The following is a 55,756-nucleotide window of genomic DNA, read 5'->3' as shown; positions in this document are numbered from 1 at the left end:
CATTTCCAGCATCGCCATCACCATCAAGATCACCAACAGCCCAGATATGAATATTTTCAGTAGCATCTGCCTTTACCTGAATTCCATTAAGGTCATCACTTGTATCATTAGCGCTATTATCATCTGCCGTTTGATCTGAAGTATCCAAAACCGCATAGGAGTAATAAACTTTTCCTGCTGGGGCAAAACCTAACTTATCAAAACCATTATTGGTACCGTTATTGGTACCGTTTTCTGCAAAAGTATTTGCTGCAGTTCCTGGGATCTTTTCTGGTGCCCAATTTGTAAGTATATAGTAATCGTTTTCAGCGGAATAAGCTTCCTCTGCACTTCTGATCGCTCCAATGTTCATTTTTGCTTCGCTGGTCTTTGCCTTCAACTGATACTTCTTATACTGAGGTATAGCAATTGCTGCTAAAATTGCAATAATTGCCACAACAACCATCAATTCAACAAGAGAAAAACCTTCTCTTCTTGTCTTTTGGACTAATTCTCTCACTAACATAATGCCTCCTCCTCAAATAAAAGTTTTCAAATTATAGTTTTACATTCATGACTTATTTTATCAGAGTTTCAGACATGACAAAATCCTGGGGCAAGACTGCTTGAAAAGTAACTATGAATTTTGAGAGATCCTTCGGGCTTCGCCCTCAGGATGACATTCTTCGTCATTCTGAGAGTGCTTTGCAGCTGAAGAATCTCAATATCTTTTAATTCCCCCATCCCCGTTTCTCGTTACTTGCCGTCTATTCAACAAGTTCAGAGTATTTTTTCTGAAGAACTCCCTCTGTGTAGTAAATTTCAGCCACTGCTTGTCTGTAGGCAGAAAGAGCTGCTACGTAGTTACTCCTTGCCTGGTTCAAAGCTGTCTGAGTGTCAAGAAGTTCTGTTATGGTTGTAAGACCATTCTTATACCTTTTCTCAACAATTCTGAGAGATTCCTGAGCTTCTTTTATAGCTGCCTCTGCTAATTCCACTCTTTTCTTTGCTTCCTGGAATCTGAAGTAAGCCCTTGATACTTCAAACTCTATTCCTTTCTTTGCCCTTTCAATATACTCTTTAACTTTAAGCTGAGAAAGTCTTGATTTTCTTAGCTTTTCGAATTTTATACCACCATCAAAAAGGTTAAGGGATGCCTGAAATCCAAAGACCCAGCTGGAATTCTCATTATTCCATGGAACCTTGTCGCTTGCCATAAAGTATTCGCCAAAAGCACCAAAGTTCGGAAGGAAATCGGATTTTGCAAGTCTCTCTATATCCTTTGTCTGAGAAAGTCTCACCTTTAACTCTTTCAATTCTGGTCTATTCTTTAGGGCGGTTTCGATGAGCTTATCAAGTTCAAACTGGAATTCTCTGTAGGTCAGATCACCATCAACATCTATCAGATGGGACGGTGGTAACCCCATTGCAATATTAAGAGCTCTCTTTGCTATTTCATAGTTACTCTTTGCCTTTACAAGGTTTTCTTCCATCTGCTCAAGATAGACTTTAGCTCTTAGATAATCGGACTTTAAGCCCAACCCTGCTTTGTAAACAGCTTCTGCATCCTTCAGATGTTTCTCAGCATCTCTCACAGCAAGCTGAGCAGTTTCAACAAAAGCCCTTGCAGTTAAAACATTGTAGTAGGCACTGACAACGTCAAAAACTACTCTTTCAGTATCTTTTTTAAGCTGTTTCTCTGTTGCCTTTACTTCCTTTTTACTAAGATCAATTGCTATTCTCAGCTTTCCTCCCAGCCATATAGGAACAGTTGCCCTTACACCAGTTTTAAAGAGCTGAGATTTTCCAGGATCGTTAAAGTTAGTTCCCAACATATCCAGTTTATGAACTTCCATTCTGTTCATTACGGCATAAGGTGGATCCGTTGTTTTGTTATACTCAGAGTAAAGATCTACGGTTGGAAGAAGACGGAGTTTAGAAATCTTCAAATCGGACTCTTTTTCCTTCAGTTCATATTTCTTTGCAAGGAGCAGATTATTCTTCTCAAGAGCTGTCTTTACAGCTTCATTAAGGGTAATTCCATAAGCACTACCTGTCAGAAGCAAAGAAAGGGCTATCAACTTTAACTTCATTCTATCAACCCCATTAATTCGAATATTGTGATTAATTTATATTGGCTTTTATCCTGTATGTCAAGAAAGTTTAACAAGTTTCAATTGTCCAAAAAGGACAAATTTCCCGTTTATCAACCCAATAGCCCCTTCAATATCCGGTATAGACTTACACCTCTCTATAAATTCGTCTTCTACTCTACTGTTTCCAAGAAGGGTGGCAAGACAATCTGAAATTACCGGATTCTTTGCCAGTACAGTTGCTATCTGAGTATATCCAAGACTCAACGAATGCCCAATCCTGCTTGACGAACTACAGAGTCCCCATTCTCCTGGTGGAATCTCTATTCCAAGCTTCCCATCCAACTTGGGATTTCCAACTATAAGGGCTGACGTTACAGATTCTGAACATGAAACAAAAACATCTCCTCCGTTCTCTATTATAAATTGCGAAATTCCAAAGTCCTTCAGCTTTTCACCGATGAACTTGTTTACCGCACCGGCAACACCGGCCATTGGCCCAACGCTAACCTTTTCCGAAGCAATAGCCATCTCTCTCACTATTGCAGGAGCCAGAATGTCAACAACTACGGGTTCAAGGGATTTTAAAAACTCAGGATGTTTCTCTCCGTAGGAAAGTATCTGAGCCCTGAGAAAAATCAAATAATCGGTTAGAGTTTCCTTCAGAGATTCCAGATCCTCTACTTCCCTTTGTGGAACAGAAATCCAGATATCACTCTCTCCGGCTATGAGTTCAAAGGAGATAAATCCTCTTTTCCTTATTAGCTCTCTATAAAAACGTTTTTCAGGCTTTGGTTTCTTCAACATTACATCTCTTCTATTAACTTCGAGATTTCAACAGACCTTTTATAAGCCTCTTCAACAGCCTTTATAAAAGCATAACGGGTTCTGTTCTCCTCAAGGGCAGAAAGTCCTGCAATCGTTGTACCTGCGGGAGATGTAACCTTATCCTTCAAAACTTCCGGATGTTCTCCCGCTTTCACCATTTCGGCAGAGCCAATAATCGTTTCAACCGCCAATTTAACTGCCGTCTCTCTTGGAAGTCCTGCCTTCACCCCTCCATCGGACAGTGCCTCTATAACGAGGAAAATAAATGCTGGACCACTTCCAGAGAGAGCTGTTACTCCATCAAAGAGCTTCTCATCCACATCAACAACCTCTGAACAGGTTGATAGAAACTCCCTTACAAGCTTTATATCCCTATCCAACAGTCTAAAGTTGTGACAGAAAGCAGTTACACCTTTTCTTATCTTTACAAGTATATTAGGCATTATTCTCACTATCTTTTTATCATCCCCTATAACTCCTTCTATTTTCCTGATTGGATATCCGGCAGCCATTGAGATAACAACTTGAGCTGGTGTAACAACCTCAGCTATCTCCCTCAAAACGGAAGTCATTACTTGAGGTTTAACTGCAAGGAAAACGATGTCAGAGTTTACAACAACTTGAACGTTACCGTTAAAGGTTTTAACACCATACTTCTCCTCTAAATATTTCAATCTTTCTCCATTGATATCAGAAACAGAAATCTGATTTGGCAGTAGAAATTCACCATTTATAAAGGCGTCAATGAAAGCCTCCGCCATATTACCGCCACCTATGAATCCTACTCTTACATTCATTTTCTACCCCTTTAAAAAGTTGTGCAATTTTCTAAATTTGCCTATATTATAGTTTATCCTTCTTAACTTATCCCAAAGCCCGGGTGGCGGAACTGGCAGACGCGAGGGACTCAAAATCCCTTGGGCGCAAGCCCGTGCGGGTTCGATTCCCGCCCCGGGCACCATTCAAACCGTTGAGTATCCCTGAAACATCCCAGGTTTCAAAAAATGTTCCTTTCTATAAAGTTCTAGAAATTTTGATGCTTTCTCAAACGCTTCAGAAATAGAGCTCCCTTTTGCCAGTAAGGAAAGAAGTGCAGAAGAAAAGGCACATCCAGTTCCCCTCACAACAAGGTTATCCCTTTTATGCTTTATTCTGCTTAGTATTTCGCCATTTTTAATAAGCTGATCTTCAACGTAAATTCCTGATTTAACACCTTTTAGAACTATGTATCCTTTGAAATCTTCCAATAGAGACTTTAGAATCTTGTACTCATTCTCGTTGGGAGTTACTACTGTTGATATAGAGATTAAGGGATCAACAACTTCCTTTTCTTCAATAAATACCTTCCCAAAAGTTGGAGAGAGAACAGGGTCAAAAACCACCGGAACGCATAAGTCTGAAATGATCTCAGCTATCTTCTCGTTTGTTTTTCTTTCTATATGGGGAATTCCAAGCTTTACACCTTTTACAGTTATCTCTTCAAGAATAAGTTCAAGTTGTTTCAGTATCAGATCTTCATCCTCAAAACGAAAAGCTTTTACCCCTTTGGTGTTTTGCGCAGTGTTTACTGTTATTACAGCTGTTCCGTAGAATCCGAAGTGGTTGAAAGTCCTAATATCTCTCAGTATTCCTGCCCCACCGGTTGGATCGAAGCCTGCAATGGTCAACAGAAAATCAGTCATACAATTTCTCCTACAACTTTAGTATTATTAAATGGCTCAATTTTCACCAATTTCTGGAGGAGAAGCAATGAAATACAACTTTAAAGATATAGAGAATAAGTGGCAGAGGATATGGAAAGAGAGAGGAGTTTTTAAATCAAAACCTGAAAAAGGAAAAGAGAAGTACTACGTTCTTGAGATGTTTCCCTACCCTTCCGGCCGCATTCACATGGGACACGTGAGAAATTACTCTATCGGAGATGTAATTGCCAGATTTAAGAAAATGTTTGGCTATAACGTTATTCATCCAATGGGATGGGACTCCTTTGGTCTGCCTGCTGAAAACGCCGCGATAAAGAGTGGTGTTCATCCAAAGGAGTGGACTCTCAGCAACATAGACTACATGAAAAAAGAGCTCAAAAAACTTGGCTTTTCTTATGATTGGAATAGAGAAGTAACCACCTGTTTACCTGACTACTACAGATGGAACCAGTGGATATTCCTGAAGATGCTTGAAAGGGGAATTGCCTACAGGGCAAAAGCTTCAGTTAACTGGTGTCCCTCCTGTCTAACAGTTCTGGCAAACGAGCAGGTTGATGAAGAAGGCAGGTGCTGGAGATGTGGAACTGTTGTTGAACAGAAAGAGATAGATAGCTGGTTCTTGAAGATTACAGATTATGCCGAAGAGCTTTTAAAAGACCTTGAGCTCCTTAAAGGCCACTGGCCTGACCCTGTCATAACGATGCAGAAAAACTGGATAGGAAAAAGCATCGGTGCAAAGGTAAAGTTTGAAACAGAGAGTGGTAAAACTATTGAAGTCTTTACAACAAGACCTGATACCCTCTTTGGAGTTACATACATCGTCCTTGCTCCTGAACATCCTCTCACTCTGGAGCTTTCTAAAGGAACAGAACAGGAAGAAGCAGTTAAAGCCTTCGTTGAAAAGATGAAAAAAACAGAGAAGAGAAAGAGAACAACAGGAGATCTTGAAAAAGAAGGTGTTTTCGTTGGAGTTTATGCAATCCATCCTCTTACTGGAGAGAAAATTCCTGTCTATACGGCAAACTTTGTCCTGATGGATTATGGAACCGGTGCAGTTATGTCTGTCCCTGCCCATGACCAGAGGGACTTTGAATTTGCAAAGAAGTATGGACTTCCGATAAAGGTTGTTATCATTCCTGAAGGTGAAGAGTTAAAAGCTGAAGAACTACAGGAAGCCTACACAGAGCTTGGAGTCCTTGTTAACTCTGGAAAGTTCTCTGGAATGAAGAGTGAAGAAGCAAAAAGATCAATAACTGAGGAGCTCGAAAAACTTGAAAAAGGAGAAAAAGCCGTCCAGTACAGACTCAGAGACTGGAACATTTCAAGGCAGAGATACTGGGGTACACCAATTCCTGTTATTCACTGTCCAGAGTGTGGAATCGTTCCAGTCCCAGAGGATGAACTTCCTGTCAAACTTCCGGAGAATGCTCCACTGACAGGAGAGGGAAGATCCCCACTTGAAAGGGTTCCAGAATTTATCAACGTGAAATGTCCAAAGTGTGGTAGAGACGCCAAAAGAGATCCAGACACAATGGACACCTTTGTTGATTCCTCCTGGTACTTCCTACGCTACTGTTCACCTAAGGAGGAAAAGCTTCCATTCAACCCTGAAGATGCTTCATACTGGATGGTTGTTGACCAGTACATAGGTGGAATTGAACACGCCGTTCTTCACCTTCTCTATTCAAGATTCTTCACAAAAGTTTTGAGAGATCTTGGACTCTTCAAGGCAGAAGAAAACCACAGGCAGTACAGGTTCTTCAAAGCTGGAGAACCGTTCCAGAACCTTCTGACTCAGGGAATGGTCTGTAAAAGGTGGGTCAGTGTTAAAAGTCTTCTGAAAGCCTTCAACCTTGACGAAACAAGTCCCGTATCAGCCCTCATAAAAGCCCTTTCAGGAAAAGATGTCGAAAACAGCGAAACAGTTGGTTCTCTTATGAGAAAGTACCATATAACAATTGGAGACAACGCTGTTCTACTTCTTGGAGTAGATGAAATCAGGAAGTTTATCGACAACCCAGATGAGCTGCTCTCTGAACTTGAAAAGAAGTACGGCGAAGTTTCAAAGATGAGTAAATCAAAGCTTAACGTTGTTGACCCTGACGAGATGATAGAAAAGTACGGAGCTGACGCCACAAGGCTTTACGTTCTCTTTGCGGCACCTCCTGAAAGTGAGTTTGAGTGGAAAACAGAAGGAATTGAAGGAGCTTACAGATTCTTAAGACGTGTATTCCAGTTTGTTGCTGAAAATAGAGAACTCTTTGATCAGGAGATTGAAGGAGAACCTTCAAAGGTTGGGAAGGGGCTCCGCAGGAAAGTACATCAAACCCTGAAAAAAGTTACAGATGAGCTCCAGGAAAGGTTCAAGTTTAACACAGCAATAGCAGCCATCATGGAGCTCTTCAACGAAATTAGCAAATTTAAAGCTGAAACAGACGGAGATAAGAACGTTCTCAAAGAAGCAATAGAAAAACTAATAGTCATGCTCTCACCATTTACTCCTCACGTGGCAGAAGAGATGTGGGAGATAACCGGACACACAACCCTCCTTGCAGAAGAGAAGTGGCCAGAAGTTGATGAATCAGCATTAAAAGTTGAAGAGATAGAAATTCCAGTTCAGGTAAACGGAAAAGTAAGAGGGAAAATCACTATTCCGGCAGATGCAAATGAAGAGACTGTAAGAGAATTTGCTCTCTCCAATGAGAAGATAAAGAAATACACCGAAGGTAAAAATATCGTTAAGTTTATCTATGTAAAAGGAAGGCTCGTTAACATAGTTGTTAAGTGAGGAAAAAATGCGGTTTTTAGCAATTTTTCTACTATTTTTTTTCTCTTCATGTGCGACAACAATTGTCAAGGAACAGCCTCAGAAAGTTGAACATGTATATCTCGAGCCTGTAACGAATAGAACTCCTGAAGAAGGTATTGATGTAATCTTTACAAGAGTTGCCAATGATGTTTTTTATTCAGACTCCCGGTTTAGAGTGGAGAAAACTCCCCAGCCGGGAGTAACTCTACTGGTAAAACCCTCTGTTGATTCCATATCTACATTTGCTATAGGTTTTGACCAGTACGATAGGGTTACTGAATATAAAATGACAATTTCAGCAACTGTAAAACTCATAAAATACGGCTTCAGAAAACCTCTCTACACATTCTCTATCTCCCGATACGACTTTTACGATGCTACAGGCACTCCTCAGGAAATAGAAAGAAAGAGGAAAGAATGTATTGAAAGAATCGCCTACCAGATCTTCAGAGAAGTAGGTGAGAAGATTACCATGAGCGGAGAGAAAGTTGGAACTGAAAAGTAGATTTGAAGATGAAAGGTATCTCCTAATATCCGTCTTCTGGGATGGCAGCCATTTTATATACCTAAAAGACAAAGTGCAGAAAACAGAGTCTCTCGGAATACCATCTAAGCCTTTAGATATAGAAACCTTTTGGAAAAAACACAAAGAAGACAAAGACTACTGTCTTCCCTGTGAACTTCTTCTTTACTTTGAAAAAAAAGTTATGGTCGCCGAAAACAGTGTAGTAGAGTGGGGAATAACTCTTGAGCGACTTGAGAAATTCAGAGAATTCATAGAAAAAAACAATTAAAAAACGAAGATTTATAGTCCTAATATTCTTGTACTCTTGAATACAAAGAGTAACAATGTATAAACAGTCTGAAGTCTTTTAATAAGGAGGAAAACAATGTCAAAAATTGTTGATTGCAAAGGACTTGCCTGCCCTGTTCCTGTTCTGAAAACAAAAGAGACCCTTGAATCAATTGAAAGTGGAACAATAACCGTAATTGTGGACAATAAGGCTTCAAGAGAAAACGTTAAAAGGTTTGCGCAAAAAGAAGGTTGCAAGGTAGAAGTAGAAGAAAAAGATGGACTTTACTACCTTACAATAACAAAAGGAAAAACTTCCAAAATGGCCTCTGAAGAAACAACTGAAGAGAAAAAGGGTAAAAGCTATGCAGTTCTTATTGCCTCGAGCTACGTTGGAGAAGACCCAGAACTTGGAAAAATCCTGATAAAAGGCTTCATAAAAACGTTCGTAAACGCGGATCCATTACCAGCAAGGATAATACTCATTAATACAGCTGTGAAGCTTGCCTGCAAAGGCGCAGATTCTGAAATTCTTGAAGCTCTTAAGACACTGAAAGAGAAAGGTGTGGAAATTATCTGCTGTGGAACATGCCTTGATTACTTTAACCTTCTGGACAATTTAGAAGTTGGAATTGCCTCAAATGCCTACGATGTGGTTCAAGCTCTTGCAAATTCAGACTCTGTTATTCGCCTTTAAGGTGGTGCTGGCGGGGGGACTTGAACCCCCGACCTGGTGATTACGAGTCACCCGCTCTACCATCTGAGCCACGCCAGCAGATTGCAAGAAGCATAAATATGGGTTACTTCTCTTCTTTACAGTACTTTTCTAAAAGCGATGGAACACCAAGCTTATGGAGCATAATTGAAGAAGGGCACAATCCAGTAATCGCAAAGAACATGAGCATGAACCCCACAAACGCCGTAAAGTAGAAGAAATACTTATTTCCTGTATAAAGACCGAGAATAACACTGAAGAAAACAAAAAATCCTGCAAGAAAAGACGTTATCCTTTCAACATACCAGCTATCAGTTTTTGCTCTGTATATCGCCATCGTTTCCTTCCCCCTTTTCATAAATCAGTTGACATTTATCAGGAATCTCAGAATAAAGAGCGCTGTAGTCTATAAATTTACCACCAAAACAGATTCCTGCAAATTCTCCACCGGGGTTAAAAACAAAACCGTTTTCTGTGCAGTTTCCATCAAAGTTTGCAAAGCGTAAAGTTCCTTTCTCTTCAGGAATTACCAGCAATCCTACCGAATCAACACTTCCCCGGGGAATCTCTGGAGGCCAGATCCCCTTAATCACGTAGTTAACGTCAACTACCCCGCCACTGCAGAAAAACACTCTATCAGGTTCAGAAAAGACTTTTCCTCTTGACAGAAAGGTTTTTATGAATTTCCACTCCATTGAGGAAAACGTCAGAATATGAATGCTTGTTCCTTTTGCCATTCCGTAAACTTTAAAGAGAAGCGCTGGATGGTAAATAATACCTTCCTGTATCTTCACAAAGAAATTGGGAACAACTTTCTCGAGGCTCTTCAATCTTTCTTCTAACTCCTGATTTAAATCGGAAGAACTACTTGATACGTCTTCCTCTTTGTTCTCAGTCATCATCGCTTCCGTCTTCACTGTTTCATTCATTGTCTCTTCTATTCTATTCTCAAGAACACTCTCTTTCTCCACCCTCTTACTTTCTTCTTTGACTATGTGTTTTGTAACGATTGATGGTCTGTAGAAAATAAAAAGAATCGCTAAAGAAACAATTACAACTGCTCCAAGGAAAATTGTCAATATCGTCCAGAGCCTACTCATTTAGCTCCTCTAACTTGATTTTTGCCTTTATCCCAATATCAGAAGTTGGATCTAAATCGATACACTTTTTCAAAAACTTCTTTGCAAGTTGCAGTTTACCCTTCTTTATGTAGATTAGAGATAGTTTGTAATAAGGATACTGCACTTTTGGATAAAGATTTATCAATTTCAGGTATATCTCCTGAGCTTCATTAATCTTTCCCTCGTTTTCTAAGATCTTTGCCAGTTCCAAATACGCAGGGATATAGTCCGGATTGTTTCTTAGTGCTTTGACAAGGTATCCTCTGGCTCTTTCTATCTGATTTTCCTTCTCGGCGAGAAGAGCCAACCTGTAGTAAGCCACTTCCGGTGTCAGGTAGAGCGGATTGGAAAGAGCTTTCTCATAGTATTCTTTTGCCTTTTTTAGATCTCCTCTCTTTTCATAAACAATTCCTAAGTTCAAATACCCTTCAGAAAAATCTGGTTTCAATTTGATTGCTTTACGAATGTATTCTTCTGCCCTATCAAGATCTTCCCGCTGAATGAAAGCAACACCGATTGCATTATAGACCTTTGGATCATCTGATTTAAGCTTCTCTGCTTTGAAAAAATAGTTTAGTGCAAGTGGAATCTCCCCAATACGAAGATAAGAGATTCCAATCTGATAGTATCCTTCTGCTTTCTCTTCAGGAGAAGGTTTATATTTTTCTTGAGGTAGAGGGGGAGGCGGTGGTGCAGTTCTAATGGATTTTTCCTTTGATCCACCAAACAAGGAACCACATGATGAAGTCAGCATAAGAACAAGGACTAAAGCCGTAAGACGTCTCATTTACCTCCCCTTTATCAAGAAAAGAGCCTCCATTCTCGTTGGTTCTTTTCTCATCGCTCCCTTCACAGCACTTGTTACCGTGTAGGAACCCGGCTTCTTCACACCCCTCATAATCATACAAAGGTGCTGAGCTTCAATAACAACCATTACTCCTTTTGCACCCAATTTCTCCATTATGGCATCCGCTATCTGCTCAGTCATTCTCTCCTGAAGCTGGAGCCTCTTTGCATAGACATCGACAATTCTTGCCAGTTTTGAAAGTCCAGTCACCTTCTCATTTCCTGGAATATAGGCAACATGAGCTTTTCCAAAGAAAGGAAGCATGTGATGTTCACATAATGAGTAGATAGGAATATCCCTGACAATAATCATCTCATCGTACTTTTCTGTAAAGAGAACAAGATGGTTCTCCACCGAGTCGTTGTAACCGGCAAGAACCTCTTCATACATCTTTGCTACTCTTTTCGGCGTATCCTTCAAGCCTTCCCTGTCTGGATCTTCTCCTATGGCAATGAGAATTTCTCTAACTGCTTTCTCTATTCTTTCCCTATCAAAAGCCAACCCTTACGCCTCCAGTTGGGGATTTAAACCAGGTGGTATATCCTCTATAGCATTTTTCTTTTCTTTTCTTTCTTCTTCTTTCTCCGAACCTGTAGGAGGTTTATTATTAAAATCGGAACTCGTTGATTTCAGTTCTCCTCTCATCGCCTTATCAATCTCTTCTCCCGTAAGGGTTTCTCTCTCAAGAAGAGCTTTTGCAAGGTTTTCTAACTTATCCATGTTCTGAGAAATGAGCTCCTTAGTTCTTTCATAAGTCTCCTTGATGATTCTCTTAACTTCTTTATCTATCAGTCTTTTCATTTCTTCACTGATAAGCTCCACAGGTTCACCAAACTGCTCTTTAAGTTTTACAGCTATGGGGCCAATTCTATCACTCATTCCCCACTCAGCCACCATCCTTCTGGCAATCTCTGTTGCTCTTTCTATGTCGTTTCCAGCACCTGTCGAGATGGTTCCAAGTGCTAACTCCTCAGCAACCCTTCCACCAAAGAGAACACAGAGTCTGTCAAGGAGATAATCTTTAGTATAGGTATACTTGTCCTCCTCTGGAAGCTGTTGTGTGATTCCAAGAGCCTTACCCCTCGGAATTATGGTAACCTTGTGGACTTTATCGGCATTTGGAAGCAGCTTTGCAACAAGTGTATGACCCGCCTCATGGTAGGCTGTAGTAACCTTCTCCTCCTCGGAGAGAACCATACTCTTTCTCTCAATTCCCATGGTTACTTTGTCTTTTGCCTCCTCAAAATCTTCCATTGTTATCTTTCCGTGGTTCTTTCTTGCAGCAATGAGAGCTGCTTCGTTTACAATGTTTGCAAGGTCTGCCCCAGAGAACCCAGGAGTTGAACGGGCAATAATTTCAAGGTCTACATCCTCAGCAAGAGGTTTGTCCTTTGTATGAATTTTAAGAATTTCCAGCCTTCCTCTTACGTCAGGAAGAGGAACGTATATCTGCCTGTCAAACCTTCCAGGCCTTAGGAGAGCAGGATCCAGAATGTCAGGCCTGTTTGTGGCTGCAATGACAATTATTCCTTCTGAACTTTCGAAACCGTCCATCTCGACAAGGAGCTGATTTAAAGTCTGTTCCCTCTCGTCGTGTCCACCGGTAACTCCTGCTCCTCTCCTTCTACCAACAGCATCGATTTCGTCGATGAAGACGATACATGGAGCATGTTTTTTAGCCTGCTCAAATAGATCCCTCACTCTTGATGCACCAACACCAACAAACATTTCAACAAATTCTGAACCACTAACGGATAGGAACGGTACATTTGCCTCCCCTGCAATCGCCTTTGCAAGGAGGGTCTTACCAGTTCCAGGAGCTCCAGCAAGAAGAACTCCTTTCGGAATCCTCCCTCCAAGTTGTTGGAATTTCTTTGGATTCCTTAGAAAATCAACAATCTCAGAAACTTCTTCCTTTACTTCATCAATTCCTGCAACGTCCTTAAAAGTAACTTTTGGTTTATTGTCAATAAACACCTTTGCTCTACTTTTTGCAAAAGAAAGAGCTTTATTGCTTCCTGCACTCATCTGTTTCATCATACTGAGCCAGAGGAGAATAAGGAAAATCATTGGAAGCCATGAAACAAGAACAGTAATATACCAAGGACTTCCTTCTTCTGGTTTAACCTGAATTTCAACTCCCTTTTCTGTTAACTTATCTATAACGCTGTTATAACCCGGGGGAAGGTAAGTCTCAAAAGGCTTGTTATCCTTTGTCACCCCCACAACTTTCTGTCCTTGGATTACAACTTTCTTGATTTCTCCCTTCTCAACCTGCTGAATAAACGTTGAGAATGGTTCCGTATGGCTCTTGAGCTGATTGGAGTTAAAAAAGTTAAAGGCTAAAATGATTAAAAGCGCTATTGTCAACCAGAGCGCAAGACTTTTTCCTATCTCCTTCATTTTGTCCATCTTTACTCTCCTCTCTTAAAGTATCCTATGTAGGGTAGATCCCTGTACATTTCGTTAATATCAAGTCCGTAACCAACAACAAAATAATCAGGAATCTTAAAGCCTACGAAATCGGGTCTAATATCTACTTTCTTTTCAATTTGTTTATCAAGAAAAACGCAAGTTTTAACAACTTCAGGAGAATGTTTTATTACCTCATCATAAGCAAGCTTTAAGCTTTCTCCAGTATCAAATATGTCATCTACAATAAGAACTTGCTTCCCCTTAAGATCCAATTCCGGAAGAACAGTTATCCTGAGTTCACCCTTTTTCTCTCCATGGTAGCTCTTGATTCTTATAAAGTCCAGTTCAACTTCACTCTTCATGTATCTCATCAAATCCACTGTAAAGACAACAGCTCCTTTAAGAATCGAAACGATCGTTATCAGACTGTTTCCAAATTCGTTTGAAATCTCCTCAGCTAATTCTTCAACTCTTTTCTTTATCTTTTCTTCCGGTATCAAGATTTCGAAGTCCAACTTTTAAACCTCACAATGATATGATTTTCTTCTGGAGTAGAGTTAATATATGTCCTGTAGACTCCAGGAATCCATACTATCTCTTCTCCAAGCTGAACAACAGGTAAAATATCTCTTTCCCTAAGGGGGATTTTTTTCTCTATCAGAACTTTTTTAAGAGGTCTCGAAAAGCCCCTAAAACGTAATCTGTCCCCAGGTCTTCGGTTCCTGACAATTATACCTTTACTGATAGCTTCACTATAAGGTATGAGAAAGCCTTCTTCTCTGCCATTCCACAGGTCAAACTCAAGAATCCCAGCAGGTGTTTCTACCCGGGAAGGAAATTCCTCTACTCTCACAAAAAAACTTTTATCTTTTCCGTTTTCTTTTAATATACATAACTTTCCTTGATCCTTAAATATCACAAATCCCTCAAGAGGTTTAAACTCTTTGTAACCCCTTTTCTCAACTAAATTTTCAATCGATTCAACTTTACCGTGGGGCAGTGTTCTGCCGGTTATTCTTTTGAAAGCTTCTCTAAGGAGCTCTTTTCTTAGTGCCGGACGGAGAGCCTTAAACTCTTCCAGAGGTACGCAGAAGTTTTCCTCTTTCAAATAGTTCTGAAGAAGATTTTCCACCTCTTCTAACAAAAACCCCTCAATTTCTCTCAAAACTTCTGCACTCCTGAGTACAGCTTCTTCTAAGCGAGGATTGATATTTTTAAGAACAGGAATTACTCCTATCCTTACTAAATTCCTCTCGAAATCTGTTTTAAAATTGGAGCTATCGATAACAAAAGGAAGCCGATTTCCTTCAACGTATCTTTCTACCTCTTCCCTTGTAACTTCAAAAAGGGGACGGATGATCCTATCTCTCTTTGGAAGGAAACCTCTAAGACCTTTAATTCCCGCTCCTTTTGTTAAATTGAGAATAACTGTCTCCACAAGGTCTGACGCTGTATGTCCCGTTGCGATAAGATCTCCATCTATTTTTTTCAGAGTCTCTTCCAGAAACCTGTATCTTACCTCTCTTGCAATAGCCTCAACATTCTTTCCTTTGGAAATTTCTTTGACATTTTCCCTTCGGACAAAGAGAGGAACATTCCATTTCCTGCAAAGGTCTTTTACAAACTGTTCATCCCTTTCTGACTCCTCATCTCTCAGCATGTGATTAAGATGCGCCGCTACAACTTCAATCTTTAGATTTTCTTTTAGTTGGAGCAGAACGTGTAGGAGGGTTACGGAGTCAGGACCACCAGAAAGGGCAACAAGAACTTTTGAATTTTGAGGAATTAGCGAAAACTTTTTGATTGTCTTTTCAACTTTTTCTTTTAACATAAGCAGGAACTATTTAGAAATTTGGTGGCGACGGGTGGAGTCGAACCACCGACCTGGCGGGTATGAGCCGCCCGCTCTGACCACCTGAGCCACGTCGCCACTTGCGGATAAAAATATATCCTCTATACTTCCCACTGTCAACAAATTTTTCGTAAAATTCCACAATCTAAAGAGAAAAAATTGGAGGAGAATGTGGGTAAAAGAGTTGTTCTTGCATATTCTGGAGGACTTGACACATCGGTTATTGTCAGGTGGCTGGCTGATAGAGGATTTGAGGTTATCACCTACACGGCAGACGTTGGACAGGGCGAGGAACTCGGAGAGATAGAGGAAAAGGCTAAGAAAGCTGGTGCCGTAGAGGCAATCATTGACGACATAAAGGAGGAATTTGCAAGGGAGTACTGCTTGCCCCTTATGAGGGCTGGAGCTCTCTACGAAGGGAAATACCCACTTCTTTCTGCACTCTCAAGACCCCTCATTGCCAAGAAGCTTGTTGAAGTTGCCCATGAGAAAGGGGCAGATTACGTTGCCCACGGTTCAACTGGAAAGGGAAACGACCAGGTGAGATTTGAGGCTTCTGTCTGGGCACTGGATCCAGATATTGAGGTTCTTGCACCAGTTAGGGAGTGGGAGTTTAAATCAAGAGAGGAAGAGATAGAGTACGCAAAGAAACATGGAATTCCCGTTGTTGCAACAAAGGAAAAGCCATACTCTTACGACAGAAACCTCTGGGGTGTTGCTATAGAAGCTGGTCCTCTTGAAGATCCTTACGTTGAGCCTCCAGAAGACGCCTTTGTTATCACAAGAAATCCACTTGAAGCTCCAGATGAGCCTGAGTATGTGGAGATAGAGTTCGAAGAGGGAACTCCTGTTGCCATCAATGGAAAAAGATATGAGGAGCTCTGGAAACTCATCTGGGATCTCAACGAGATAGCCGGAAAGCATGGCTACGGTAGAGTTGATATGGTCGAAAACAGACTTGTTGGTATCAAGTCAAGGGAGGTTTACGAATCTCCAGCAGGGTTACTTCTTATAAGGGCTTACGATGAACTCGAAAGCCTTGTTCTCGATAGATTCACATACCACTACAAGCAGAGCCACATAAAGCACCCTTACGCTGAGGTTGTTTATGAAGCTCTCTGGTTCACACCGTTAAGAGAAGCAATGGATGCCTTTAACAACTCAATCGCTCCGCTTGTAACCGGAAAGGTAAGATTCAAGATCTACAAAGGGAACGCTACAATTGTTGGAAGACAATCTCCAAACTCACTCTACATTGAGGATCTTGCAACTTACAGTCCAAAAGACACTTTTGATCACAAGGCTGGAGCAGCATTTACAAAGGTTTGGAGCTTACCATTAAAAGTTATGGGAAGAGTAAGAAAGGAAAGGAGGAAATAGATGGCGTACGAAGTTGAAAAAAGGAACGAGGTAGTTTATGCAGTAAAAATTACTGCCGAACCTGAAGAGCTCGAAAAAGAAGTCAACGGAATCTGCAAGGAGATCAGGAAAACAGCAAAGATTCCAGGATTCAGACCAGGAAAGGCTCCAATCAACATAATCAAGAAGTACTACGAAGAGACAATAAGGGATGCTCTTCTAAGAACCTTTGTTGCTGAGAAACTTTCTGAAGTAATAAAGGAAAAAGAACTTCAGGTTATTACGGAGCCTATGGTTGAGGAACTGGATTTTTCTCTGAAGGAAAACAGATTCTCCACAACCATTCTTTTCGAAGTCAAACCCTCTATCGAGCTTAAAGCTGAAGACTATAAAGGCATAAAGGTTAAAAAGACCACAAGAGAAATTACCGATGAAGACGTTGAGAAAGTAATTGAGGGGCTCAGGAACCAGCAGGCTGAATTCAAAGAGGTTGAAAGAGAAGCAAAGGAAGAAGATCTTGTTGAGCTTGAATACGAAACGGTGATAAAGGAAGGAGAAGAGGAGAAAACTCAGAAAGGTTCTGTTTCCGTAATTCTCGGTCAGAAGCAACTCTGGCCAGAGGTTGAGAAAGAAGTTCTTGGTAAGAAGGCTGGAGAAGAGGGAGAAGTAACATTTACTGCACCTGAGGATGAAAAAGTTTATGGAGAAGCAGCAGGCAAGGAAATAACTGTTAAGTTCAAGGTCAAAGCCGTTAAGGAGAAGATACTCCCTGAGGTTAACGACGAGTTTGCCAAGAAGCTCGGCTTTGAAAACCTTGAAGAGATGAAGAAGAGGATTAGGGAAGACCTTGAAATCTCCGAAAAAACAAGAGAACAGGAAGAGGTTGAAGATCAGATAGTTGAAGATCTTCTCAAGAAAGTAGAGGTCCCAGTTCCTCCATCAATGCTCGACCTTGAGATAAGAGCTCAGGCAGAGAATCAGCTAAGAAGACTTGCCCAGTTCGGTGTTGACGTTAGACAGATGAATCCTCAATCAATTATTGAAATGGTAAGACCTACTGCTGAGAAAACTGTTAAAGTGAAGTTACTCCTTGAGAAAGTTGCTGAACTCGAAGGTATAGAGGTAACAGACGAAGACCTCGAAGCTGAAATTCAAAAGCTTGCAGACGCAGCTTTTGGCGGTGACTATGTTCAGGCAAGACAGTCTCTTGAAGAAAGAGGACTCCTTGGAATGATAAGACAGGATGTCCTGAGACAGAAAGCCCTTGACAAACTTATCGAACTTGCAGAGATAGAAGAAGTTCCAGCTGAAGAGGTTGCTAAATCAGAAGAGAAAACCGAAGAGAAGTAATTTGAGCCCCTTCGGGGGCTTTTATTTTTAGTTTCTGGGTCTTTAGTTTTTTTCTCTTGTGGAAATCTATCTTCAGCCTACCCCTAAATAAAACTCCATCCTTAGCTTCTGACCTGCAAAGAAAAGGATTAAACAAGTTAACGCAAGAGTTATTGCTATCCAAGAATAAAATCCCATCAAAAACTCTAAGCTGTTTGGAAAGAAAGGAAAAATAGTTAAGTGATTCAGGAATAAAAAAAGAGACCGGCTAAAAATGCCAGTCCCTCACTCTACTTCCTGTCTTAAAGCTCACCTGTTAGCTTTCTCTCAAGAGAGTTTTCGTAGATCTCCTTACACTCCTTAATGCTCAAATTAATCACTTCTCTACCTTTGTGTCTGACAATCCCTTTACCGGTTCCTGTTACTACCCCGATTACTTTCGCAGGAACAGTCTTTTCCTCAAAGAAGTTAAGAAGCTCTTCCACTTTTTCCTTAGCAACTGTTACAACTATTCTGCTCTGATCTTCACCAAAGAGGAGGAAATCTGTCCGGATGTTATCTTCAAAATCAACCTCAAATCCAAGTTCCTTTTCGAACGCTGACTCAAAAAGGTTTACAGCAAGTCCACCTTCAGAAACGTCGTGGGCACTCTTCACAAGTCCTTTTTCTATTGCTTCAACAATGGCTCTCTGAAGAATCCTCTCAAAAGCAAGGTCTATTGACTGTCCTCTGCCTCTAAACTCTCCCTCTACAAGCTTCTGATACTCTGAACCAGAAATGTTTCCAACATTCTCCCCAAGGAGAACAATTACATCCCCTTCTTCCTTAAAGAAAGAGGTCATCCTCTTCTCAACGTCCTCTAAAACTCCCACGCAGACAACTGTTGGTGTAGGAAATACCGCTCTCTTACCTATATCAGTTGTGGTTTCATTGTAAAAACTTACGTTTCCACTTACTACTGGAGTCTCAAGAACTCTACAGGCATCCGCCATTCCATCTGTTGCCTTCACAAACTGCCACATTATCTCTGGATCCTCAGGACTTCCAAAGTTAAGGCAGTCTGTTATAGCTCTTGGAATAGCTCCAGAACAGGCAACATTTCTTGCAGCTTCCGCAACGGCTATCTTTCCACCTTCATAAGGATTCAGATAACAATAACGGGAGTTACAGTCAGAACTTATTGCAATTCCCTTTTTACTCTCCTTAACCCTTAAAACAGCTGCATCGGATCCCGGATAGACAACCGTATTTATCTGAACCATGTGGTCATACTGTCTGTAAATCCATCTTTTGCTGGCAATTGTTGGAGAGTCAAGGAGTTTTTTAACTACTTCGTTGTAATCTTCTGGTTCTGGAATCTTGTTCTGATCGTAGGAGAGATTCTCTTTTATATACTCAGGAACCTTAAACGGTCTGCAGTAAACCGGAGCTTCGTCCGTCAGGGCTTTAATTGGGAGCTCCGCAACTTTCTCTCCATACCAGAAGAGTCTAAGGACTGGTTCTTCTATGATCTCACCGATTACACAGGCATCAAGATCCCACCTTCTGAAAACTTCCATTATCTCTTCTTCTTTACCTTTTTCACAAACAACAAGCATCCTTTCCTGTGATTCAGAAAGCATTATTTCATAAGGAGTCATTCCTTCTTCTCTTGTTGGCACCTTATCAAGTTCGAGCCTTACACCAACTCCTCCACGAGCTGCCATTTCAACTGAGGAGGAAGTCAGCCCTGCAGCTCCCATATCCTGAATGGCAACTATTCCATCCTTTTCCATCGCCTCAAGACAGGCTTCAATGAGGAGTTTTTCCATAAAAGGATCGCCAACCTGAACGTTTACCTTCTTTTCAACCTCCTCCTCAGACGAAAACTCCTCAGAAGCCATTGTTGCACCGTGGATCCCATCTCTTCCAGTCTTTGCACCAACGTAGATAACAGGATTTCCAACACCTGCAGCCCTTGCGTAGAAGATCTTGTCCTTCTTCACTATTCCAAGGGCAAAGGCATTTACGAGAGGATTGGTCTGATAGCAGGAATCAAAGTAAACCTCCCCTCCAACCGTCGGTACACCAACACAGTTTCCGTAGTGACTGATTCCAGAAACTACCCCCTTTGCAACATACCTCATCTTAGGATCGTTCAATTCTCCGAATCTGAGAGAATCCATACAGGCAACAGGTCTTGCACCCATCGTGAAGACGTCTCTCAGTATTCCACCTACTCCAGTCGCTGCCCCGTGGAACGGTTCTATGAACGATGGATGGTTGTGGGATTCAACCTTAAAAGCTGCACATATCTGATTCTCTTCATCGACCATTATTATTCCAGCATTCTCACCAGGCCCTTGAACAACCCATGGAGCTTCAGTTGGAAACTTTTTCAGATGTGGTCTCGAGGACTTGTAGGAACAGTGTTCTGACCACATTGCAGAAAAGATACCCAACTCAACAAGGTTTGGTTCCCTTCCCAGTATTTTCAAAATCCTCTGGTACTCTTCCCAGGTAACGTGCTGTTCAACGATTTCTCTATCCATTTCCTTCCCCTGGATTGTTTATAAAGTGCTAACTAATTATAACCTTTAACTTGAAAAGGTGTTTGGAATGATAAAATTTTCCATAAAGCACTCGAAGAGAGGTTTTGTTTTGAAAGAACCAAATCTTGATATGACACTCAGGGAGTGTCTTGAGAAATTCCCCCAGCTAAAAGATACACTTTACTCATTGGTTGAAGAATGCATCTACTGCGAAGGGTTCAAAGATGAAACTCTAAGAGAAGTTTTTAAAGCTCACGGACTTAATCCCGAAAAATCTCTGAAAAAACTCATTAAAGCTCTGGGAGAGAAAAATGTTTGAATACATAAACGGAATTAAACTGGTAGCAGAGCTCATGTGCTGTAGCGCCATAACAGCACCAAAGGGAAAAGGAATTAACCTCCTCTACACGAAAATTTTCGAAGGAGAGGAAAAAGAAAGAGTTGCAGATCTTATGGAACAAATAGGTAAAGAAAAGGAGATTCCTTTCTTCATCAGGGATGCAAAGAACGTAAGAGACTCCTTGCTTGTTGTCTTCATTGGTACAGAGGTAAAACCAAGGGGTATACCTTTTTGTGGTTTCTGCGGGTTTGAAGACTGTGAAAAATCCTCAAAGGCTAGAGCTTACTGCGCATACGCTGTGGGAGACCTTGGAACAGCAATAGGCTCAGCAGTTAAAGTCGCTTCCGACAACAATATCGACAACAGGATAATGTTCTCCTTCGGAAAAGCAGCAATCGTCGGAGGATTTGTTCCAGAGAAGATCAAACTGGGATACGGAATTCCACTATCTGTAACCGGCAAAAACATCTATTTTGACAGGAAAATATAATGGAAAATCTTGCCTGGGTCGTCATTCCTGAGAGGGACTCTATAACCACTCTGAGAACAGAGATTCCTTCTCTTTTGGAGAATGAGGAACTCCTCTCTAAAAGTCCCAAGTGGATTCATTTGAGAAATATAGACGACCAGGCAGAAAAACTCCTTTTAAAACACTTCAAAATAAACGAACTTTCCTTGGAAGACTGCCGTTCAGAAGCAAGATCAAAGGTTGAGGTTTTTGAGGATTACGTATTTGTCCTGATGATCTACTTTGATGGAGGTATAATCCGCCAGAAAAAGCTCTGCATCTTCTGGGGAAAAGATTTCATAATAACAGTTGGTAGTCGGAGACTTTTTGAAGAGGCAAGGAAGAGTCTTTCCTTAGAAGAGAAACCGTTCGATCAGGGAATAGAAAAGATCCTCTGGCTGATCTCAAGCATCGTAGCAGACAAGTTTAAAGATGTTACAGACATCTTAGAAGAACAGGCAGATGAAGTAGAAGCAAGAGTCTTTAAAGAGCAGAACCCGGAACTTCTTGAAGATATCTCAGACCTCTCATTTGAAATCCTCACACTTAGGAGAACACTTAAACAGCTCAGGGATACCTACAAATCACTGATTTCTTCCGCTCCCCGTTTCATAAATCCTGAAAACATCCACTACTTCAGAGACCTTCTTGATGAAATTAGCATTCTCTACGACAGAGCAGAAACTTTGCATGAATTTATTCAAAACGTTCTCAATGTTTTCTCTTCCCTTGTCTCTTTCAAGCTAAATGACATTATGAAAACCTTAACCATACTTATTACCATTCTTGAACCACTAATGCTCATTAGTAGTTTCTATGGCATGAATGTGGAAGAACTTCCCTTAGCCCATTCACCTTATGGTATTTTCTTTATCTCCTTCATAATGCTGTGCGTTTCACTCACCTTCCTCTACTACTTCAGAAAGAGAGGATGGATTTAGAATTTCTGTCCAACCAAATCTATTGTAAATCAATATCTCCACACAAATTGAACAACTATTTTGTAATCAAACTCGAGCAAAAGGACTTGTCAAATCCTGCCAGAAGTCCTAAATTACTCATCGTCAAGTTTCGGGGCATAGCTCAGCTTGGTTAGAGCGCGTGCCTTGGGAGCACGAGGTCGCCCGTTCAAATCGGGCTGCCCCGACCATTTTAAAATCCCTCCCCTTCAGGGGCCCGTAGCTCAGCTGGATAGAGCAACGGACTTCTAATCCGTAGGTCGGAGGTTCGAATCCTCCCGGGCCCGCCACTTTAAAAGATTCCTCTTCTGAATTAGCTCAAAATAAACTATTCCTATATACTCGTGGATTCCTGAGAAACCATCGTATAAATTCCCCATTCTCGGAAAGTAACTTGACCACTTATAAGGAGCTCTATCGACTCTATAATCAGCAGGTACAGGAATAACAGAAAAACCTACAGACTTAAAAATCCTATAACTTCTTGGCATGTGATACGCTGAAGTGACAAGGCAAATCTTTTTAACTCTTCTTTTACTCAATATCTCGTAGGTAAAGATACCATTCTGGAAAGTATTCTTGCTTTTATCGTCCTCAATTACCTCTTTGTCGGGGATGCCAAGGTTAGTTAAAAATCTTTTCATTGCTGAAGATTCCGGTTCTGCCTTCTCATTGAATACTTTTCCTCCTGAAACAACAAGAGGTTTCTTTATCCTTTTCCATACCTTAAAGGCTGTATAAAGCCTTTTTGCTACTTGAGGTTTTACTGCTGCTTTTCCCCCTTCTTCCGGAGAATGAGAAATCTTTCCACCTCCAAGAACAACTATCGCTTCACAATCGAGTTCAGTTTTACTTGGGTAAGGAAATGCATTTTCTAATGGAAGAAGTATCCTGTCCTTAACAGGTTCTATTGAAAGTAGATAAATAAGAGTAGCCGTTAGCGTAAGAATAACTATTCCAATTTTTCTCTTGTTGATTAAAAGAAGAACTATACCTATTAGTATGAGAACAACAAAGATTCCAGGTGGAAGAAATAAAAATGTAAAAAACTTTGAAAGAATAAACATTAAACCCTCAGATTCGATTCAAAACCAAGGTCCTTTATCATTTCAGCATCATCTTTTAAACTTCTGCCTTTTGTTGTTAGATAGTTTCCAACCATTAAAGCACTTGCAGGAAAAAGCCCAAGAGGTTGGAGCTCTCTTAGATTATACTCTCTACCCCCACAAATCCGTATCTCTGCTGCAGGTATTGCCATTCTAATTGCCGTAAGAATTCTCAAACACTTCAAAGGAGTTAAGAAGTTTGCGTTCTCAAGAGGAGTTCCTTTTACAGGATGAAGGAAATTTACAGGAATAGAGTCTACTTGGAGCTCCTTCCAGGTCTCAATAATTGAAGCTACATCATCATCACTCTCACCAAGACCAAAAATTCCACCACAGCAGGTTGAGAGACCAACCTCTTTTGCTTGTTCAATTGTCTTTACTCTATCCTCCCACTTCTGAACAGTCGTTATTGTAGGATAGAACTCTTTTGAAGTCTCAAGGTTATGGTGATACCTATCAAGACCCGAATCCTTTAAGAATTTTAGATCAACTTTCCTAAGCTGACCCAAAGATGCACAGACTTTAACTTTTGGACTTTTAGACTTTATCTTTTCAATAACTTTAGCAATTCTTTTTAACTCTTCCCTATCTATAGAAATACCACTTGTTACAAAGCTAAACCTGTCTATTCCTTTTTCAAAAGCATTGAGCGCAGCGTCTATAAGTTTTTGTTCTTCAAGAAGCGGATAAGTCTTAATTTTTAAATTAAACCTTGCCGACTGTGCGCAGAACTTACAGTCAGAAGGACATTTGCCACTTTTTGCATTTAAAATAGCACAAGTTTCTATTTGTTTTCCAAAGTACTTAATTTTTTTCTGAAGAGATATGTTGAGAAAGGAATAGAACTCCTCAGGAGAACAGTTGAGAATTTCCTTTATCACTTCTCTCATTCTTTGAGCTTTCTCAGAACTTGTTTTGTTATTTCTTTGAAGGTTTCAAGAACTCCTATACCTTTGATAGCTATTGCTTCAAAATCTGGACGGTTCCACCTGTTAAGATCTCTTCTAAGAATATCTACTGGTAAAATATTCGGAAGATCTCTCTTGTTGTATTGAAATACAAGAGGAATTTCCTCGATGTCTATTTTATACTCTTTAAGGTTTTCTATCATGTCATCTAAGGTATCAAGATTTGCATCGTGTCTTTCTTCCTGAGAGTCTGCAACAAAAACAATTCCATCCACTCCCTTAAGTATAAGCTTTCTACTTGCTTGATAAATAATTTGCCCAGGTGTTGTATATAGATGAAATCTAACCTTAAATCCTTTTACATTTGATACTTCTATCGGTACAAAGTCAAAAAAGAGTGTTCTTTCCGTTTCTGTAGCAAGGGTTACCAATTCTCCTCTATTTTCTGGTCTCACATGCTCATAGATCCACTTAATATTAACCGTTTTACCACTTAATCCCGGCCCATAATAAACTATCTTACAGTTGATTTCTTTAGTCGCAAAGTTTATGAACGACATGACATCTCCTATTCAAAAAGTGAATCCAAATCGATTTCTTCCACATTAATATCCGATGAAATTGTCGTTTCTTTCTCTGTTCTTTCTTCTATTCTTTTTATAAGTTCCTTTATTTCCGGATAAAACTTTTTAATCTTTACTCTAATAATGCCAAGATTTGAAAGATTTTTGTTGAAAATTGCTACCAATATGTATTTTCCATCCAAAAGAATCATATAAATACCTTCTTCTTCTGTCTCTGTAAACATGTGATTCAGATCCTTGTCCCCTAATAGCTTTGAAAGTGCCTCTGAAGCTGCAACATTTCCTGCTGTTAATGAAGCAAAAGTGATATCATCAGAAGAGAAAGCCGGAGATTCACTCCGGCTGATTAACTGTCCTGATTTATCAATCAGTATAACTATCTTTGACTTACTCTCCTTTGCAAGGCCAGTAAGTAATTTCCTTAATTCTTTATCTTCTTCAGGTGTAATATTCAACATCTTTCTTCTCCCATCTCCTCCATCTGGTTAAGCCATTTCCATCTTCTATCAACTTCTGCCTGAAACTCCTCTATTAGATGTCTGTTTTCAGGCTTAAAGAGATGTTTAAACCTTCCTTGCAACTTCAGGTACTCTTCAACCGGCTTTGGATTCTTTGGCTTGTAAGTAATCCTCCACTTTCCGTTCTCAACTTCAAATAGTGGCCAGTAGTTGGTCTCTACTGCAAGTTTCGTTACAAGTATACCCTCTTCTTCCTTTGAACGCCATCCCCTTGGGCAGACAGAAAACGCATTTATAAAAGAAGGTCCCTCAGTTAAAAGTGCTTTCTTGAATTTTTCCATAAAATCCTTCCAATGTGAAGGAGCTACCTGAGCAACGTATGGAATTCCATGAGCTGCTGCAACTGCAGGTATCCATTTCTTGTTTTGAGGTTTACCCAAGCTTTCGCTACCTACCGGCTGTGTAGTTGTATTCGCATACTTAGGGGTAGCACTGGAACGCTGAATTCCTGTGTTCATGTAAGCCTCATTGTCGTAGCAGACATAGATAAAATCGTGTCCTCTTTCAAGAGCTCCAGAGAGGGATTGGAAACCAATGTCGTAAGTTCCACCGTCTCCAGCGAGAGCAACGAATTTTACTTTCTTATCTGTAGGCAATTTACCCTTTCTCTTAAGTGCCTTGTAGGCCGCTTCCACTCCAGAAATTGTAGCAGCAGCGTTTTCAAAAGCGTTGTGAATCCATGGAGACTTCCAGGAATTGTAAGGGTAAATGGTAGTACAAACTTCAACACAACCTGTTGCATTGGCAATAATAAGCTCATATCCAAGGGCATTCGCAACCATGTACATTTGCCTTATGATGATAGAAGCTCCACAACCTGCACAGAGCCTGTGACCTGGAGCAAGTTTTTCAGGATAGTTTGTTAGTTTTTTCAAAGGTGGAATTTTAATCTCAGCAGCTTTAACTTGAGCCATTGTTTCCTCCATTACTCTTTTAAGTTAAGGTAGTTTACGAGAGGAATTTCCTCTCCAGCAGCAAGCCTCATTAACTTGTCTATAGCCTCTTCAATGTGGTTAACGTTTGTATCCCTTCCACCAAGGCCGTAGATGAACCCTGTCATTGGGTAGTACTTACGCCTCAAGTGCTGTGCTGTTGCTACTTCTTCAAATAGTGGTCCTGAAGCACCACCAAAGGTTTCAGCTCTATCAAATATTCCTATTGCCTTACAGTTGGATGCCTCTATTGCATCCATTACATCGTAGTAAGGGAAAGGTCTAAATGTTCTTATTTTAATTACACCAGCTTTTATGCCTTTTTCTTCTCTCAATTTATCTACAACGTACTTTGCAGTTCCTGCAGTAGAACCTGTTATCACGAGGATGTAATCTGCATCTTCTGTTTTGTAAGTCTCGATGTGTTCGTACTTCCTGCCGAAAGCTTCTTCAAATGCCTCACCAACTTCCCTTATTACCTTATAGGCATTCATCATAGCTTCTCTCTGTTGCCTCTTGAACTCCATGTAGGAGTCTGTCATGGCAACAGCACCATGGGTAACTGGATTGTCAACATCAAGAAGTGGATACATAGTTTTTAGCTCACCTACAAACTCCTCTACAGCTCTGTCTGGGAGGAGTCTTACCCTTTCAATAGCGTGGGAGATAACAAAGCCATCCATACCAACCATAACTGGAAGTCTTGTTCTCTCGTCTTCAGCTATTCTTATGGCCTGAATCAAGTTGTCATACTGCTCTTCAGCATTTTCGGAAAAGAGCATTATCCAGCCTTGGTCTCTTGCTCCCATCATATCTGACTGATCGCCGTGGATGTTAATAGGAGCAGAGAGAGCCCTGTTCACAACAGTCATAACAATTGGAAGTCTCATTCCAGAAGCGATACCAAGAACTTCCCACATGTAGGCAAGACCAGGACCTGCCGTTGCAGTCATTGCCCTGCTTCCAGCAGCCGCTGCACCAACACATGCAGACATTGCTGAGTGTTCACTCTCCACAGGAATGTACTCACTGTCAACAAGACCATTTGCAACAAAATCTGCGAAGAACTGCATAAGTTCAGTCTGAGGAGTAATTGGATATGCAGCAACAACATCTGGATTTATCTGCCTCATAGCCTCTGCTGCTGCCATGTTTCCGGAGTATGGAACGTAGGTTACCTCTTTTATAAGCTCAGGTCTCATAGTTAGTCCTCCTCACGGAACAGGTATTCAGGTTTCATTTCAAGAGCATTGGTTGGACACTCATGAGCACAGATACCACAACCTTTACAGTGGTCGTAGTCAACGCCGACCATTTTCTCTTCACTGACAAGGATACAGGAATCTGGACAGAATACCCAGCAGAGCATACAGTTGACACACTTGTCAGCTTCAAAAACTGGTCTCCAGGCCCTCCACTCACCGGTGTTGTACTTTTCACTTGAGCCTGGCTCAGTTATTACTCCACCTATCTTTAACTCTCTCCATCCCTTAATCATTCTGACTGTACCTCCTCATAAGCTCTGTAAAGTGCCCTTATGTTGGCAGCAAGGGCGTTTTCTGAGATTTTCTTCCCAAAAGCTTCCTTGATGTCTTCTTCAACTGTTTTTATGTCAACAAGACCATTCAGGACTTTGACAAGAGCTCCAAGCATTGGAACGTTCATGAGAGGTCTTTTGAGTTCCTCCATCGCAATCTTTGTTGCATCAACTGTATAGATTTTCCTTCCTTTAATTCCGTACTTCTCTCTAACTTCCTGTGGAGTTTTATCGGTATTGATTACAAGAATGGCGTTCTCGTCTGTTCCCTCGAGGAATGGAACAGTTTTGAGAAGAGTAGGGTCAACAACAACAACGATGTCTGGATTGAGAACCATACAGTGGAGGGTAATCGGCTTTTCGGAAACTCTGTTGTAAGCTCTCAATGGTGCTCCAGATCTCTCCGCACCGTAGTCTGGGTTACTTTGGGCGTACTTTCCTTCCTGAATAACAGCACTGGCTAAGATCTTAGAAGCAGTTACTGCACCCTGACCACCGCGGGCGTGCCATCTTATCTCTATCATTACTTTCCTCCAGCGATAAGTTTCTTATCTTCAAAGGCTCTCTTGAGAGTGAGCTCATCTGCCATATCTATCGTTCCACCGTAAGGGATACCGTAACTTATCCTGTAAACTTCAACTTCCATCTTTTCAAGTCTATCAATTAAGAACTTTGAGGTTGCCTCACCTTCAACCGTTGGATTGAGGGCTATGATGACCGTTTTGATATCCTTTCTCTGAATTCTATCGAAAAGACTCTCAATCCTTAAATCTTCCGGTGATATGTCTTCAAGCGGTGATATTACACCACCAAGAACGTGATAAAGCCCTTTATACTCACCAAGCTTTTCTATTGAGATTGCATCTCTTGGCTGCTCCACGACACAGATAGTTGTTCGGTCTCTTTCCGAATCTCTACAGATCGCACAGAAGTCTTCTTCAGCGGGAAGACCACACTCAACACATGGTCTTACTCTTTCGAGCTCCCTGAGAGCGTTGGTTATCATCCTTCTCTTTTCTTCGTCAAGTTTTGAAAGTTGCAATACAGCCCTTTCTGCAGCTCTCTCACTAATCCCTGGAACCTCTGAAAGAAACTGAATAAGGAGCTCGAGGTTATCCGGGTATATCAAAAGAGACCTCCGATATCGATTCCAAGTCCTCCTGTGAGCTTTTCCATCTCTCTTGCAAGGGTTTCACGACCCTCTTTAAGAGCCTGATTGGCAGCAACAACGATCAAGTCCTGAACCATCTCCCTATCGCCAGATTCAAAGAGCTCAGGATCTATCTCAACAGAGACTATATCTCCAGAACCTTTTGCAACAACTTTAACCGCGCCACCACCAGCAGTTCCGACAAATTCCCTTTCTTCAATCTCTTCCTTTATCCTCTTTGCCTGAGTCTGAAGCTGTTTTGCCATCTTCATTAACTGATTAAGGTTGCCCATTCCACCTTTAAACATTTAGAATCCTCCAATTCTGAAACTTGGTTTTAATTGTAAAAAATCTGTAAACATTCCACAAGTTTACAGAATAGAATAGATTTTGTATAAAGTTCAAATGATGGAAAAAGAGAAAGCGGTAATAATCGCCGTAAAACGTCCCGGAGAAGAGATAGAGATAGATATAGAAGAGCTAAAAGGGCTCATAGAGGCTCTAAGTGGAGAGGTTGTACAAACCGTTATTCAGAAGAGGAAAGCCTTTTCACCTTCAACCTACATAGGGAAGGGAAAGGTTCAGGAGATAGATACCGAAAACGCCACTCTCATTGTTGCCTACCATCCACTTTCATACTCCCAGAAAAGAAACCTTGAAGAGCTTACAGGATTACCCGTCATAGACAGGACAGAAGTTATCCTTGAAATCTTCGCAAGAAGAGCAAGAACAAAGGAAGCAAAACTTCAGGTCGAACTCGCCAAAGCTTACTACCAGCTTTCGCACCTCCGGGGAAAAGGTAAGGAGCTCTCAAGGCTGGGTGGTGGTATTGGAACGAGAGGACCTGGTGAGACAAAGACGGAAGTTGAAGCAAGAGCACTGAGAAAGAAGATTCACAAACTCAGAAAAGAGATTGAAGAAATAGAAAAGAGACAGAAGATTATAAGGGAGAGCAGAAAAAGGAAGAACTTCATAACCGTTGCAGTTGTTGGCTACACAAATGTTGGAAAGTCAACCCTTGTCAAAACTTTAACCAAAAAGGACGTCTTTATAAAGGACATCCCATTTGCAACCTTAGACGTTAAGACTGGCTCTCTTTACTTAGAGGGTAAGCAGGTTTTGATATCCGACACCGTAGGATTTATAAGAAAACTCCCTCATGAGTTAGTCGCTTCCTTCAGAGCAACTCTTGGAGAAGTTAGAGAAGCAGATATCTTGTTGATTGTCTTTGACATCTCTTCAGAAAAACTTGAAGAAGAGCTCAAATCTGTCGAGGAAGTCCTTAAAAAACTTAAAGCCTGGGATAAACCAAAGATATTCGTTGCAAATAAGGTGGTTGTGTCAATAATTTTGTGTAAGCTATTAGGAGTACCTCCTGAAAAACATCTCCTTAAGTTCCTCCCTGGCTTCTAAAAAGCCATTAATTACCCTGTCAGACCATCTATCATTAAGCACTGCTACCCTGAGATAAACGAACTTCTCAACAGCACTAACCGACGGTAAAGCTCCTATTACCTTAACCCTCTTCCTTATCTCCTTTATCGTCCTTTCTATCAGATTTGTCGTGTATATCACTCTCTGAATGGACTCAGGATACTTGAGGAACGTAAGGAACTTATAAAGCTCCTGTTCCCAGGACTTTACAACCTTAGGATACTTTGATCCCCACTTCTCTTTGAACTTCTCAAAACCCCTCAGAGCCTCTTCTTCCGTAGAGGCTTGATATATCCTCTTTAAGTCCTTCGCTATCTTCTTCCTGTCTTTAGCTCTTACCTTGTTCAGAGTATTTCTCACTTTGTGAACCACACAGGATTGAAAGTCTGCTTTTGGAAAGTACTCCTTTATCCTTTCCTCAAGTCCAGTAACTCCATCAGCTACGAAAAGGAAAACTTCTCTCACACCACGGTCATAAAGCCTCTTTATCATTTCCAGCCAGCTCTCAGCTCCTTCCGAAGGATTAACTTCAAAATCAAGTATTTCTCTGTATCCTTCCTCATCTATACCAAGAGCAAAAAGAACAACTTCTTTCTCAACAGTATCTCTCCTGACAGATAGCCACATTCCGTCAAGCATTATGACTGAGTATCTCCTCTTGAGCTTTCTTTGTTTCCACTTGCTTATTTCCTCTAAGGTCACCTGCGATATCTTACTTATAGTTGAAGGCAAGTATTTAAGCTCAAACACGCTCTCAAGAGCTTGGGCTATTGTTCTTGCACTCATGCCAGAGGCAAACATTCCAAGGATTAAGTCCTCAAGGTTGATGTCTCTCCTTTTGTAAGGTTCTATCAGCTTAGTTCTAAATCTTCCTTCCCTGTCCCTTGGGATTTTCAGGTTTTTTAGTTTTCCTACAACAGTATCAAGGTTTCTGACGTAAAAACCGTTCTTTGTTCCTCCATGTTCTTTAAGAAACACTTCTCTTTCAGCTGTCATGATTGACTCTAAGGTTTGTTTTACCACTTCTTTAACGAGGTCTGGTAAAATCTTCTGTAGTTCCATTTTTGCCTCCTGGGGTTGGTATTTGTGGGGTGTTCCCCAGGAGGTTATCCCATTTCTCAAGCTTACACAAAATATCGTACACTACCAATAAGGTGGATAAATTAGTTGATAGCTACGAAAAAGTTTCTGAACTCTATCCAGCAATTGCCGGAATACTGCCTGATTTTAACTCTCCTGTTGTTTTCATTTCCGCAACAAAGAGGTGGGGACTGGACAAGTTGAAAAAAGAAATTCAATCCTGCGTAGAAAAACTTGAAAGGAGTTAAACATATTCAAAGATTTCTTGTTCCCCCAATTTCATCTCTTCAAGATTTCTAATCAACTCTTCACAGCTTTTGCTTCTCATTACTCTGTCATTGAGTTTTGATTTTCCTCTTATTCCCTTGAAGAGATAGACAATTTGAGCTTTTATGACTTTACACGCTCTTTCTCTTTCAAAGAACTCCCACATTAGCTGAAGCTCCTCTAAAACAAAATCAATCCTCTCTTTCAAAGTGGTCTTAATATCCCTCTTCTCTTTATACTCCTTGAAAATCCAGGGATTTGCAAGAGCTCCCCTTCCAACCATCACCCCATCACATCCTGTCTCTTCAAACTTCTGGCCAATCTCCTTCCAGCTTCTTATGTCTCCACTTCCTATAACCGGAACATCACCAGCAATCTTTTTTAAATCTTTTACCCTCTCCCAATTGGCTTTCCCCGAAAAGCCCTGCTTTGCAGTCCTTGGATGAAGAGCAATAGCTGAAACACCAGCTTTCAGAAGCTCTTCAGCGATTTTCTCAAGTGTATCCTCGTAAAACCCAAGCCTTATTTTTGCAGTCACCGGAGTGTTTAAAGGCTTTAGAGCCTCAACTGTAGCAGCAACTATTCTTCCCATTTCCTCTGGGAACTGAAGCAGGTATCCAGCAGCCTTCGCCTTGAGAACCTTTTTAACAGAACAGCCAAAGTTTATGTCAATTGCTTCAGGTCTATACTTCTCTGCCATTCTCCTTGCAGCTTCTGCAATTTCCTCTGGATTTCTTCCATAAATCTGGAGATGAATTGGCCTCTCTTCATCGGTAAAATAGGCAAGCTCCTTTTCCTCTCCCTTGTAGACTATCCCCGTTGCGTTCATCAGCTCAGAGTATGTCCTATCTGCTCCCAATCTCCTGCAAAGCCTTCTGAAAGCCGAGTGTGTGTATCCAGCCATCGGAGCAAGGATAACTTCCTTCTCTATCTTCATACTGCAAGCCTCAATCCCAGTCTCTTTGCAAAGGAGTAAACTTCATTAAACTCCTCAGAAGTTGTCCTTCTACATATCTTAGGATAATCACAGGCCTTGTAGAACGGATAGTACTGATCCATAACGTTTACATAGGTTTCTCTTCCAAGGTTTTCTGCAATCCAGCTTAAAATTTCTTTACTGTCCTCTGTCCAGTCCGGCATCACAAGATGTCTGATCATAAGCCCCCTTTCTGCTACACCATATTCGTTGACTTTCAGATGTCCCACCTGTCTCTTCATCTCAAGAACTGCCTCTTTCACAACTTCCGGATAGTCAGGCGCTTTCAGATAATCCCTGCTAAATTCGTGACTAAACGTTTTCATATCCGGCATATAGATATCAACAAGCCCTTCAAGTTCTATCAAAACCTCAACGCTCTCGTAACCACCACAGTTATAGACTATCGGTATCCTTAAACCTCTCTTCTTAGCTTCCTCAACGGCAGAGAAAACTTGAGGAACCTGATGGGTTGGAGTAACCAGATTAATGTTATGACATCCTTTCTCCTGCAAATGGAGCATTATGTCGGAAAGCTCAGAAACTGTAATGTACTCACCCTCCATGAGGTGAGAAATCTGATAGTTTTGACAGAAAACACAGCCAAGGTTACATCCTGTAAAGAAAATCGTCCCGGAACCACCCCATCCAACAAGAACAGGTTCCTCGCCAAAGTGAGGACCATAAGAAGAAATCATCGGCTTATCGGTTACCTTGCAGAAACCAACTTCACCTTTATCCCTCTCTACTCTACAGTTCCTGGGACAGAGGGTACACGGCGAGATAAATTTGTAAAGGTTCATTTTCTTCTCCATCAAACTTTTTGCAGATGCTTTAAATACATTGTTGCATAAGAACCTTTCGGCAGAAAAAAAGAAATATACTCGTTAAACTTCTTGAAGTCTCTGATTAAAACGTAGGACATCCTGTAATCTCCCTTAATTCCCAGTTTCCTTAGAAACTTAAGGAATTCCTTTAATTCAAAACCTTCCTCTTTTAGAATTTCTTCGTAGTAAGGCTCACTTTCAAGGAGTTTCTTCTTATAACCCAAGATAGTCCAAAATTTTGGAAGAAGCTCGTAATTATCCGCATTGGGAATAAAAAACGTTTCCTCTTTTTCTTTTATCAGGTATCCATTAAACCTCTCCTTTAGAAAAAGTTCTAAACTCTTATTCCACAGATAAGAGAGGTAGGAATCTATCAAGAAATTCTCTCTCCACTTGAGCCTCCTCCTTGGATTCTCAAAGAGTTTTTGAATCAGTATTTTCCCCTTCTTCCAGTTAACGCTTATCCTTTGAACATCATAGTAGTTGATAAAGCACTCCCTTTCTTCTACCTCAAGTCCTCGCAGGTTGATAAAAAACTTGTTTCCTTTCAACTGACCAATTTTCAATTTCTTCTGAATCCTTCCAATAAACTTAAGGACATACCATGACTCAGAATTAATCTCTTGCTTCTCAAACTCTCCAACGAATTTCTCAAAAGAGACGAATTGGAAGGTAAGAGCAAACTTATCTTTCATTCCAGCATAGCTAAAACCCAAAAGTTTCGCTAAATCCTTTGTTGTTAAGTTTCTCTTTACCAATAGATAGAGGTAGTGTCTTCCATCTTCAACAATGGGATATTCTGCGATTTCTTTTACGATAAAGTCTTCTGGAACTTCTCTTCTCCACTTAAACTCTACTGTAACCATCTATAAGCTCCGCCATGTAGAATGAACCAGCTATTATGGTATCGTCTTTCAAAGACTCTAAGCTAACCCTTTCAAGTATTGAAACATTCTCAATCCCCACGCTTTGAGCAATCTTAACAAGCTCACTCTGTTTAACAGCTCTTTCGTTTGCTATTTCAAGAAGGTAAAGCTTCCTCTTTGAATAACTCAAATACTCAGAAACTATTTTCAGATTCTCCTCTAAGTCCTTATCCTTTAACCCCGAGAAAATAACATCAGCCCTTAAACCTACTTCCCGTGCAGTTTCAAACAGTTTCCTTAGAGCATCTCTATTGTGAGCAACGTCAAAAACAATGGTCGGATTTCTTCTGATAATCTCAAATCTTCCCGGAAGTGAAACATTGATTTCATCTGTCATTCTAAGCGTAGCGAAGAATCTCTGTTTGAGAAAAACTTCAGAGGCTTTCAAAGCCATTACCGCATTAATCGCCTGATGTTTCCCCAACAAGGTAGTTTTTACTCTCTTACCTTCATAATCAAGCTCTGTTCCATCAAGTGAGAGCTCCACATTATCAGCCTTAAAATCCTTTCCATAAACGTAGATCTCCTTCGTCCTTTCACTTGCAAGTTTTTCAACAACAGGAGGGTTTTCAGAGATAACAGCAGGAATTTTATCCTTTATAACAGCAACCTTTTCTCTTGCAATTTCCTCTAAGGTATTTCCTAAGTAATCTCTGTGGTCAAAATCTACATGGGTAATAACTGCTAAATCGTGAGAAACGGCATTTGTGGCATCCAATCTTCCTCCAAGACCAACCTCAAAAATGGCAGCATCAACTCTTAGCTCAGAAAAGACTTTTAACGAAAGCAAAAAGGCTCCTTCAAAGTAGGTAAGTTGGTGCTTTTCCACGAGCTGTAGAATCTCCTCAAAACAGCTATCCAGAACTTCTGTTTCAACCTCTTTCATATCAATTTTGAAACGCTCGTTAAACCTGAAGAGATGAGGGGAGGTAAAAAGCCCGACCTTTAGTCCATTCTGTTTCAAAATTTCAGCAATCATGTGGGATGTTGAACCTTTTCCATTGGTTCCAGCAACAATAACTGAAGGAAAGCTCTTAAACCCCGTTTCTTCCACTGCTTTTTTTATTCTCTCCAGTCCTGGCTTCCAGACAAATTCTTTATTCTCAAAATAAAGCTCAAATCGAGTCAACTTTTTCTCCTGCACTGATTTAAATAGTTCTGAGATTAGTGTAAGTTCTTTCCTTTCACTGGCAAATAGGTATCAGGATATAATAAACTTTAAAATCTTTTGAGGTAAAGCCCGTGAACAAACTAATGGAATTCATAGCAACAGGTTTTTACAGTGGAAAACTTCCTAAAATGCCTGGAACATGGGGTTCTATCCTGGCAGCCATTTTACTCTACTTCTTCTGGCCAACGAGTTTAAAGTTTCAACTACTTACCATATTCATAACATTTGTTTTAAGTGTAATTTCTGCCGATTACGTATCCAACCAGCTTGGGAACAAAGATCCTGACTGTGTTGTAATAGATGAGATTCTGGGTATGGAATTGGCTCTTTTAGGACTCCATGCAGATATTAAAACGGCATTCCTTGGACTAATCCTGTTTCGAATTATTGATATAATGAAGCCTCCACCAATAGAGTTCTTTGAGAAATTCCCCGGCGGCTGGGGAATAACCATTGATGATGCAGTGGCCGGAATCATAGCAAATGTGATTTTAAGGCTTATTGGAGGATTGCTTTGATGTTTAAAAAAGTTTTGATTGCAAACAGAAGTGAAGTAGCGACGAGAGTTATTAGAGCCTGCAAGGAACTGGGGATACAGACAGTTGCCATATACTCCGAAGCCGACGTTAACTCACTCCACGTTAAAAAAGCAGATGAAGCATATCTCATCCATGGTGATCCAATAAAAGCCTATCTCAACTACTACAAGATTGTTGACATCGCTAAAAGAGCTGGTGCTGATGCGATTCACCCTGGATATGGATTCCTCTCTGAAAGAGCAGATTTTGCAGAGTATGCAAGACGTCATGGCATCGAGTTTATTGGGCCGGATGTTAAACACCTCAAAATGTTCGGTAACAAGATTGAAGCTAAAAAACTTATGAAAGAACTTGGTGTTCCTGTTGCAGAAGGAAGCGATGAACCAATAGCAGATCTTTCAAAGGCTAAAGAGATAGCTAAGAAAATAGGCTATCCTGTAATGATAAAAGCTGCCCATGGTGGAGGCGGAAGAGGTCTAAGGATTGCGAGAGATGAAAAAGAACTTGAAACTCAGTTCAAGATTGCCATCAATGAAGCTGAAGCTGCTTTTGGTAAGGGAGAAGTCTTTATTGAGAAATATATAGAAAACCCAAGACACATAGAGATTCAGATAGTTGCAGACAAACATGGAAACGTTGTACACCTTGGAGAAAGGGACTGCTCCCTTCAGAGAAGACACCAGAAAGTCCTCGAAATTGCTCCTTCTCCAGTTCTAACACGGAGACAGAGAGAAAGGCTCGGAAAGATCTGTGTAGAAGCTGCGAAAGCAATCGGCTACTACGGAGTAGGTACCTGGGAATTTTTAATGGATAAACACGGAAACTTCTACTTTATGGAAGTAAACCCAAGACTTCAGGTTGAACACACAATAACAGAGGAAGTTACAGGAATAGATATTGTTCAGGAGCAGATAAGAATTGCTGCCGGTATGGGACTCTCCTTTTCTCAAAAGAACATCCAGATGCACGGCTTTGCTATGCAGTTTAGAATAAATGCAGAAGATCCTACCAGAGATTTCATTCCGGTTCCAGGAACAATTACTGCCTACTACTCCCCTGGTGGAATCGGTGTAAGAATGGATGGTGTTGTTTACAAAGGTTACAAAATTCCCCCTTATTACGATTCCATGGTTGGAAAGCTCATAGTCTGGGGAAGAAACTGGGATGAAGTGATAAGACGCTCAAGAAGAGCTCTAAATGAATTCGTCATCCGTGGCGTTCCAACAACCATCCCATTCTTTAAAAAGATCCTCAACGATCCCGAGTTTGTCAAAGGACAATTTGATACCTCATTCATAGACAGAAAGATAAAGGAATTCACATTTATAAAAGAGCCAGATCCAGAAGTTCTGGCACTGGCACTGTCTGCTGCAATTGCGACTCACCATGGACTATAAGGGAATTATGGAGGCATGAAAGATGGCTAAGAAGATTCAGTTTACAGATGTAACGCTGAGGGACGCTCACCAATCTCTGTTTGCTACCCGTATGAAAACAAGGGACATGATTGATATAGCTCCGATAATTGACAAAGCAGGTTTCTGGTCAGTTGAAATGTGGGGCGGTGCAACATTTGACGCCTGCCTCAGATTTTTGAGAGAGGATCCATGGGAAAGGCTAAGAACTCTTAGAAAGCTCATGCCCAACTCAAGACTACAGATGCTTCTGAGAGGTCAAAACCTCGTAGGGTACAGACACTATCCCGATGATGTAGTTAGAGCCTTTGTCAGAAAAGCTGCTGAAAATGGAATCGACGTCTTTAGAATATTTGACGCTCTTAATGACCTAAGGAACGTTGAGGTAGCAGTTGAAACTGCAAAGGAGATGGGTAAGATCGTTGAAGGAGCCATCTCCTACACAATTAGTCCTGTTCACACCGAAGACCTCTATATTGAGCTTGCTCTCCAGTTTAAGGAGATGGGAGCAGACATAATTACAATTAAGGATATGGCTGGTCTCCTTTCTCCAGAAAGGGCTTATTCCCTTGTAAAAGCTTTAAAGGAAGAAGTAGGACTTCCTGTTCATATCCATACACACTGCACAAGCGGCCTTGCTGAGATGGCACAGCTAAAAGCCGCTGAAGCTGGAGCAGATATCTTTGACGTTGCAATATCCCCATTGGCTTCAGATACATCCCACCCTGCTACAGAAACTATGGCTTACACCTTTGCAGGACTCGGATTTGATGTAGGCCTCGATAAGGAAGCACTTAGAAAAATGGCTAACCACTTTAAAGAAGTCAGAAAGAAATACAAAAAGTACGATATAGACTTTAAAGGCGTTGATGCTGCTGTTCTTGAACACCAGATACCTGGCGGAATGATTTCAAACCTGATAAACCAACTAAAAGAACAGGGAGCTCTTGATAAACTTGAAGCAGTCCTTGAGGAAGTCCCAAGAGTAAGGGAAGACTTGGGTTATCCTCCTCTTGTTACTCCTACAAGCCAGATAGTTGGAACTCAGGCTGTTCTCAACGTCCTCGCTGGTGAAAGGTACAAGATGATTACTCAGGAGACAAAGAACTACGTCAAGGGGCTTTACGGAAGACCACCAGCTCCAATCAAGGAAGAGATAATCAAAAAAGTCCTTGGAGACGAAGAACCGATCACCTGCAGACCAGCAGACCTTCTCCAGCCAGAACTGGACAAATGTAGAGAAGAGATAAAAGATCTTGCAAGAAGTGAGGAAGATGTTCTTTCTTACTGTCTCTTCCCACAGGTTGCAAAGGAATTCTTTGAGTGGAGAGAAAAGGTCGAAAAAGGAGAAATTCCCGCTATTTCTGAAGAAGACCTTGCAGATGAAATGGAAGAGGAAAAGAAGTGTCCACAACCTCTTGCTCCAACAGAGTTCATCATCAACGTTCATGGTGAAAGCTATCACGTCAAAATTGCCGGTGTAGGTCATAAGAAAGAAGGAAAGAAACCTTACTTTATCAAGATAGATGGAAGGCTTGAGGAAGTTGTAGTTGAACCTCTCGTTGAAGTTGTTCCAACCGGCGAAGAGGTAGAAATCAAGGGAGAGCTTGCCAGCTCCTCAAAACGTCCAAGAGCAACCAAAGAAGGAGACGTAACTTCTCCAATGCCTGCAAAAGTTGTCGAAATTAAGGTTAAAGAAGGAGATGAAGTTAAGGAAGGTGATATTGTAGCTATAGTCGAAGCTATGAAAATGCAAAACGAACTCCATGCTCCAATTAGTGGAACTGTCAAAGCAATCTACGTTAAACCTGGCGACAACGTTAATCCAGACGAAGCAATAATGACAATTGAATAGGATTAAAGCTTGAAATCAAGGTTTTAATTCTTATATTTTTCCTTGCGTCGGGGCGTGGCGTAGCCTGGTAGCGCGCTGGCATGGGGGGCCAGAGGTCGCCCGTTCAAGTCGGGTCGCCCCGACCATTTTATAAATCACTTTTCTGGAGATGCCGGGAAGTTTCTGTTCTTCCAATAACCTTTTCCCTAATAAACAATATAGACCTGTCGTATAACCGGAAAAATGGCTATTTCTACCATAATTGAGGAACCACGGTCTCAAACATTCTAAGTCATACAACTACCGGAGTAGATCTGTTGACTAAATTCATTTAACAGCAAAATGGGATGCAGAGAAATCAAAACAATTGCCGTAAAAAACGTCTGGATTTTCGACAAGAATCTACAACAGAATTTTAAAGCTATCAAAGGCTATATATAGCCAACCTTGACTATCAAAAATTTCAACATCGCAGTAACACTTAGCTACCAGGAAAATAAACCGGAAATATGCTTTCAGGAAACGACTTCTTTTTTGTACTCCTCAAACCATCTTTTCAGCCTTATAAACTCATCAGCAGGAAACATTTCAAGAATAGCCGAAAGTAGTGTAATTGCCAGCATAGCTTCTCCAACAACTGCAGCTGCTGGAACGGCACAGACATCCGACCTTTCTATTGAAGCTTCAAAAGATTCTCTCGTCTTTATATCCACGCTTCTTAATGGATTGTAAAGAGTAGGAATTGGTTTCATTGCTGCTCTAACTATAACTGGTTCTCCATTGGTCATTCCACCTTCAATACCACCTGCCCTGTTTGTCTCTCTGTAAAATCCCTTCCTATCTGAGTAAAAAATCTCATCGTGAACTTGAGAACCAAATTTCCTTGCAACTTCAAATCCAATTCCAATCTCAACTCCTTTAATCGCCTGAATGGACATAATTGCCTGTGCTATCTTGCCATCAAGTCTTTTATCCCACTGAGTATGGCTTCCAAGACCTACCGGAACACCTACCGCAAAGATTTCGAAAACTCCACCAAGACTTTCACCTTTTTCCCTTGCTCGGTCAATTTCTTCTTTAAATTTTTTTTCAAGCTCCAAATCTCTCATGGGAATTCTGACTTCTGAGTTTTCCGCGTTTTCAAATCTTTCAAGATACGAAAGTTCCTTCAATTTCTCTTTAGGAATTTCTACACTACCTATGGAAGTTACATAACTTCCTATCTCTATTCCGAGTCTTCTCAATATATCTTTACAGAGAGCTCCAGCAGCAACTCTTCCTGCCGTTTCCCTTGCACTTGATCTTTCCAGAACATTTCTTACATCGCTAAGGTTGTACTTTAAAATTCCCGAAAGGTCTGCATGTCCTGGTCTTGGTCTTGTAACTTTTTTATCCTCCGGCAATTCCCCTGGCTCAGGTTTCATAATCTCTTCCCAGTTTTTATAATCTCTGTTCCAGACAGCCATTAAGATCGGCGAACCAAGGGTTTTACCGAGTCTAACACCAGATAAGAACTCCACTCTATCCTTCTCTATCTTCATTCTTCCACCACGACCGTAACCCTTCTGTCTTCTTGAAAGTTCATTGTTGATGAAGTCAAAATCTATCTCAAAGTTTGCAGGAATTCCTTCAAGGTATGCAAAAATGCCCTTCCCGTGGCTTTCACCGGCTGTGAAAAATCTCAACATTGTGTTCTCCTTTACATAGGAAAGTTTGATTCGCTAATTTTAACTAAAAGAACCAACAGGATGGGAAATGTGAATCAGCAAATCACTCTGTTTCTTCCTTCATTTTTTGCCTTATAAAGTTTTTTATCTGCCTCGTTTATAAAATCATTTATTGTCATGGATTCCTTGTACTCAGCAACTCCTATGCTTACAGTAACACGTAAGTTTTTCTCTTCACAGAACTTAGAAGATGAAATCCTTTTCCTTAAAGCTTCCATTCTTTTGCATGCATCTTCCTTTTTTGTAAAAGGCATAACAAGAACAAATTCTTCTCCACCATATCTTGCTGCACATTCAAAGCTTCTGGTTTCTTCCTGGAGAAAGGAAGCAATCTCTTTCAAGACACAATCGCCAATGATGTGTCCATAAGTATCATTAATCCTCTTAAAATAGTCAACGTCAATGATTGCCAGACTGATGGGAATATCGTACTGTTTTGATTCTTCTATTTTCTTTTTCAAGTAGTCTATGAAATAACTTCTATTATACAGAGAGGTAAGGTAATCTCTGATTGCTTTTTCGTAGAGCTCTTTATTAGCTTTTTCTATCATTTCGTAGGTCAATTCTTTTTCTAAGCTAATAGCAAGAGGAAAAGCAATCCTCTTAAAGAGAATAGACAGAAACCGTAAATTCATTTCATTTAGTTTATTGCTTATTAGGTATAGTTTTCCAATCTTCTTTCTGCTGGTCTTTAGATCCAGAGAATAACTGTAGCCTTTTACGTTAGGTACTTCTTTGCGAATTTCTTTGTTGATTCCAATGCTTGTAACTTCAATGTAGACCACGTCTCCTTCTTTTCCTTCATATATACCTGGCTGGGTAACGATAATAATTTTCTCCAGAGAATTTATCTCCTTTTTTATGTTGCTAAATAAATTACTAATTAAGGTATTTAAAGAGGAAGATAGGATTGCATCCTCAAGGAACTTTTTAAGTACTGATTCAGCTTTATTAAGAATGAATACATCTGTTTCTTCTTCATTTAGCAGATACAAGCCACAGTCTATTTTCCTCAATCTCTCGATGACAGCTTTTATAAATTCTTTTCTGATAATACTTCCATGCTGAGGGGCTATGAGCTCTGGATTCTTCTTTTCAATCTGATTAAGTGCAAAATCTAAGATGACTCGACTCGGCATATAGTGTTTATGAAAAAGTTCTATTCCTTCAAAAAGTTCTTCATCATCTTCCAAGAACAATGAAAACTTATCTGAAATTGCACCAAATATATCACTTGAGAAAAGAGTCTTTGTTTTCTTGTCAAAGGTACAGAATGCTCCTGGAAAGTGAGCATACGGAGTGAAAACAAAGTCGAGTTCTCTATCTCCTGCAATAAGTTTCCAGTCATTCTGGTCTACCAAGTAGAAAGGGGTTTTCCATTGGTAGTGCTTCAAGAGAACTTGGCTTCTCTGGTGAGTCACTATATACCTTTCTCTTTGGGGCATTATAGATTCAAGAACGGAATAACAACCAACAATATCTGGGTCCTGATGGTGCATAATAATGTACTTAATGTCTCGCAAGTCTAATACTTTGTATATTTTCTCAAGAACTACAGGAAAGGTAATCATACTTCCAGGATCGATCAGGATACTTTCACTTCCATTTTTTATTACATAAACATGGCACTGGAAAGGATCGTTTGGTATTACATAACCGACCCAGAAGACATTGTCGGCTATTTCTATAGGCTTTGAATAGTCTATGTTACTCATCGAGATCTCCATAAATAATATTGAGTAATTATTTTGAGTAATTATTATATCAGTTGCTGATTTGATTATTTATTGCCAAAAGTATTACTATAAGACTACGATAAAAGATAAAAATTAGATATAAAACTGTATGTAAGGAAAAAAGATAAGATAGAGAAACAGTTCAACTCCTTTATTGCCAACTGCTTGAGGATAGGGTATATTTTCAATTAAAAACAGAGCGGGCGTAGCTCAGATGGTAGAGCATCAGCTTCCCAAGCTGAGGGTCGCGGGTTCGAGTCCCGTCGCCCGCTCCATTCAGGAAACGTAAATGGTAAAAATTTATAGACTGGATTTAATTTCATTTGCCATCTCACTTGCTTTGCATTTTTTGTTATTTTTGATTCCCGGTTTTACTGAAGTGTTTCATACTAAAACTTATAGGATTGTCGACATTTTACCCCTATCGCTTGACGTAAATGTTGACTCAAAACTGGTAGGAGAGAAAGCAAAAAAGGGAGATTCTAAAATCAGCATGACCACAGGAAGTTTCACTGAAATGCCTCAGGGCAAAGTTTCAGATAAAAAGAAAACTACACAGAAGAAGTTTTCAGCTCAACGTGAAGGAGAATATGAATCCACTATTTCCAACAATCTTAGTTACTCATCAGGATTAACTAAGGTTATTAGTTCAAAAACAGGAAAAGGAAGAATCGCTCTCTCCTTTTCTATGGAAAATTTCAAAAATAAGCCTAATAAGAAATTACCTGCCATAAGTACCAGTAAAGTAGTTCCTTATCTTTTGAAAGTCAGAGATAGGATTATTTCTAACTGGAAAAACCCATATGTCAATTCAAAGAATCTTTTTCTCGAGGATAAAAAAGTTGTCATTTATGTTTCTATAAACAAAAAAGGGAAACTCGACGAAATAAATGTAGAAAGACTCTCATCCGATATGCTCTTTAATCGATCTGCAATCTCAGCTATCTACTCTTCAGAGCCATTTGATCCAATTCCAGAAAAGGTAGGATTGAACAAAATCCGTTTAAGGGTGGAATTTGAGCTTAAGTAAAGAAAGTATTTTAAGTTTTCTCTTAAAGGGTTATGTAAAGACTCTCCGCGTAGAAGTGGAGTTTCAATCAAATGTTGAGTTTCCAGCAATAATAGCTTTCTGGCATGGACGAATGTTCCTGCTACCTTTTGTTTTTAAGGACTATGCAGACAGGGTTTCGGTTCTAATCAGCCGCCACAGAGACGGAGAGGTGGCAGCAAGAGTTATAGAAAAACTGGGATTCTCTACAGTAAGGGGATCAACAGGAAAAGGCAAGGGAGGAGAAAGGGCTTTTTTAAAGATGATAGAGCTCTTAAATAGCGGGAAGTCTGTTGCGATAACTCCAGACGGGCCAAAAGGTCCAAGAGAAGTTTTTAAAACCGGAGCAGCAAAGCTCTCAATACTTACAGGAGCTCCTATCTATCCCGTAACTTTCTCGACTTCTAAAGGAAAAAAACTCTCCTCCTGGGATAGATTCCTGATTCCTTATCCTTTCAGCAAATGTAAAGTTATAGTAGGTAAGCCAATCTATCCCGAAAAAAATGAGGATACTGAGTCTTTTAGAAAAAGGTTAGAATTAGCGTTGAAGAACCTGACGAATCGGTGTGACAGGGAGATGGGATGGAAAACCTGATTGCAATCATTTCAGATTATGGCCTTAAAGATCACTATGTCGGAACTGTTCACGGCGTAATAAGAAATATTAATCCAGAAGCAAAAATCGTTGATATTACCCATAATGTTAGACCATTTGATCTAGTCGACGCTGCTGTTAAATTTAAGTGGTCATTCAACTACTTTCCAAGGGGAACTGTCTTCTTAATTCTTGTTGATCCTGATCCCACCGCGGAACCAATAATTGTTTCCACAGAAAGATTCTTTATCGTTTGTCCAAACAACGGCGTTGGAAGCCTTGTTTTTCAGGAAGAACCTCCAGAAGCCGTTTACAGAATAACCGCTGAACACTACTTCTTAGAAGGATCAGGAAATTTCAGAGGACGTAACATACTTACCCCAATAGCTGCTGAGCTGTCAAGGCTTCAGGCTGCTTACCACTTAGGTGAAGAGATGGATCTTTCCCGCTTAAAAAGATTTAGAATACCCTCTCCCGTCGAAATCTCACCTGGTATCTTTGAAGCAATAGTTCTTGACATTGATAACTTTGGGAACCTGATTCTCAACATGGAAAATAAAGGTAGCTTACCCAGAGCAATTGAAATGAACGGAGTTAGAATAGAGAAAAGCTCCGAATCGTTTTCAGGATTCCAGAAAGGAGAACTTTTTGTATCAACTAATCCAGAAGGACACTTTCAAATAGTTGCCTACATGGGATCTGCTGCTCACATTTTAAAGGCAAAAAGAGGAATGAAAGTCAGAGTGGAGTTTTAAATGTGGGATGGTGTTTACGATGTAATCGTTGTTGGTGCAGGGCATGCGGGTTGTGAGGCAGCTTTAGCCGCTGCAAGAATGGGGTGCAGGACCGCCCTCTTTACAGTCAACGTTGACAGAATAGCTGAAATGTCCTGTAACCCTGCAATCGGTGGAGTTGCCAAGGGAACGGTTGTAAGGGAGATTGATGCCCTTGGCGGCGAAATGGCGAAGAACATAGACGAAACAGGAATACAGTTCAGGATTTTAAATAGAAGGAAAGGTCCTGCTGTAAGAGCTCCAAGAGCTCAGGCTGACAAGTACGCCTACAGAGATAGAATGCGCCGCGTTATTGAGAATACAGCAAACCTCGACGTTATCCAGCAGATAGTTGATGACATAATCGTTGAAGATGGAAAAGTCAAAGGTGTTGTCACCCACATCGGCGCAAGGTATGGAGCAAAAGCTGTAGTTGTAACGGCAGGAACCTTTTTAAAGGGAAAGATATTCATCGGCTTTAACGAGTTTGAAGGCGGCAGAATGTGGGAACCTGCTGCAAATAAACTCTCCGATTTCTACCTTAGACATGGCTTCAGGGTGGCAAGACTCAAAACCGGAACTCCAGTAAGGCTTGACGGGACAACGATCAACTTTTCAAAGATGGAAAGGCAGGATGGCGACGAGCCACCACCGTTTTTCTCCTACTGGACAGAACCAAGGAAAATTGAACAGATTCCCTGCTGGCTTACATATACAACTCCAGAGACCCACAGGATAATCAGTGAAAACCTTCACCGCTCTCCAATGTACGGAGAGTGTAAACTAATTAGCGGTGTTGGGGTTAGATACTGTCCATCCATTGAGGATAAAATCGTAAAGTTCCCGGAAAAAGAGAGACACCACGTCTTTGTTGAACCAGAGGGAAGAAACACGATTGAATTCTATCCAAATGGAACCTCCACAAGTCTTCCATTTGACGTTCAGGAGAAGATAATTCATTCGATTCCGGGACTCGAAAATGCAAAGATAATAAGACCAGCCTACGCCATTGAGTATGACTTCGTTGACCCAACACATCTCTATCCCACCCTTGAAACAAAAATCATTCAGGGACTTTTTAACGCCGGTCAGATAAATGGAACAACGGGCTATGAAGAAGCTGCCGGTCAGGGAATCGTTGCAGGTATAAATGCTGCCCTTTATGCCCTTGGCAAAGATGAAAGGTTTATTCTCGGAAGGGATGAAGCCTACATAGGTGTCATGATTGATGACCTTGTAAACAGAGGAGTGAGAGAACCCTACAGGCTATTCACTTCCCGTGCTGAATACAGACTCCTTTTGAGATGCGACAATGCAGACTACAGGCTCGCAAAGTACGGCTACAGGTTTGGTCTTTTAACAAGGGAACAGTACGAGAGGGTTAAGAGAAAGTACGAAACTGTTAAGGTCTTCATCGAGAAACTAAGGGAAGTGAAGGTAAAACCTGAGGTTATTAATCCGGTGCTTGAAAAAGCTGGTTCAACTCCTCTGAAGGAGAGTAAAACTGTATATGAAATCCTGAAGAGACCAGAAGTCAAGTTAGAAGAAATACTAAAGGTTATTTCTTTCGAACTTGATATAGAAGATAGAAAGCTTCTGGAAGAGATCTTAGAAGAAGTTGAAATCGAAGTTAAGTACGAAGGCTACATAAAGAGACAGCTTGAGGAGGTTAAGAGGTTCAGAAAACTTGAGAATGTTAAGATCCCGCCAGATTTTGATTATGATATCGTTCCTATTTCAACAGAGGAGAAACAGAAGCTGAAAGAGATGAAACCGTTAACACTTGGACAAGCTGCAAGGCTTGAAGGGATAAGACCTGCCTCAATTCCGATACTTGCCATCTACATAGAGAAGTGGAAAAAAGGAGAGCTAAAACGTGAGTCTTGAGAGACTGAAGGAGCTCTGTAAACTCAACAGTATAGAGTTATCAGAAAAGCAGTACGAGAAGTTTGAAAGGTACAGGGATCTCCTCAAAAAGTGGGGAAAGAGGATTAATATAACCTCCATCCTCAACGATAAGGAAATTGAAGAAAAGCACTTCTTTGACTCTCTCCTTGGACTAAAAGCCCTTGAAATCTATGGTTTCGACTATCATAACAAACATCTCGGAGACGTCGGTTCCGGAGGAGGATTTCCTGGAGTTCCACTGGCAATAGCTATTCAGGATTCAACCTTCGACCTCATTGAATCCCGACACAAAAGGTGCGTCTTTTTAGAACAGGTAAAGAGAGAGTTAAAACTTTCAAACGTTAAGGTTCTCTGCTCGAGAGTTGAATCTGTGGATGGAAATTACGACATGCTCTTAATGAGAGCCGTTGAGGATCCTATCGAAGCTATAGAAATAACAAAGCACCTACTCGAAAAAGGAGCTATCCTTTGCATATATAGAGGAAAAGAACGGTTTTCTCAAAAACTCCCTGGTTATCAAATAGAAGAAATTTCCTTTGAACCAGTAGGATTTGCTTTTAAGAGACACTTTCTCTTTATCAGAAAAGTTAAACCATAACTAACTTTATTTTAAATACTTCTTTAAAATCATCCTTAACCTTTAGCGTAATGTTCTGCCTAACTCTAAACCTTCTCCAGTTAAGGTTAACACCAACTGGAATGGCGTTTGTTCCACCTGAGCCGCTAAAGGAGAGAAACTCAACTTCACTTTTAGATGGGATTCTTATGGTCTTATTAGAAGAAACAAGGATTTCCCTACCGTTTATCCTTAAATTTGCTGTATAAATTCTTTTCTCATTCAAAATTTTTTCACAATTTTCAATTAAGGTATCAAAGTTGGGTTTTATTTCAACATTGAAAATTTTAAAAAACTCTTTCAACATCAAAAGATGAATCTTAACCTTTGTTTCGAGATCGGGAAGTTGCTTTGAAGCTTCAAGACAGTAAGCTTGAGTGCTACATTTTGAAAGACAGTAATAAGTTAAGGAACGTCTTTGCTCAGGATGTTTCGTGTTCTTTGAGAAGGTGTGAGTATTAAAAACAGGAATTTTCCATCTTCTATTCTTAATTTTACTGTTTACTTCATTAGCAACAGTTCTTGCAGTCTTCCCAAGTTCAAAATTCTTATATCTTTCCTCATCTATTACTATACACTGCCCCCAAAATTTCTTGTTTAGAGCGTGAAATCCAAAGCCATCGTGGAGTGAAAGAACAACGTCAGGTTTTACCTCTTTTATAAGTCTTTTAAGTCCAACAACATAAGGATAGTCAGGGTCTTTTTTAGAAATTTCTGCAAATTTTCTATTCATATCTCCATTGTAACCTCTGACATTAGCAAGAATAGAGATAAAATTACTTCGTGGAGCAATAAAGAGTTCCCCTCTTTCCACTTCAACCTGTCTCAAAATCTCTGCTGCCTTGTAGGCTCCGGGTTCGTTTCCGTGGACTCCTCCTACAAGAAGAATCTTTCCTCCACGTTTTTTTCCCTGTTTATAAACAGTCTGAAACTTTATCTCCGGCAAAACAATGTGAATTCCTCCTCCCGTAGCTCCAAAAGCACTTTCTGAGAAAGGAAGCAAAAGAGTGGAACTTAGAACCCCTCTTACAAACTCTCTTCTCCCAAGATTTTCCATTGCTTTCCTTCTTTAATTACATAAAGTAATTTTTTTCCTTTAGAATTAAAATTGTTAGATTTGTAGTCGAGGTCAAGACTTACAACATAAATGTTACCAAATTCTAATAATCTTCCGTCTTTTGATATGGAAATATTGGAAATGTTAATCTTTATCCACTTTTTCTGGCTTGTAACTCTTTTCTTGTGCTTTACCCATTCTCTATAACCACCATTTTTCCATACAAAATGCTTAGAGTACAGAGACAGGTACTCCTCAATATTCTTAGGAGTGTCTTCCCAAGCTTTTTTCCATCTCAAGACAAAGTCAAGGAGAGACTTTTGCTCATCTATATAACTTTCTTTTGTAGAGTAACTAAGTTCCGATACAACTATTACGGGAGTTAACCTTGGTTTTATGATTTTCCTCAATTCCTCAAGATATTCATTTCTCAAAGCTATACAGCCATTTGTACTGTGTGGAGGTCTGTTTGGATTATCTGTTCCATGAATCCAAATTCCGTGACCGTTTCTTTTGAGAATTTTTCTGTCAAGAATGTTGGGATAGTTCAAAGGATAGGCTCCTATTCCGTACATCTTCGGCAGATTAGTTCTCCAGTAGAGAGGGAAGTAGATCCCTTCTGGAGTTCTGAGATCCCCTTCTTCTAATTTATCTCCCGGTCTCTTTCCTGTTATGCAAGGGAATTTCTTTTCAATGTATGGTACACCTTTGTTGATTCCCACCACATAGAGAATCTCCCTTGTTTTATCAACAACAATCGCCTTTGTCGATTCAGGAAGGAGAAGAACGTTAGACACTATCTTCTTAGGGTAGAGTCCTTTGAGGAGTTCCTTTGCTTTCTCATCTTTCCCGGCATAGAAAAGCAAAAGAACTTGAAGCTTTATTCTCTCTTCTTGAGGCAGCTTATCTATTTCTCTTAGTATCTCATCAGGACTTAAAATCCCTATCTTATTGATAAGCTCGTCAAGACTTCCACCTCTAACGGAAGAAAAAGAAAGTAAGAAAACCAGCACGAAAAGAATTATTCCCCGCATTCAGCTCTCCAACGTCTGAATTTGGGGAATTTTATCATTAAATAATCGAACTAAGCTCGTCCACGATCTCCTCAACATCTTTTTTACAAACCTCTTTTCTCGTTGCAAAGTCCTCTATTCGACCAGAAAGCCAGAAGAGATACTGGGCACTTTTGAAGTTTTCCTCGATTTTTCCTCTCATCACAGGTCTGAAATAACCGATAGGCCTTGACCAGAGTGTTACATCTTCTGAGTTACACTTTTCGCACTTTGTTTTTCTACCAACCATCTTGTGACCACATGAGTTACACGTTGTCAGAAATGGTGTCTTTGTCAGGTACTGGATCGGAAAGTTCCTTATTATCCCGAAAATGAGCTTTTCCTGTTCCTCCGGTTTCATTTCTTCAGCGGTGAAGATATGGAAAATGCTTCCTCCCGTTGCGTAGGATTGAAAATGGGAATTCACATCTATCTGCTTCAGTAAATCTCCTTCTTGAAATGGAGCCTGAAAGCCTGAAGTCAAAAAAACCCTTCTGGATGACGGATCACCATTAACGTAAATTCTGGCCTTTACTTTCTTAGTAACTTCCATCTTCCACCCCTACCAGATCAAACAATTTTTCACCGAATTTAACAATAGACTCTTTTATAAAGAGGTTCAAGTATGGATCTTTGGAGATTTTATAATCTTTCTCACCATTCAAAACATCAGCTATGGCATTTGCAAATTGTAGATCTTTTTCTGCCATTTTGCACGCTGCATTCTCACTGGGAGCATACTCAAGAGAGTAGAGCACTTTGTCTCTTTCCATAAATTGTTGAAGTTTTTCGTAAAAATACTGAGCTATCTGGTGAGCATATTCCTTTGCTTCATCGTTGAAGAGCCCACCTTTGAAACCTGCATTCACCATTCCTTCATGGACTCCAACAATAGAAAAGATGTTAAACAGAGAACGATCATCTTTTTGATAATATGAGAGATAAGAGAAAAGATCGTTCCAGTGTTTTCTGAGCCACTTTCTCTTTCTCTGTAGAGCTCTTGCTCCCACGTCCATCGTATAATCAATCATTCTCTTTAGAAACTCAAAATCATCCTTAGCAAGGAATAGTAATCTGTTCATGTTGATCGCATATACACCGATTCCTCCAACGCCACTTCCGGAGTGAAAAGGATTTGAACCTGTAACTGCTTCTACTTGGGAAATGTTAAACAACATTCTGCAACAGTTAGAATAGATCATTCCTTCGTCAAAAGGCTTTATGTAAGGGTTTTTCTGTTTGTAGATTGAGGGTTTTTCAAAGGGCTCTCTCAGATAGTTCTGGACGTAGAATCCTCCGAAGTACTCACTCCCTCTTAAAAGTAACTTCCATGCAGGATTATTCCTGTCAAAGTCTTCAGTAATATTCACAGTTATGAGCGGAAAAGTGAAGGGATTACCGTCAGCATCTCCCTTCCTCATCGCTTTTATAAAGGCTGTGTTTATCCTATCAAAGTAGTGGGAAGGAATTTGATTGTAAGTAATGTTTAAGAACTTTCCGGCATAGACTACAGGCTCATACTTGAGTCTGCTGTTGGGTTTCCCAAAATCTAAGGTGATGTTTGAAAATGGAGAGTTTCCACTTCTGAACGGCAGGTTAATGTTGTAGAGAAACTCTTGCCAGAGGTTTTCAAGGTCATAGTCTGAGTAGCTTTTTTTCCCTTCCTTTTCAAGGTGATAGAGGTATCCAGCAGCAACTGTTGAGAGGTCGTTAAGGGAAGTTGCTCCCGAAACTTCCTGAGCTATAAGACAGATGAGGTTCGCACACTGCATGAAGAGTGTTTCAAGTCTCTTTGGAGGAGCAGCCCTTCTCTCATTCTTAGCGTTACTTCTAAGTCCATAGAACGCAATATCTTTGGCCGATAGACCAATACAGTAAGCACTGAGACGGTATGTTTGATGGTGATATGCCCACCCCTCTTCGTGGTGAACTCTTACAGGAAGTCCTCTATAGATAACCTCAAAGAGGTAATCTTTCATTACCTCGCCAGTTACAACGTGCTCTAAGACAGGAACACCTCTAACAAAGTTGGCATTATTCCTGGAGATGTCATCATTCTCGATGAAAAGATCGATGAGCTTAAAGTACTTGTTTGTCATATCTATCCCTCCACAGGGTAAAACGGATTGAACTGATGTGGGAGGGATTCTAACAATTTTCTAAGTTCGTTCTTGTCTTCTGGTAATAGTAGAGGATACTCCACCGTTCGGAAGATTGTGTAGGGAAGAGAGTATTTCCTTATTATCTCTATTGTTATTTTTAGTTTTTTAGAATAATCATAAATAACTGCATTATCTAAATCAGATTTTGTAAAGAGTATTGTTTTAAAGCGTTCCAGTTCCTGAGGGGTATACTCATCCTTGATGGGGATCTTTACATCAACGGCGAAACCGTCAACCAATCTTTCTTCTATTAGCTGCTGAACTACTTCAGGGTTTGTTCCATTTGTATCAACTCTGACTGGAAAGCCAAGAGATTTAATGAAGTTTAATCCTTCTTTTAAATTCTTCTCAAGGGTTGGCTCTCCACCGGAGATGATTATCAATTCTACTCCAAGGAGTTTAAGCATTGAAAGTTTTTCTTCTAACTTCTGATAGGTTATCTTTTCCTTTTTCTCGCTATATGCATGACGGTTGTGACACTGGTAACAGTTAAGGTTACAAAGATCTATTTCTGTGTAGAGAACAGCAGACTGAATACCAGGGTGATCTCTGAAGGTAACCGGAATATCAACATCGAGGAAGGGGGAGACCCCCATCAGGCCTCCCTCAATCCATTGGCAACAGTTAACATATTCTTGAGAGCTGGAATCACCTCTTCCCATCTCCTGGTCTTGAGACCACAATCGGGGTTGATCCAGAAGTTCTCTTTTGTAATAACCCTTAAAGCTCTTTCTACAATCTCTATCATCTCCTCAGAAACTGGAACATAAGGGGAGTGAATATCCCAGATTCCAAGCCCTATCTGTCTATCAAAGTTTACCTTCTCGAATGTTTCTATGATATCACCTTTTGACCTTGATGCCTCGATCGAAATCACATCAAAGTCCATGTCTATTATGTAATCTATTATCTCTCCAAACTCAGAATAGCACATGTGAGTATGAATCTGTGTTTCAGGTTTAACTGAAGAGTGGCAGAGTCTGAATGACTTAATAGCCCAGTCGAAGTACTCCTCCCAGTTTCTCTTCTTGATTGGAGCTTTTTCCCTGATGGCCGGTTCATCAATCTGAACAATCTTAATTCCAGCCTCTTCGTAATCCTTTATCTCGTCTTTAAGAGCAAGTGCTATCTGATAGGCAACTTCTGATGTTGGAATGTCTTCCCGCACAAAACTCCAGGCGATGATTGTCACAGGACCTGTAAGCATCCCCTTGACAGGTTTTTCTGTTAAGCTTTGAGCAAAAGTTATCTCATCAATTGTCATCTTTCCGTCTCTTTCAACGTCTCCGTAGATGATAGGTGGACGATAACACCTGGTTCCATAGGAGATTATCCAGCCATTTCCGGTTGTCGCAATTCCCTTCATCTTTTCGGCAAAGAACTCAACCATGTCTGTCCTTTCAAACTCACCGTGGACAAAGACATCAAGGTCAAGGTCTTCCTGAATCCGAATAGCTTTTGCAATCTCTCCCCTAATAAACGTTTTATAGTCTTCCTCAGAAAGTCTTCCCTTCCTGTAGAGAAGCCTTACCCTTCTAACTTCCTCTGTCTGTGGAAAACTTCCAATTGTTGTTGTCGGGAAGAGAGGCAGGTTGAGAACTTCCTGCTGTTTCTTGATTCTCTCTTTATATTCCGGCTTTCTGATAAAGTCCTCTTCTCTCAGGTTCTTAACCCGCTCTCTAACAGATGGAATCTCTCCAAAGGAGCTTCCGATTCCAGAAATCCACTTTCTTGCCTCTTCTTCATCTCCTGAAAGAACTTGAGAAATTAACTGGAGCTCCTTCAGTTTTTCTTCTGCGAAAGCTACTTTCTTTAGGAGTTCTTCTGGAAGCGTTGCTCCTGCAAGGCTTACAGGAAGATGGAATAGCGGTGCAGCATTTGTTATGACGACATCAAACTTCTCTGAAAGCTCCTTAATCAGTTCAGCTATCTTAAAGAGGTCATTCCTCCAGACATTTCTGCCGTCAACAACACCAGCAAAAAGTCTTTTCCCTTTAGGGTCAATCTCTTTAAGCTGTGCGAGATTCTCACCCCTGTCGTGAACAAGGTCAACACCAATACCAGAAACTGGAAGGTCAAAAAGTTTCTGGAGGTTGTCAACGCTATCGTAGTAGGTAAAGAGATTTATTTCAGCATTGGCGTTCTCAAAAGCCTTGTAAGCCTCTTCTAACAGCTTCCACTCTTCATCTGCTAATTCCATAACAAGAGCTGGATCCTCAAGGTGAACAGACTTAAAACCTCTTTCGTTTATGTACTGGACAAACTTTTCTGTAAGTTCCTTTAGAGCCTCTCCAAAAGACTCTTCTGGAAGATTCTTGGATAGCTTGAGGAACGTAAACGGAGCTATGAGGTGAACGTTCTCCGTTGCTCCTTCGTGTCTGTCCCAGACCGGTTTTGAGACTTTGAATTCAGGCTTTTTTCCTTCAAAGTCTGGAACTAAGTAGTGGTAGTTTGTGTTAAACCACTTTGTCATCTCAAGGGCATTCTTACCCCTACAGAGGTTGAAGTACTCCTCAAGAGTCTCTGTCTCGTAGACTCCAAAGAGGAGCGCAACGTCCAGCATTGGATCGTAGAGGGTCATTTCACCCTGAGGGTGAGCATCCACGTACTTTCTGTACGTCTCCTCCCTCTTTTTATTGAGCTCCTTGATGCCGGTTAGGAGCTCTTCTTCTGTTACTCTCTGGCTCCAGTACCCTTCAATGAGCCTTTTGAACTCTCTCTGTTTCCCCAGTCTGGGGAAACCGTAAGCGTACGTTTTCATTTCTCTACCTCCTGCGGTGTTTTGTTTTAAACACCTGCAGGAAGCTCTAAGGCGGGAAAAGAAAAAGGAATCCCCTCTTCTTTCCCGCGCCCCGAACCCCCGCAGGACGCGAAGGGGCAGGTATTTCACCTACCCATCACGGGCCGGTCTCCCGGCTCGCAGGGCTTAAACAGGCTTTAACCTTCCCGGAAAGGGAGCTTCTCACCCACACTCTCCAGTGGTTAAAGCCCAGCAATCTCCCTGCTCACGGTTGCGAGGACAGCGCCGGACTTTCACCGGACTTCCCGTTCACCCGTGACGAGGTCAATTTTAGGAATTTTGGAATTTTTGGCAAATTTCTTGTTATACAATTTGCAGTAATGGAAATCGGAGGTAGCAATGAAGATAAAGGTTACCGACGGGAAAATTTACATGGAGTTTGAAAACGGCGATGAAGCCTTTATTACCTTTGGAATTGAAGAAAAGAAGAAGGTTATTGTTGTCAGCACAACTTACGTTCCGGAAAGTCAGAGGGGTAAAGGAATAGCTGGAAAGCTTTCTGCAAAACTTGTTGAGTATGCTGAAGATAACGGCTACAAAATCTATCCTCTATGCTCCTATACACAGAAGTACCTTGAAAGAAAAAGACCAGATCTCATAGCCCAATAGGAGAATTCATGGAAGCTGTCATTACAACCGATAGAAAACCAACTCCCGAAATGATAGAAGAAGCAAAACGGCTCGCCGAAAAGTTTAACACCACCTATGTCAAAAGACGCCACAGAACCATCGAGTCGATAAAGAAAGAATTCGAAAAGAATGTTCTCGTTGTTGGAAAGGATTTAAATCTCACACTCCATACTCTCTCCGGTAAAAAACTCTTCTTCCATCCAGGTCTTTTTAAGATAAGGCTCCTCAATTACATTGCAACAGGCCATGAAGCAATGATTGAGGCAA

Annotated in this window: 57 protein-coding genes, 7 tRNA genes and 1 riboswitch (2 of these 65 cut by a window edge); of the genes, 26 read left to right on the top strand and 38 right to left on the bottom strand. The window is 40.6% G+C overall.

The annotated features are described in order from the left end of the window. From ACYQ3A_RS06415 to proC, 4 genes are all read right to left on the bottom strand, one after another. Positions 1–505 carry the 5' portion of a type IV pilin protein gene (locus ACYQ3A_RS06415; RefSeq protein ID WP_459896339.1) on the bottom strand. 92 nt of this gene lie to the left of the window's left edge, so 505 of the gene's 597 nt are visible here — the first part of the coding sequence; its start codon is at positions 503–505; the stop codon falls past the left edge of the window. Positions 506–746: 241 nt separating this feature from the next. Continuing rightward, on the bottom strand, positions 747–2,072 hold the full coding sequence (locus ACYQ3A_RS06410; protein ID WP_459896338.1) for a TolC family protein: 1,326 nt from the start codon (positions 2,070–2,072) through the stop codon (positions 747–749). 60 nt (positions 2,073–2,132) lie between these two features. Next, positions 2,133–2,879, bottom strand: a complete 747-nt coding sequence (locus tag ACYQ3A_RS06405; RefSeq protein WP_459896337.1) for a UPF0280 family protein — start codon at positions 2,877–2,879, stop codon at positions 2,133–2,135. Beyond that, positions 2,879–3,697, bottom strand: a complete 819-nt coding sequence (gene proC, locus ACYQ3A_RS06400) for a pyrroline-5-carboxylate reductase (RefSeq protein ID WP_459896336.1) — start codon at positions 3,695–3,697, stop codon at positions 2,879–2,881. Before proC ends, ACYQ3A_RS06405 begins: the two co-directional genes overlap by 1 nt. A gap of 77 nt (positions 3,698–3,774) precedes the next feature. Here proC and ACYQ3A_RS06395 point away from each other — a divergent pair. Then, positions 3,775–3,861: transfer RNA gene (locus ACYQ3A_RS06395), tRNA-Leu, on the top strand. Position 3,862: 1 nt separating this feature from the next. Here the strand turns inward: ACYQ3A_RS06395 and thiD are convergent. Then, a complete protein-coding gene (gene thiD / locus ACYQ3A_RS06390) occupies positions 3,863–4,582 on the bottom strand; it encodes a bifunctional hydroxymethylpyrimidine kinase/phosphomethylpyrimidine kinase (protein ID WP_459896335.1) in 720 nt (239 codons plus the stop codon). Positions 4,583–4,649: 67 nt separating this feature from the next. Here thiD and leuS point away from each other — a divergent pair, with 67 nt between their 5' ends. From leuS to yedF, 4 genes are all read left to right on the top strand, one after another. Next, positions 4,650–7,391, top strand: a complete 2,742-nt coding sequence (leuS, locus tag ACYQ3A_RS06385; RefSeq protein ID WP_459896334.1) for a leucine--tRNA ligase — start codon at positions 4,650–4,652, stop codon at positions 7,389–7,391. A gap of 7 nt (positions 7,392–7,398) precedes the next feature. Next, positions 7,399–7,917: an LPS assembly lipoprotein LptE gene (gene lptE / locus ACYQ3A_RS06380; protein WP_459896333.1), complete on the top strand. Its 519-nt coding sequence runs from the start codon at positions 7,399–7,401 to the stop codon at positions 7,915–7,917. Further along, positions 7,901–8,206, top strand: coding sequence for a hypothetical protein (locus ACYQ3A_RS06375; RefSeq protein WP_459896331.1), 306 nt, complete (start codon positions 7,901–7,903; stop codon positions 8,204–8,206). The genes lptE and ACYQ3A_RS06375 overlap by 17 nt, the downstream gene beginning before the upstream one ends. A 96-nt stretch (positions 8,207–8,302) precedes the next feature. Further along, positions 8,303–8,902: a sulfurtransferase-like selenium metabolism protein YedF gene (gene yedF / locus ACYQ3A_RS06370; RefSeq protein WP_459896330.1), complete on the top strand. Its 600-nt coding sequence runs from the start codon at positions 8,303–8,305 to the stop codon at positions 8,900–8,902. Between the two features lie 2 nt (positions 8,903–8,904). Here yedF and ACYQ3A_RS06365 read toward each other — a convergent pair. From ACYQ3A_RS06365 to ACYQ3A_RS06325, 9 genes are all read right to left on the bottom strand, one after another. Continuing rightward, positions 8,905–8,980 (bottom strand) — tRNA-Thr (locus tag ACYQ3A_RS06365). A 25-nt stretch (positions 8,981–9,005) separates the two neighbouring features. Then, positions 9,006–9,257: a YgaP family membrane protein gene (locus ACYQ3A_RS06360; protein ID WP_459896329.1), complete on the bottom strand. Its 252-nt coding sequence runs from the start codon at positions 9,255–9,257 to the stop codon at positions 9,006–9,008. After that, complete coding sequence (locus tag ACYQ3A_RS06355; protein ID WP_459896328.1) at positions 9,232–10,020, bottom strand: hypothetical protein; 789 nt, start codon at positions 10,018–10,020, stop codon at positions 9,232–9,234. The genes ACYQ3A_RS06360 and ACYQ3A_RS06355 overlap by 26 nt, the downstream gene beginning before the upstream one ends. Next, the gene (locus tag ACYQ3A_RS06350; protein WP_459896326.1) at positions 10,013–10,828 is read right to left on the bottom strand and encodes a tetratricopeptide repeat protein; all 816 of its coding nucleotides are present in this window, start codon (positions 10,826–10,828) and stop codon (positions 10,013–10,015) included. Before ACYQ3A_RS06350 ends, ACYQ3A_RS06355 begins: the two co-directional genes overlap by 8 nt. Further along, complete coding sequence (gene folE, locus ACYQ3A_RS06345) at positions 10,829–11,389, bottom strand: GTP cyclohydrolase I FolE (protein ID WP_459896325.1); 561 nt, start codon at positions 11,387–11,389, stop codon at positions 10,829–10,831. A gap of 3 nt (positions 11,390–11,392) precedes the next feature. Further along, positions 11,393–13,291: an ATP-dependent zinc metalloprotease FtsH gene (ftsH, locus tag ACYQ3A_RS06340; protein ID WP_459897437.1), complete on the bottom strand. Its 1,899-nt coding sequence runs from the start codon at positions 13,289–13,291 to the stop codon at positions 11,393–11,395. Between the two features lie 11 nt (positions 13,292–13,302). Continuing rightward, entirely contained in the window at positions 13,303–13,818 is a 516-nt protein-coding gene (gene hpt / locus ACYQ3A_RS06335) for a hypoxanthine phosphoribosyltransferase (protein ID WP_459896324.1), read from the bottom strand. Further along, a complete protein-coding gene (gene tilS, locus ACYQ3A_RS06330; RefSeq protein WP_459896323.1) occupies positions 13,800–15,134 on the bottom strand; it encodes a tRNA lysidine(34) synthetase TilS in 1,335 nt (444 codons plus the stop codon). The genes hpt and tilS overlap by 19 nt, the downstream gene beginning before the upstream one ends. Positions 15,135–15,156: 22 nt before the next feature. Further along, a tRNA-Met gene (locus ACYQ3A_RS06325) sits at positions 15,157–15,233 on the bottom strand. A 93-nt stretch (positions 15,234–15,326) separates the two neighbouring features. Between ACYQ3A_RS06325 and ACYQ3A_RS06320 the strand changes: the two genes are divergently transcribed. Together ACYQ3A_RS06320 and tig are read left to right on the top strand one after the other, a co-directional pair. Then, on the top strand, positions 15,327–16,535 hold the full coding sequence (locus ACYQ3A_RS06320) for an argininosuccinate synthase (RefSeq protein WP_459896322.1): 1,209 nt from the start codon (positions 15,327–15,329) through the stop codon (positions 16,533–16,535). Further along, a complete protein-coding gene (gene tig, locus ACYQ3A_RS06315) occupies positions 16,536–17,864 on the top strand; it encodes a trigger factor (RefSeq protein WP_459896321.1) in 1,329 nt (442 codons plus the stop codon). A 281-nt stretch (positions 17,865–18,145) separates the two neighbouring features. Here the strand turns inward: tig and purL are convergent, their stop codons facing one another. Next, positions 18,146–20,374: a phosphoribosylformylglycinamidine synthase subunit PurL gene (gene purL, locus ACYQ3A_RS06310; protein WP_459896320.1), complete on the bottom strand. Its 2,229-nt coding sequence runs from the start codon at positions 20,372–20,374 to the stop codon at positions 18,146–18,148. 109 nt (positions 20,375–20,483) lie between these two features. Between purL and ACYQ3A_RS06305 the strand changes: the two genes are divergently transcribed. The 5 genes from ACYQ3A_RS06305 to ACYQ3A_RS06285 all read left to right on the top strand — a co-directional run bounded on the left by ACYQ3A_RS06305 (position 20,484) and on the right by ACYQ3A_RS06285 (position 22,471). Then, on the top strand, positions 20,484–20,693 hold the full coding sequence (locus tag ACYQ3A_RS06305; RefSeq protein WP_459896319.1) for a DUF1858 domain-containing protein: 210 nt from the start codon (positions 20,484–20,486) through the stop codon (positions 20,691–20,693). After that, positions 20,686–21,204 carry a ferredoxin domain-containing protein gene (locus ACYQ3A_RS06300; RefSeq protein ID WP_459896318.1) on the top strand — a complete coding sequence of 173 codons (519 nt, stop codon included), beginning with the start codon at positions 20,686–20,688 and terminating at the stop codon, positions 21,202–21,204. Before ACYQ3A_RS06305 ends, ACYQ3A_RS06300 begins: the two co-directional genes overlap by 8 nt. Further along, entirely contained in the window at positions 21,204–22,163 is a 960-nt protein-coding gene (locus ACYQ3A_RS06295) for a magnesium transporter CorA family protein (protein WP_459896316.1), read from the top strand. The genes ACYQ3A_RS06300 and ACYQ3A_RS06295 overlap by 1 nt, the downstream gene beginning before the upstream one ends. 131 nt (positions 22,164–22,294) lie before the next feature. Continuing rightward, positions 22,295–22,372 (top strand) — tRNA-Pro (locus ACYQ3A_RS06290). 22 nt (positions 22,373–22,394) lie between these two features. Next, a tRNA-Arg gene (locus ACYQ3A_RS06285) sits at positions 22,395–22,471 on the top strand. On the opposite strand, the gene ACYQ3A_RS06280 is transcribed toward ACYQ3A_RS06285, so the two are convergent. The 10 genes from ACYQ3A_RS06280 to ACYQ3A_RS06235 are packed head-to-tail and all read right to left on the bottom strand — an operon-like array spanning position 22,430 to position 29,224. Further along, positions 22,430–23,248, bottom strand: coding sequence for a YdcF family protein (locus tag ACYQ3A_RS06280; protein ID WP_459897436.1), 819 nt, complete (start codon positions 23,246–23,248; stop codon positions 22,430–22,432). The two genes, ACYQ3A_RS06285 and ACYQ3A_RS06280, sit on opposite strands and share 42 nt — an antisense overlap. Next, the gene (gene bioB, locus ACYQ3A_RS06275) at positions 23,248–24,177 is read right to left on the bottom strand and encodes a biotin synthase BioB (RefSeq protein WP_459896314.1); all 930 of its coding nucleotides are present in this window, start codon (positions 24,175–24,177) and stop codon (positions 23,248–23,250) included. The genes ACYQ3A_RS06280 and bioB overlap by 1 nt, the downstream gene beginning before the upstream one ends. Further along, complete coding sequence (locus ACYQ3A_RS06270) at positions 24,174–24,755, bottom strand: GTP-binding protein (RefSeq protein WP_459896312.1); 582 nt, start codon at positions 24,753–24,755, stop codon at positions 24,174–24,176. Before ACYQ3A_RS06270 ends, bioB begins: the two co-directional genes overlap by 4 nt. 8 nt (positions 24,756–24,763) lie before the next feature. Beyond that, positions 24,764–25,237 (bottom strand): roadblock/LC7 domain-containing protein, encoded by a 474-nt coding sequence (locus tag ACYQ3A_RS06265; RefSeq protein ID WP_459896311.1) that lies wholly within the window; start codon positions 25,235–25,237, stop codon positions 24,764–24,766. Next, positions 25,231–26,211, bottom strand: coding sequence for a thiamine pyrophosphate-dependent enzyme (locus ACYQ3A_RS06260; RefSeq protein WP_459896310.1), 981 nt, complete (start codon positions 26,209–26,211; stop codon positions 25,231–25,233). The genes ACYQ3A_RS06265 and ACYQ3A_RS06260 overlap by 7 nt, the downstream gene beginning before the upstream one ends. Positions 26,212–26,222: 11 nt before the next feature. Further along, positions 26,223–27,431, bottom strand: a complete 1,209-nt coding sequence (porA, locus tag ACYQ3A_RS06255) for a pyruvate ferredoxin oxidoreductase (RefSeq protein ID WP_459896309.1) — start codon at positions 27,429–27,431, stop codon at positions 26,223–26,225. Positions 27,432–27,433: 2 nt separating this feature from the next. Continuing rightward, complete coding sequence (gene porD, locus ACYQ3A_RS06250; RefSeq protein WP_459896308.1) at positions 27,434–27,727, bottom strand: pyruvate synthase subunit PorD; 294 nt, start codon at positions 27,725–27,727, stop codon at positions 27,434–27,436. After that, complete coding sequence (locus ACYQ3A_RS06245; protein WP_459896307.1) at positions 27,724–28,290, bottom strand: 2-oxoacid:acceptor oxidoreductase subunit gamma family protein; 567 nt, start codon at positions 28,288–28,290, stop codon at positions 27,724–27,726. Before ACYQ3A_RS06245 ends, porD begins: the two co-directional genes overlap by 4 nt. After that, positions 28,290–28,895, bottom strand: coding sequence for a recombination mediator RecR (gene recR, locus ACYQ3A_RS06240; protein WP_459896305.1), 606 nt, complete (start codon positions 28,893–28,895; stop codon positions 28,290–28,292). The genes ACYQ3A_RS06245 and recR overlap by 1 nt, the downstream gene beginning before the upstream one ends. Beyond that, positions 28,892–29,224 carry a YbaB/EbfC family nucleoid-associated protein gene (locus tag ACYQ3A_RS06235; RefSeq protein WP_459896303.1) on the bottom strand — a complete coding sequence of 111 codons (333 nt, stop codon included), beginning with the start codon at positions 29,222–29,224 and terminating at the stop codon, positions 28,892–28,894. Before ACYQ3A_RS06235 ends, recR begins: the two co-directional genes overlap by 4 nt. Positions 29,225–29,324: 100 nt before the next feature. Between ACYQ3A_RS06235 and hflX the strand changes: the two genes are divergently transcribed. Continuing rightward, the gene (gene hflX, locus ACYQ3A_RS06230; protein WP_459896302.1) at positions 29,325–30,329 is read left to right on the top strand and encodes a GTPase HflX; all 1,005 of its coding nucleotides are present in this window, start codon (positions 29,325–29,327) and stop codon (positions 30,327–30,329) included. Here the strand turns inward: hflX and ACYQ3A_RS06225 are convergent. Then, positions 30,279–31,412 carry an IS256 family transposase gene (locus ACYQ3A_RS06225; RefSeq protein WP_459896301.1) on the bottom strand — a complete coding sequence of 378 codons (1,134 nt, stop codon included), beginning with the start codon at positions 31,410–31,412 and terminating at the stop codon, positions 30,279–30,281. The genes hflX and ACYQ3A_RS06225 overlap by 51 nt on opposite strands. Before the next feature lie 92 nt (positions 31,413–31,504). Between ACYQ3A_RS06225 and ACYQ3A_RS06220 the strand changes: the two genes are divergently transcribed. Then, positions 31,505–31,678: a hypothetical protein gene (locus ACYQ3A_RS06220; protein WP_459896300.1), complete on the top strand. Its 174-nt coding sequence runs from the start codon at positions 31,505–31,507 to the stop codon at positions 31,676–31,678. Here the strand turns inward: ACYQ3A_RS06220 and ACYQ3A_RS06215 are convergent. The 4 genes from ACYQ3A_RS06215 to ACYQ3A_RS06200 are packed head-to-tail and all read right to left on the bottom strand — an operon-like array spanning position 31,675 to position 35,555. Continuing rightward, positions 31,675–32,634 (bottom strand): tRNA dihydrouridine synthase, encoded by a 960-nt coding sequence (locus ACYQ3A_RS06215; protein ID WP_459896299.1) that lies wholly within the window; start codon positions 32,632–32,634, stop codon positions 31,675–31,677. The two genes, ACYQ3A_RS06220 and ACYQ3A_RS06215, sit on opposite strands and share 4 nt — an antisense overlap. After that, positions 32,631–33,476: a radical SAM protein gene (locus ACYQ3A_RS06210; RefSeq protein WP_459896298.1), complete on the bottom strand. Its 846-nt coding sequence runs from the start codon at positions 33,474–33,476 to the stop codon at positions 32,631–32,633. Before ACYQ3A_RS06210 ends, ACYQ3A_RS06215 begins: the two co-directional genes overlap by 4 nt. Positions 33,477–33,487: 11 nt before the next feature. Next, the gene (truD, locus tag ACYQ3A_RS06205) at positions 33,488–34,366 is read right to left on the bottom strand and encodes a tRNA pseudouridine(13) synthase TruD (RefSeq protein WP_459896297.1); all 879 of its coding nucleotides are present in this window, start codon (positions 34,364–34,366) and stop codon (positions 33,488–33,490) included. Next, positions 34,347–35,555, bottom strand: coding sequence for a bifunctional folylpolyglutamate synthase/dihydrofolate synthase (locus tag ACYQ3A_RS06200; protein WP_459896296.1), 1,209 nt, complete (start codon positions 35,553–35,555; stop codon positions 34,347–34,349). The genes truD and ACYQ3A_RS06200 overlap by 20 nt, the downstream gene beginning before the upstream one ends. Positions 35,556–35,668: 113 nt before the next feature. Between ACYQ3A_RS06200 and ACYQ3A_RS06195 the strand changes: the two genes are divergently transcribed. From ACYQ3A_RS06195 to ACYQ3A_RS06180, 4 genes are all read left to right on the top strand, one after another. Beyond that, positions 35,669–36,115 (top strand): phosphatidylglycerophosphatase A family protein, encoded by a 447-nt coding sequence (locus tag ACYQ3A_RS06195; protein ID WP_459896295.1) that lies wholly within the window; start codon positions 35,669–35,671, stop codon positions 36,113–36,115. Continuing rightward, positions 36,115–37,533 carry an acetyl-CoA carboxylase biotin carboxylase subunit gene (gene accC, locus ACYQ3A_RS06190; RefSeq protein ID WP_459896294.1) on the top strand — a complete coding sequence of 473 codons (1,419 nt, stop codon included), beginning with the start codon at positions 36,115–36,117 and terminating at the stop codon, positions 37,531–37,533. Before ACYQ3A_RS06195 ends, accC begins: the two co-directional genes overlap by 1 nt. 22 nt (positions 37,534–37,555) lie before the next feature. Beyond that, positions 37,556–39,406, top strand: a complete 1,851-nt coding sequence (gene oadA, locus ACYQ3A_RS06185; protein ID WP_459896292.1) for a sodium-extruding oxaloacetate decarboxylase subunit alpha — start codon at positions 37,556–37,558, stop codon at positions 39,404–39,406. A gap of 48 nt (positions 39,407–39,454) precedes the next feature. Then, positions 39,455–39,531: transfer RNA gene (locus ACYQ3A_RS06180), tRNA-Pro, on the top strand. Between the two features lie 369 nt (positions 39,532–39,900). Here ACYQ3A_RS06180 and aroC read toward each other — a convergent pair. Continuing rightward, positions 39,901–41,073: a chorismate synthase gene (gene aroC / locus ACYQ3A_RS06175; RefSeq protein ID WP_459896291.1), complete on the bottom strand. Its 1,173-nt coding sequence runs from the start codon at positions 41,071–41,073 to the stop codon at positions 39,901–39,903. Positions 41,074–41,147: 74 nt separating this feature from the next. After that, positions 41,148–42,827 carry an oxygen-binding di-iron domain-containing protein gene (locus ACYQ3A_RS06170; RefSeq protein WP_459896289.1) on the bottom strand — a complete coding sequence of 560 codons (1,680 nt, stop codon included), beginning with the start codon at positions 42,825–42,827 and terminating at the stop codon, positions 41,148–41,150. Positions 42,828–43,047: 220 nt separating this feature from the next. Between ACYQ3A_RS06170 and ACYQ3A_RS06165 the strand changes: the two genes are divergently transcribed. The 6 genes from ACYQ3A_RS06165 (at position 43,048) to rsmG (ending at position 47,770) form a co-directional block, all read left to right on the top strand. After that, positions 43,048–43,123: transfer RNA gene (locus ACYQ3A_RS06165), tRNA-Gly, on the top strand. A 14-nt stretch (positions 43,124–43,137) separates the two neighbouring features. Beyond that, the gene (locus ACYQ3A_RS06160; protein ID WP_459896288.1) at positions 43,138–43,878 is read left to right on the top strand and encodes a TonB C-terminal domain-containing protein; all 741 of its coding nucleotides are present in this window, start codon (positions 43,138–43,140) and stop codon (positions 43,876–43,878) included. A 55-nt stretch (positions 43,879–43,933) separates the two neighbouring features. Beyond that, positions 43,934–44,491: a lysophospholipid acyltransferase family protein gene (locus tag ACYQ3A_RS06155; protein ID WP_459896286.1), complete on the top strand. Its 558-nt coding sequence runs from the start codon at positions 43,934–43,936 to the stop codon at positions 44,489–44,491. Then, the gene (locus ACYQ3A_RS06150) at positions 44,479–45,246 is read left to right on the top strand and encodes an SAM hydrolase/SAM-dependent halogenase family protein (RefSeq protein ID WP_459896285.1); all 768 of its coding nucleotides are present in this window, start codon (positions 44,479–44,481) and stop codon (positions 45,244–45,246) included. The genes ACYQ3A_RS06155 and ACYQ3A_RS06150 overlap by 13 nt, the downstream gene beginning before the upstream one ends. After that, entirely contained in the window at positions 45,247–47,151 is a 1,905-nt protein-coding gene (gene mnmG, locus ACYQ3A_RS06145) for a tRNA uridine-5-carboxymethylaminomethyl(34) synthesis enzyme MnmG (RefSeq protein ID WP_459896284.1), read from the top strand. Next, positions 47,141–47,770 carry a 16S rRNA (guanine(527)-N(7))-methyltransferase RsmG gene (gene rsmG, locus ACYQ3A_RS06140; protein ID WP_459896283.1) on the top strand — a complete coding sequence of 210 codons (630 nt, stop codon included), beginning with the start codon at positions 47,141–47,143 and terminating at the stop codon, positions 47,768–47,770. Before mnmG ends, rsmG begins: the two co-directional genes overlap by 11 nt. Here rsmG and ACYQ3A_RS06135 read toward each other — a convergent pair. Genes ACYQ3A_RS06135 through metE form a run of 6 tightly spaced genes read right to left on the bottom strand, consistent with a single transcriptional unit; the run spans position 47,760 to position 54,820 of the window. Further along, on the bottom strand, positions 47,760–48,845 hold the full coding sequence (locus ACYQ3A_RS06135) for a M99 family carboxypeptidase catalytic domain-containing protein (RefSeq protein ID WP_459896282.1): 1,086 nt from the start codon (positions 48,843–48,845) through the stop codon (positions 47,760–47,762). The genes rsmG and ACYQ3A_RS06135 overlap by 11 nt on opposite strands. Beyond that, positions 48,815–49,879, bottom strand: a complete 1,065-nt coding sequence (locus tag ACYQ3A_RS06130) for a L,D-transpeptidase family protein (RefSeq protein ID WP_459896281.1) — start codon at positions 49,877–49,879, stop codon at positions 48,815–48,817. Before ACYQ3A_RS06130 ends, ACYQ3A_RS06135 begins: the two co-directional genes overlap by 31 nt. 37 nt (positions 49,880–49,916) lie before the next feature. Further along, complete coding sequence (nrdD, locus tag ACYQ3A_RS06125; protein ID WP_459896280.1) at positions 49,917–50,450, bottom strand: anaerobic ribonucleoside-triphosphate reductase; 534 nt, start codon at positions 50,448–50,450, stop codon at positions 49,917–49,919. Continuing rightward, on the bottom strand, positions 50,437–51,996 hold the full coding sequence (nrdD, locus tag ACYQ3A_RS06120) for an anaerobic ribonucleoside-triphosphate reductase (RefSeq protein WP_459896279.1): 1,560 nt from the start codon (positions 51,994–51,996) through the stop codon (positions 50,437–50,439). The genes nrdD (ACYQ3A_RS06125) and nrdD (ACYQ3A_RS06120) overlap by 14 nt, the downstream gene beginning before the upstream one ends. A gap of 2 nt (positions 51,997–51,998) precedes the next feature. Next, complete coding sequence (locus ACYQ3A_RS06115; RefSeq protein ID WP_459896278.1) at positions 51,999–52,655, bottom strand: radical SAM protein; 657 nt, start codon at positions 52,653–52,655, stop codon at positions 51,999–52,001. Next, the gene (gene metE, locus ACYQ3A_RS06110) at positions 52,655–54,820 is read right to left on the bottom strand and encodes a 5-methyltetrahydropteroyltriglutamate--homocysteine S-methyltransferase (RefSeq protein WP_459896277.1); all 2,166 of its coding nucleotides are present in this window, start codon (positions 54,818–54,820) and stop codon (positions 52,655–52,657) included. The genes ACYQ3A_RS06115 and metE overlap by 1 nt, the downstream gene beginning before the upstream one ends. A 124-nt stretch (positions 54,821–54,944) precedes the next feature. Beyond that, a riboswitch (cobalamin riboswitch) is annotated at positions 54,945–55,131 on the bottom strand. Between the two features lie 67 nt (positions 55,132–55,198). On the opposite strand from metE, the gene ACYQ3A_RS06105 reads away from it, so the two are divergent. Together ACYQ3A_RS06105 and ACYQ3A_RS06100 are read left to right on the top strand one after the other, a co-directional pair. Then, the gene (locus ACYQ3A_RS06105; protein ID WP_459896276.1) at positions 55,199–55,468 is read left to right on the top strand and encodes a GNAT family N-acetyltransferase; all 270 of its coding nucleotides are present in this window, start codon (positions 55,199–55,201) and stop codon (positions 55,466–55,468) included. A gap of 8 nt (positions 55,469–55,476) precedes the next feature. Next, positions 55,477–55,756 carry the start of a class I SAM-dependent methyltransferase gene (locus ACYQ3A_RS06100; RefSeq protein ID WP_459896275.1) on the top strand. The gene runs 503 nt beyond the window's last position, so the window shows 280 of its 783 coding nt (coding positions 1–280); its start codon is at positions 55,477–55,479; its stop codon lies beyond the right edge, outside the window.

The organism is Desulfurobacterium crinifex, from assembly GCF_054656775.1.
This window is presented reverse-complemented; position numbering and strand designations above follow the sequence as displayed.

Excerpts from the sequence above, each read along its gene's own strand:
- nrdD (WP_459896279.1), bottom strand. The coding sequence starts at position 51,996 with ATGACAAACAAGTACTTTAAGCTCATCGATCTTTTCATCGAGAATGAT.
- tig (WP_459896321.1), top strand. The coding sequence starts at position 16,536 with ATGGCGTACGAAGTTGAAAAAAGGAACGAGGTAGTTTATGCAGTAAAA.
- ACYQ3A_RS06170 (WP_459896289.1), bottom strand. The coding sequence starts at position 42,827 with ATGAGTAACATAGACTATTCAAAGCCTATAGAAATAGCCGACAATGTC.
- porD (WP_459896308.1), bottom strand. The coding sequence starts at position 27,727 with ATGATTAAGGGATGGAGAGAGTTAAAGATAGGTGGAGTAATAACTGAG.
- ACYQ3A_RS06135 (WP_459896282.1), bottom strand. The coding sequence starts at position 48,845 with ATGGAAAATCTTGGGAGAAGAGAGTTTGTAAGAGGGGTTCTAAGTTCC.
- accC (WP_459896294.1), top strand. The coding sequence starts at position 36,115 with ATGTTTAAAAAAGTTTTGATTGCAAACAGAAGTGAAGTAGCGACGAGA.
- truD (WP_459896297.1), bottom strand. The coding sequence starts at position 34,366 with ATGGTTACAGTAGAGTTTAAGTGGAGAAGAGAAGTTCCAGAAGACTTT.
- ACYQ3A_RS06295 (WP_459896316.1), top strand. The coding sequence starts at position 21,204 with ATGGAAAATCTTGCCTGGGTCGTCATTCCTGAGAGGGACTCTATAACC.
- ACYQ3A_RS06300 (WP_459896318.1), top strand. The coding sequence starts at position 20,686 with ATGTTTGAATACATAAACGGAATTAAACTGGTAGCAGAGCTCATGTGC.
- ACYQ3A_RS06210 (WP_459896298.1), bottom strand. The coding sequence starts at position 33,476 with ATGAACCTTTACAAATTTATCTCGCCGTGTACCCTCTGTCCCAGGAAC.
- ftsH (WP_459897437.1), bottom strand. The coding sequence starts at position 13,291 with ATGAAGGAGATAGGAAAAAGTCTTGCGCTCTGGTTGACAATAGCGCTT.
- ACYQ3A_RS06245 (WP_459896307.1), bottom strand. The coding sequence starts at position 28,290 with ATGATAGAGATAAGATGGCACGCCCGCGGTGGTCAGGGTGCAGTAACT.
- yedF (WP_459896330.1), top strand. The coding sequence starts at position 8,303 with ATGTCAAAAATTGTTGATTGCAAAGGACTTGCCTGCCCTGTTCCTGTT.
- aroC (WP_459896291.1), bottom strand. The coding sequence starts at position 41,073 with ATGTTGAGATTTTTCACAGCCGGTGAAAGCCACGGGAAGGGCATTTTT.
- ACYQ3A_RS06265 (WP_459896311.1), bottom strand. The coding sequence starts at position 25,237 with ATGTTGAATATTACACCTGAAGAAGATAAAGAATTAAGGAAATTACTT.
- ACYQ3A_RS06150 (WP_459896285.1), top strand. The coding sequence starts at position 44,479 with ATGGAAAACCTGATTGCAATCATTTCAGATTATGGCCTTAAAGATCAC.
- purL (WP_459896320.1), bottom strand. The coding sequence starts at position 20,374 with ATGGATAGAGAAATCGTTGAACAGCACGTTACCTGGGAAGAGTACCAG.
- porA (WP_459896309.1), bottom strand. The coding sequence starts at position 27,431 with ATGAGACCTGAGCTTATAAAAGAGGTAACCTACGTTCCATACTCCGGA.
- nrdD (WP_459896280.1), bottom strand. The coding sequence starts at position 50,450 with ATGGAAGTTACTAAGAAAGTAAAGGCCAGAATTTACGTTAATGGTGAT.
- leuS (WP_459896334.1), top strand. The coding sequence starts at position 4,650 with ATGAAATACAACTTTAAAGATATAGAGAATAAGTGGCAGAGGATATGG.
- proC (WP_459896336.1), bottom strand. The coding sequence starts at position 3,697 with ATGAATGTAAGAGTAGGATTCATAGGTGGCGGTAATATGGCGGAGGCT.
- ACYQ3A_RS06350 (WP_459896326.1), bottom strand. The coding sequence starts at position 10,828 with ATGAGACGTCTTACGGCTTTAGTCCTTGTTCTTATGCTGACTTCATCA.
- thiD (WP_459896335.1), bottom strand. The coding sequence starts at position 4,582 with ATGACTGATTTTCTGTTGACCATTGCAGGCTTCGATCCAACCGGTGGG.
- ACYQ3A_RS06270 (WP_459896312.1), bottom strand. The coding sequence starts at position 24,755 with ATGTCGTTCATAAACTTTGCGACTAAAGAAATCAACTGTAAGATAGTT.
- metE (WP_459896277.1), bottom strand. The coding sequence starts at position 54,820 with ATGAAAACGTACGCTTACGGTTTCCCCAGACTGGGGAAACAGAGAGAG.
- oadA (WP_459896292.1), top strand. The coding sequence starts at position 37,556 with ATGGCTAAGAAGATTCAGTTTACAGATGTAACGCTGAGGGACGCTCAC.
- lptE (WP_459896333.1), top strand. The coding sequence starts at position 7,399 with ATGCGGTTTTTAGCAATTTTTCTACTATTTTTTTTCTCTTCATGTGCG.
- ACYQ3A_RS06130 (WP_459896281.1), bottom strand. The coding sequence starts at position 49,879 with ATGCGGGGAATAATTCTTTTCGTGCTGGTTTTCTTACTTTCTTTTTCT.
- ACYQ3A_RS06260 (WP_459896310.1), bottom strand. The coding sequence starts at position 26,211 with ATGGCTCAAGTTAAAGCTGCTGAGATTAAAATTCCACCTTTGAAAAAA.
- bioB (WP_459896314.1), bottom strand. The coding sequence starts at position 24,177 with ATGAGAGAAGTGATAAAGGAAATTCTCAACTGTTCTCCTGAGGAGTTC.
- ACYQ3A_RS06410 (WP_459896338.1), bottom strand. The coding sequence starts at position 2,072 with ATGAAGTTAAAGTTGATAGCCCTTTCTTTGCTTCTGACAGGTAGTGCT.
- ACYQ3A_RS06360 (WP_459896329.1), bottom strand. The coding sequence starts at position 9,257 with ATGGCGATATACAGAGCAAAAACTGATAGCTGGTATGTTGAAAGGATA.
- ACYQ3A_RS06235 (WP_459896303.1), bottom strand. The coding sequence starts at position 29,224 with ATGTTTAAAGGTGGAATGGGCAACCTTAATCAGTTAATGAAGATGGCA.
- ACYQ3A_RS06355 (WP_459896328.1), bottom strand. The coding sequence starts at position 10,020 with ATGAGTAGGCTCTGGACGATATTGACAATTTTCCTTGGAGCAGTTGTA.
- ACYQ3A_RS06405 (WP_459896337.1), bottom strand. The coding sequence starts at position 2,879 with ATGTTGAAGAAACCAAAGCCTGAAAAACGTTTTTATAGAGAGCTAATA.
- ACYQ3A_RS06105 (WP_459896276.1), top strand. The coding sequence starts at position 55,199 with ATGAAGATAAAGGTTACCGACGGGAAAATTTACATGGAGTTTGAAAAC.
- ACYQ3A_RS06225 (WP_459896301.1), bottom strand. The coding sequence starts at position 31,412 with ATGGAACTACAGAAGATTTTACCAGACCTCGTTAAAGAAGTGGTAAAA.
- hflX (WP_459896302.1), top strand. The coding sequence starts at position 29,325 with ATGGAAAAAGAGAAAGCGGTAATAATCGCCGTAAAACGTCCCGGAGAA.
- ACYQ3A_RS06115 (WP_459896278.1), bottom strand. The coding sequence starts at position 52,655 with ATGGGGGTCTCCCCCTTCCTCGATGTTGATATTCCGGTTACCTTCAGA.
- ACYQ3A_RS06215 (WP_459896299.1), bottom strand. The coding sequence starts at position 32,634 with ATGAAGATAGAGAAGGAAGTTATCCTTGCTCCGATGGCTGGATACACA.
- mnmG (WP_459896284.1), top strand. The coding sequence starts at position 45,247 with ATGTGGGATGGTGTTTACGATGTAATCGTTGTTGGTGCAGGGCATGCG.
- ACYQ3A_RS06160 (WP_459896288.1), top strand. The coding sequence starts at position 43,138 with ATGGTAAAAATTTATAGACTGGATTTAATTTCATTTGCCATCTCACTT.
- ACYQ3A_RS06280 (WP_459897436.1), bottom strand. The coding sequence starts at position 23,248 with ATGTTTATTCTTTCAAAGTTTTTTACATTTTTATTTCTTCCACCTGGA.
- tilS (WP_459896323.1), bottom strand. The coding sequence starts at position 15,134 with ATGTTAAAAGAAAAAGTTGAAAAGACAATCAAAAAGTTTTCGCTAATT.